The sequence below is a fragment of the Clostridium sp. DSM 8431 genome, assembly GCF_900116755.1.
In the GTDB taxonomy this organism is placed as follows: Bacteria; Bacillota; Clostridia; order Clostridiales; family Clostridiaceae; genus Clostridium.
Genome location: NZ_FPBY01000002.1, coordinates 1 through 55,432, shown reverse-complemented (window position 1 = coordinate 55,432; position 55,432 = coordinate 1). Strand labels below are relative to the sequence as shown.

Below are 55,432 nucleotides of genomic sequence, written 5' to 3'. Positions count from 1 at the left end.
GATTACATATTTTTCTACAATAACAGCAGGTATCAAGAACGCTTCAATAATCTTACTCCTACTGAAGTGAGACAGGCTGCAATGGTTTCAATACCCCCTGCGCAATATCCTATACCTGAAAATAAACGTATTTTAGCATACAAGGCTATGCTATTAGAAAAAAGAGAAAAATCGAATAGAAAATGCGACCCTAATTAAGATCGCATTTTCTCAAAAATTTTATTTATTTTGCCTGTCTACTTGACAGGGGTCTGTTCAAAAATTATTTTTTGTATAACTGGTATTTGCATTTAAAAAACTGCCCTGCTGAAAAATCAGCAAGACAGTCATTATATAAAGTATCCTTAAATATTACTTAGTAATATCTTCCCCAGATACGAACAACTCATAATTAATTTTTTCTTTATCAATTCCTATTGATTCTAATCCCTTATACATAGCTCTCATAAAGGGAACTGGTCCACAGAAATAGAACTCTCCATCTCTTGTTAAATTCTTTTCCATCCATTCCTTATCGATTCTTCCCTCAATGTCAAAGTCACCTTTAGCCTTATCTTCTTCAGTTGGTCTAGTATAAACCAAAGTAAAATCTATATTAGGGCTTTCATCTCTTAGCTTTTCAATTTCTTCTTTAAAGCTATGATATCTAGAATTCTGTGTACTGTAAATAAGCTTAACTTTTGTATCTGTTCCCTTTGTAGCATAAGCCATAGAAAGCATTGGAGTTATTCCAATTCCGCCTCCAATTAATACCTTTGTATTATTATTATCTTTCAAAACAAATTTCCCCATTGGTGCTGTAGCTAAAAGTACATCTCCAACCTGTACATTTCTACATAAGTCTATGCTTACTTCACCCTCTTCTTCGATTTTTACACTAATTCTATAAAAATCTTCTTCTGGATCCATAGATAAGGTATATTGTCTTACCTTACTAAATTTATTATCTTTCTTAGGAATTTTCACGGCTATAAATTGACCTGGTATAGCCTTAGGTAAAGGCTCATTATCCTCTAACTTTAAGTAAAATGAGGTTACATTTTCATCCTCTTGAACCTTGTCATATACTATAAAATTCTTAAAACCCTTCCATGCATTTTCTCTCATAAAATCACCCATTTCTCTTCTTTTGTAACTATCTGTTTAAATTAATAACAGTTCCCTTAAGTCTTGTCATAGTTTCAATAGAATATTTTATACCTTGTACACCTACACCTGACTTCTTAACCCCTAAGAATGGGAAGTGGTCTGGTCCTCTTTCAGTTTTATTATTTACTTGTACAGTACCAACTTCTAATTTAGCTGCTATATCAAATGCATCATTAATATTTTCAGTAAATATTGATGATTGAAGTCCATACTCAGATGCATTAGCTATTCTTATAGCTTCTTCTACATTTTTAACTCTAATAATTGGTAATACTGGTCCAAATGGTTCTACCCAAGCAAGGCGCATATCTTCTGTTACATCATCAATAAGTGTTGGCGCAATTAAATTACCCTTTCTTTCTCCTCCACAAACTAACTTACCGCCTTTTTCTAATGTTTCTTTTATAAGAGTTTCCACAAAATCTGCACTCTTAGTATCTATTAATGGAACTATGTCCACATCCTTTTCTAATGGATTTCCTACTCTTAAACCGCTAACAAGCTTAGCAATCTTTTCAACAAGCTTGTCTGCTACTTCTTCAACTACTAATACTCTCTTAATTGCTGTACATCTTTGTCCTGAATAAGAATAAGCTCCTGCTACTATATTCTTAGCTGCTAAATCTAAATCTGCATCCTTTAATACTATAGCTGCATCCTTCCCACCTAATTCCATAAGATATGGAACCATCTTAAGTTCATGTGAAATTCTTTCTCCTACCTCAGAACTTCCTGTAAAGTTTACGAAGTTTATATTCTTATGAGTAACTACATAATCTCCTATTTCGCTTCCTCTTCCTGTTACAGTATTAAGCACTCCAGCTGGAACCCCTGCTTTATTAAATACTTCCGCTAAAAATAATCCGCTTAAGCTTCCTTGTGTTGCTGGTTTAAATACTACGGCATTTCCACTCACTATTGCTGGCGCTATTTTTGAGGCCGCTAAGTTTACTGGATAATTAAATGGTGATATTGCTAAGATAACTCCTAAAGGTTCTCTAGAAACCATTGCTATTTTATTCTTATTAAATCCTTGGAAATTATCACCACCAATACTTTCCCCATGAATTCCTTTAGCTGTATCTGCTGTGAATCTTACAAAGTCTGCTGTTCTTTTTACTTCTGAAACCGAGCTTTTTCTATCTTTACCAACTTCCAGCATTATAAGATTACCTAAAACTTCAGCTTCTTCATCTAAAATATCAGCTGCTTTATAAAGTATTGCACATCTTTCATTTAATGTAGTGTTCTTCCAATCCTTTTGAGCTTTTCTGCTTCCTTCTATTGCTTCATCTACTTCTGCCTGGCTCATAGCTGGAACTTTTCCTAACAACTCTCCAGTTAAAGGTGACTTTATGTCTATATAATGATTACCAGTTACCCACTGACCATTTAACAGTCTCTTAAATTCTTTTTTTTCATTTCTTATCTTACTTACCATAAACTCAACTCCTCTTTAGTTATGCCCTATCTATGCTTTAATTGTATTAAATTATTCTTATAAATTATGTGATTCAAATCAAATTTTATAGTAAAAAATAAGACAGGCTTATAACCCTCTTATTTATTGTTAAAATTCTTTTTTTATTCCAGTCCGAACTTTCTTATAATAAAAATTTCGCAAGATATTTTACTAAAATTATTTTTGTTCCAAGAAACTTTAACTGGATATCTAATCCTTCTTCTGAATCCTTTCATTCTAAATTTACCTTAATGGGTTTATTAACAAAACCATCTAACACTCCAGACTATCCAATCTTTCATCTCTTAATATTTTAAATTCTGAAAAAATGTCTATTTGCATTGGATTCTTAATGATAAATCTGGAAAATCTATTGTTATTGAACAGACTAAATTAGGACTTCAAGTATATAGCGATTCTATAGGCACCTTAGCAAATGATCCTATATACTGTGAACAGATACATAATTTATATGATTATATGCCTTATAATCCAGAAATATTTGAAAATAGTGAATTACCTGGAAATTTTTCATCTTCTTGTCGTTTTTTAAGGGCAGCTCTTTTAAGTAAGAGTATAACAAAAGCCTCTAATGAATCAGAAGGTATACGCGATACCTTTAAAGTTTTAGAAAATATTTCATCAAAAGATGAAGTTCTTTTATATCATGAAGCTCCTTATTTTCCAAATTGTTATACCTTATATAGAACTGCTATGTGTGCTAACTCAGGGAACTATTATGTTATGACTTATGGAAATAATCAAATAGATAAATTTAATTTATTCCATGAAAATTTTAATGGTAAAAATCCAGTAGAATATGATTTATCAGAAACCCAAGCCTTCCATATAAGGAATTAGTTATTATATAGAAAAAGACATTTATGGGGCTGTCACATTAAAAAATGATATGATACCTCTAAAGCAGATATGGTAATTACCAAAATATACTTTGTAAGTATCTTATCATTGCTAATGTGACAGCCCCTTCCTTGATTTAATTACGTTTAATAGATCAGACTAAAATTTAGCCTTAATAAAATATAATTTATATATTATGAGTTGAAATGTTTCGCAATAATTCTATTATTTTTTATATCTTTACATATGTTACTTTTCATATTAAAATATTTGCACTACTTAATAATTTCTGTCTACTTTTTCGATAACACTATCTATTACTTCAATAACCTTTTTCATATCTGATAATTCAATTGTTAAAGGTGGTAACAGCCTTAATACAGATCCATGTCTTCCACCACTCTCTAATATTACTCCATTTTCAAAACATATTTTTTTAATCTTTGATGTTAACTCTTTTGAATTAGGATACTTTCCATATTGATCAACTGTTTTTTTAGGATCAACAATTTCTATTCCTAACATAAGTCCTCTTCCTCTTACATCTCCAATAATTTTATATTTTTCTTTCATCTCATTTAAACTTTCAAGCAACATTTGACCTTTTTCTCTTACTTGCATAATAATATTTTCTGACTTTATATATTCTAAAGTTGCCTTTCCAGCTGCCATAGCTAACTGATTACCTCTAAAAGTTCCTGCATGAGCTCCTGATTCCCATTTATCATACTTTGAATTATAAATAACTGCAGACAGTGGTAATCCTCCCCCTATAGCTTTAGATACTACAATAGCATCTGGTATTATTCCTGAATGTTCAAAAGCAAACATATCACCTGTTCTTCCAAACCCAGTTTGAACTTCATCAATTATCAATGGTATATCTAATTCTTCTGTTATCTTTCTTAAACCAACTAAAAATTCATCTGGTGCTGGAATACATCCACCTTCACCTTGTATAGCTTCTATTATTACTGATGCTGGCTTTGTTATTCCACTATTTGTGTCATTTAACACATTACTTATGTAATTTAAGATTAGCTTGCAGTCATCATTACCTGATAAGTTAAATGGCGATCTATACATATATGGATATGGCATAAAATGAACTTCTGGCATTAAAGCTGTAAGCTTGTTTTTTGCCTTAAGTTCACCAGTTAATGCAAGGCTTCCATGTGCCATACCATGATAAGCACCTTGAAAGGCTATAACTGATGATCTTCCATTATAAGTTTTAAATAACTTAATAGCTGCTTCTACTGCATCTGATCCAGTAGGTCCACAAAATTGTATCTTTGCATTTTCTGCAAATTTACTTGGTAATACACTAAATAAAGTCTCAACAAAATCTGCTTTTATTGGTGTTGAAAAATCTAACCCATGAAGTATTTGTCCACTTTCCAAAAAATCTTCCATTACTTTTATTATTTTAGGATTATTATGTCCAAGTGCTAACGTTCCCGCTCCACTTAAACAATCAATATAAGTTTTACCATCTACATCTGTAACTTTTGCATTTGCTCCAGACTTTATTACAAAATCGAAAGCATTAGCATAGGATCTTGCACTTGACTCCTTTTCTTTTAAATAATTATACATTTCTTCTGAGCTTTTCATAAAAAATCCTCCCCCATTTTACTTCTATTAATTAAACCTTACCATTCTTCATATCACTTTTATCTTTTATTCATAGTTCCTTAATATCAGCTGTTGAAATTTTTTCTACTATTCCAATTTAAACTTTTTTTTAATGCTTTTCCTGTGTAACTTTCTTTTACATTAATTAAATCCTTTGGATAAGCTTCAGCTACTACTTCTCCGCCATGAACTCCTCCATCTGGCCCTATATCAACTATCCAGTCTGCTGACTTTATAACATCAATATTATGTTCTATAACTATAAGCGTATGACCATCTTTAACTAATCTCTTAAATATATCAAGTAAATGTTGAATATCACTAAAATGTAATCCTGTTGTAGGTTCATCAAGGATATATATCATTTTTTCCTTAGTCTTCTTACTTATTTCCTTAGCTAATTTTATACGCTGTGCCTCTCCTCCACTTAATGTGACCGAACTTTGACCTAATTTTATATACTCTAATCCTACATCGCATAGTGTCTGAAGTATTCTGCAAATCTCTCTATTCCCTTCAAAGAAATCAAGAGCTTCTTTTACAGTTAAATCTAAAACATCAGCTATATTTTTTCCTTTATACTTACATGCTAATATCTCAGGTTTAAATCTCTGTCCATTACATTCATTACATGTAACCCAAATATCAGCTAAAAAGTGCATTTCTATTTTTATCTGGCCTTCTCCTGAACATACTTCACAGCATCCTTTTTTAGAATTAAAACTAAAATAATCTGCTTTTAAACCATTGTCTTTTGCATATTCTGTAGAAGCAAAAACTTTTCTTATCTTATCAAACACACCTGTATATGTTGCTGGGTTTGATCTTGGTGTACGTCCAATAGGTGCTTGAGAAACATCTATTATTTTATCTAGATATTCATAACCTTTAATTTCTTTATACTTTCCAGGTTTAGTATCTTCATCATTAAGTAATTTTTCTAATAAAGGTCTTAACACCCCTTGAATCAAACTACTTTTACCACTTCCACTAACACCTGTTACACAAGTAAATCTTCCTAATGGAAATTTTACATCTATATTTCTTAAATTGTTATGGCTTACCCCTTTAAGGCTTAACCATTTACAATTATCAACTGAATTTTTAGACCATTCATCACTACCAACTATTAATTTCCCACTTAAGTACTTTCCAGTAAGTGAGTTTTCATCATTCATTATTTCATCAATAGTTCCGTGGGACATTATTTCTCCACCAAGTTCTCCCGCCCTTGGACCTACATCAACAATCATATCTGCATACTGCATAATAAACTCATCATGTTCTACTACTAAAACAGTATTACCCTGATCCCTAAGAGTTAACAATGTATCAACAAGACTCTTTAAATCTCTTGGATGAAGTCCTACTGATGGTTCATCTAAGATATACATTATTCCCATTATTCCACTGCTTAATTGTCCTGCAAGCCTTACACGTTGTCCTTCACCACCTGATAGTGTTGGTGCTGCTCTATCTAATGATAGGTATTTTAATCCTACCTTTTTCAAAAATAATAATCTATTTGTAACTTCTTCAAGTATTTCACTACTTATTTTAAATATGTCATCATCAAATTCTTTACAGGCTTCTTGTATCCATGTAATTGCATCTTCAACCGACATTTTACTTACTTCAGAAATAGTTTTGCCATTAATAGTTACACTTCTAGCTTCTTTACATAACCTAGTTCCATTACATTCACTACATGGCTCAGATGTCATATATGCTCCATATTTCTTTCTTGTAAATTCTGAATCACTCTTGTAATAAAGCCTTGTTAATTCTGGAATAAGTCCAGGTACTGACTTAAAAGTATCCTTATTTCCTAAAGTAGATCTATATTTAAGTTTTTCATCTCCCGAGCCATATAATAATACTTCTCTTAGCCTTTCAGGAAGTTCTTCCCATGGAGTTTCTATATCTGCACCATAATGATTGAAAACTACATCTAAAGGTCCTGTTGGCCATGTTGTCTTATCACTATCTCTTATTACTCCATACCACTTTATAGCTCCATCTAATATGCTAAGCTTAGTGTCACCAATTAAACTTTCAGGCAGCATAGCCTGTTTAACTCCTAAGCCTCCACATTCTGGGCACATACCTACTGGAGTATTAAAACTAAAGTGCTGAGAACTTAAATCAGGAAAATTATAATAGCATTTTGGACAAGTTGAATTAGTTGTAAAATACAATGTTTCTCCTTCATTCTCTACTTTTAATGTTCCATTTCCTAACTTAACAAATTTATTAATAATCGATGAATATTTATTTAAATACTCATCATAATGTTTCTTCAATTCTTGAGGTATAGTTAATACCCCTATCACTTCAGCATATACTTTAGAATCTATTTTATTTTTTAATATATCGCTAATATCATATACATTGCCATTAATTCTAAGCTTATGAATACCAGCTGCAGTTAGCTTTTCTAAATCACGCTTAAAATTAATTCTAGGATCTAAACTTACAGCTGTAATTAACTTAAGTTTTTCCCCTTCTCTTACTTTTTCAAATATACTTTTGCATATTTGTTTAGGTGTTCTAGGTATAATCTCTGTACCACAGTCTGTGCAGTGTCTTATTCCTATTCTTGAATACAATAATCTTAAATAATCTGATATTTCTGTTATAGTTCCAACTGTAGATCTTGGATTATTACCTACTCCTTTTTGTTCTATAGCAATAGCTGGAGTTAATCCATACATAAAATCAAACTTAGGTTTCTCTAATTTTTGAAGATTTCTTCTTGCAAAGGCTGAAACACCAGCCATAAACCTTCTTTGAGCCTCAGCATAAATACTATCAAATACTAAAGTTGACTTTCCGCTACCACTTACCCCTGTAAATACAATAAGTTTATTTTTAGGGAGTGTTATATTTACATTTTTAAGATTATGTTGCCTTGCCCCTTGGATAATAATATTGTTATCCTTAGGGTCATAAGCATTTTTACAATTATTATTCATACTAATTTCTTTTAAAATATTCATTCAATCCACCTCTTTTATTTCCACTCTGTTTCTAAATTACTTTCCTATTTGAAACAAAAATATTCATTTTATCAACACAGAGAGGTTGTATAACATACATTATACCAACAAATTGATTAATTTGTAATATTTAGTATATCTTTCGATTGTTTTCTTGTTCATTGTGGTATCTTTTATAAAGTCTTCTTTTAAGAACTCTTTACAATTGCTTGAAATACATGTCACTACCTTGCTATCATCATATTCTCTTGCAGCATCTAAAATATCGCTTGGTATCTCTTCTTCATTTTCCTTTGCATATCTATCAGCTTCTTCACACCATTTATCTAAAGATAATTCTTTTATAGAGTATCCAATTTCATTAAGCCACTGACCTAATTTAGAAATTGCAAATGAGCTATCTGCCACTAAATTAAACATTTTATTTAAGCTATTAGGATTAGATGAAATATAAATTATCATCTTGCTTACATAGTCCACTGGAATCCAAGTGAATTTTAGATCTCCTTTTGGAATATAACCAAGCTTAATTATGTTTAGTAGTATCTTACTTGCATAATCACTTGTATTCCATAATCCATTTTTACTGCTTCCTGTAACTACATCTGGTCTATATATTGAAACTGGCACTCCTTTTTCCATAGCTTGTCTGATAATTTTTTCAGATACCCATTTTGATTTAGTGTATCCAGTTAAATTATCTAATTTATCATTAACTACTAAAGGTGCATCATCATCGATATTTTTCATACCTGTTAAATTTTCATACACTGAAGTAGTTGATATATAATTAATTAATTTCATTTTCTTATTTACTGCTAATCTTAAGACTTCTTTTGTACCTTCTACATTAGCAGCCTTTAATATTTCATAAGGATAAGCAAAATTCACATAAGCACCATTATGATAAATTACATCTATTTCTTCAGATAATTCTTCAAATATATCCTTTGTCATACCTAAGTTTACTTTTTCTAAGTCCCCTATAACTGGAACTACTCTATTCATAATTTCTTCATTCCATAAATCACTTTGTATAAGCTTCTTTTCAATCTTTTCTTTTCCAGCTTGAATACTAGCAGCTCTTACAAGGCAATAAACATATGCATCTTTGTGCTTATTTAATAAATCAGCCAGCATATTAACACCAAGGTGACCTGTTGCCCCTGTTAATAATATTTTTTTAGGATTATACCAAGGACTTTGTATATCTAAAGGTAATGTAGCATCATCTAAGAAGCTATTTTTCTTATCTTCCTTTGCATCATCAGTTTTATCTATAATACCTGCAACATTTTTTATTGTAGGATTCTTTAAAAAGTCTGCCAGTTTAACTTTAAACTTCATTTCTTTTTCAATTTCATTTATTAACTTAATGGCTAAGAAAGAATGTCCTCCAATATCAAAGAAATTATTCTCTACTCCTATATTTTCAATATTTAAAATATTTTCCCATATAGTAGCAAGTTTCTTCTCTACATCTGTTGATGGAGCTACATAATTACTAACTTTAGTTTCTAAAGATATATCCATTGCTTTTAGTGCTTTTCTATCTACTTTATCATTAGCATTAGTTGGGAACTTATCTAATTCTATTAATATACTTGGCACCATATATTCTGGTAAGAATTTCTTCAAATAGTTCTTAACTTCAGCTACTGATACGCTGTAGCCTTCTTTTTTAATATAGAAACCTACTAATATATTTTCATCTGACTTATCCTTCTTTATGATTACAACAGCTTCTTTTATATATTCACATTGTATTAATTTATTTTCTATTTCACCTAGCTCTACTCTTAATCCACGTATCTTAATTTGATTATCAATACGTCCTAAGAATTCTATTATTCCTTTAGAATTATAGCGAACTAAATCTCCAGTTCTATATATATATCCTTTATTAGTGAACTTATTTGGTATAAACTTTTCTGCTGTAAGATCATCTCTATTAAGGTATCCTAAAGTTACTCCTCTTCCTCCTATGCAAAGCTCTCCAGGAACTCCTTGTGGTACTAGATTTTTATATTTATCTAATACATAAGTTTCTGAATTTACAAATGGTCTTCCAATAGGAACACAGCCATTATAATTTTCATCTATTTCATCACATTCAATATAAGTAGTATCTATTGATGCTTCAGTTACTCCATAAGCATTAATAAATACAGTATTTTCATTAAAGTACTTTTCAAATTCCCTACATTCTTTCATGTTCCAGCTGTCAGAACTTATTGTTAAAGCCTTGAAGCAATCAATTTTCTTATTATTCTGCTTCATGTAATCTACTAAATATCTCATAACTGCTGGTACAAATTCTGCGAACTCTACTTTTTCGCTAACAATTAAGTTATACAAATTTTTAGAATCTGATAAATACGCATAAGGACATATTACTAATCTTTGACCTAAACATAAAGATCTCATAAAGTCTCCAACAAATACATCAAAGGTGTAGTTTGCCATTTGTAAGTGAACCTTACATTCTTGTTTTGTAAAGTAAGCATTTTTATAACCAACCATTGTATTAACTGGTCCTTCATGCTGTACTTTTACACCTTTAGGCTTACCTGTTGAACCTGAAGTATATAAAATATAAGCTAAATTCTTATTATTTATTTTTAAATTAAGATTTTCTTCATTATAGTCTTGAATCTCTTCCCAAATATTATTACTGTCAATTACTAAAAGCTTATTACTATCAAAATTATTTACTTCTTCTTCCTCTGCTATAATGATACCTGTCTTAGAATCTGAAATAATATAACTTCTACGTTCTTCAGGATATGATGGATCTATAGGAATATAAGCAAGTCCAGCTTTTAATACTGCAACCACACTTACTACCAGCTCTAATCCCTTATGCATACAGATTCCAACCATTTTATCATCATCTGTCTTATTTTCATTTAAATAATGAGCTAATTTATTTGCTCTCTTATTTAACTCATCAAAAGTTAAAGTTTTTCTTACTCCCTCTTCATTTGTAAAGACAAGTGCTATTTCATCTTTATGTTTTTCTACCTGATTTTCAAATACTTCATGAATACACTTATCTATAACATACTCATCTTTTCTCTCATTGTATTTTTCTATTAATAGATATCTTTCATTTTCATCTATAAGTTCATAATCATTAATTGGTCTATCATAATTTTTAATTATACTTTCTAATAAGTTTACAAAATGATCTCTGAATTTTTCTATTGTATCTCTATTAAATAAATCACTATTATAAATTAGATTTGTTTCAATAAAGTCTTCATATTCCAGCATTTCAATTTCTAAATCAAATTGTCCTTCCTGCTGAGGTATATCCATAAATTCTATATCATTTCTATCATTAACCTGCTTACATGTTATGTCTTTAGTTAACAATTGGAACGTTACTTGGAATATTGGACTTCTACTCATATCTCTAACTGGCTGTAATATCTTTACTAAATCATAAAATGGGTAATCTTGATTATTTAAAGCTGAGTATACTGTCTTACTTATTTCCCCTACTAATTCTCTAAATGTATTGTTTTTAGATAAATCACTTCTAATTACTATAGGGTTAATGAAATATCCAAATACATCTCTAAAGTTCTTTTTACCTCTTGCATTAGCAGTTGTTCCAACTAAAATATCATCTTGTCTTGAATACTTAGATAAAATTATATTGAAAGCAGTTAACATTACAGTATATAAAGTCTTCTTTTCTTGTTTTGAGAAATCTCTTAAAGCTTCTGTTATTTTCTTACATATATTAAATTTAACTGTATCACCTTTAAATGTTTGAACTGCTGGTCTTGACTTATCTAAAGGTAAATTTAATTCTTGTAATTCTCCCCCTAGTTTTTCAATCCAGTAATTTAATTTTTTCTCTCCACGCTCACTATTTAATAAATCTTTCTGCCACTCTATATATTCAAAATATCTTGTATCTTCTTCTATAACAGGTTCATAGTAAGGATCACTTATTATCTTGTCATAGAAGTTCCATAAGTCTTCTACCATCATACCTGTAGAAGTAAAGTCAGTTATTATGTGATGTATATTCATTAGTAAAATATAATCATTTTCTGTCTTCTTAAATAAGAATATTCTATATGGAGTTTCTTCACATAAATTAAACTGTATATCATATCTATTTTTATTTTCTTTAATTATCTTTTCTTCACTCCAAGAAGAGGCATCTATAACTTCTATTTTAGGAACAAAATCTTTTAATACAGCTTGATTTGGAATTCCATTTTCAATTTTGAAATACGTACGTAATAATGGTTGTTTTTTTACTGTATAATATAACGCTTTCTTAAATAAATCCTCATCTAATTTTTTTCTAATTCTCACATTGTAAATTGTGTCATATGAAGTATTAGTCATATCTGATTGTTGTACAAAGAATAATGATTTTTGTCCAGATGATAAAGGATATAATGTTTCTTCTTTTTCTTTTATTTCAAAATCAAAATCCCTTCTCTCTACATGCTTAACTTTTCCACACATAAAACTATGAATATAAACATTATCTTTAATACCAAAGTCATCTTTTAATTTGTCAAAATCCATTCCTCCTATAGGTACTATTCCCATATCAAATTCAGATTGTCTTTCTTGTAAAAGCTGTCCAATCATTCCTGCTTCTATTGCTGAATACTTAATGACTGCATCCTTAAATATAGGTCTGCTTTCTTCTAATCTACTTACTATAAATATAAAGAATTTTGCTTCTTTAGCAATAGCAATATTAAATGGTGTATGACACTTTCTTATTGGTATGCTTAATTTATCATTTAATTTTATAAGCGAATTTTGAGCTCTATCATACTTATAAGTTCCTTCTCCTAGTGACTCTACTCCCTTTTCCTTAACATAAATATATATATCTACTGAATCCACTCCAAGAGGTGGTGTTAAGAATTCTTTATTCCCATTTTGAGTTTTTCCACTTTCTAAAAGGGATATGAAATTATTAAATTGTTTATATGATACTGCTTCATCACTATACTCTCTTTGAGAATATCTTAATATATAATCCTTATCAGCAACTTCAATATCTACTAAATCAATGCTAACTGCATCCTTTGTGAATTTTCTAATATTAAGCTGCTGCTTAGTTATTTGAACTAATTCTCTTTTTGAAAGAATATTAAACTTTCTTTCATTTTGGATTCTTGATAAATCTTCAACTGTTTCATAATTCATCTTATCTAAGAAATGATTTTCTAAAGGACTGCCCCCTAAAATTTCTTTTCTTATATCTGATAATCTGCTATCTACAGGTAATTCATTATCATCATAATATCCACCCATCAATGAATATACATATCTATTATCTTCATATAATTTAAATAAATCTTTTACTCTTTCAAAATCGAAGCCATCTGCTGGACATAATCCAATTTTATAATCTGACTGTCTGCTTAATAAAAGTTCTGTCATATAACCTGTATCAACCATAGACAATGTATTACTTAAATTTATATAAATAGGCTTTAATGCTTTTAATTGCGCTATAAAGAATATAGTAAATGCTGATTTTTCATAACACTTTCTATTAAATTCATGATGAGCTTTTCCATCTATAACAGCACCTGAATTAACTAAATATAACTTATGTTCAATAGGATGATAATAGTAGATTCCTTCTTTTAAATTTTCAACCCTATCCTTTTTTACATATACATAAGTTTGAACAGCATTACGTCCTCCTGATGATGGATATAAATACTTTCTTTCTCCTTTTATCTTCTTCATTCTAAGCATAGATAATAATCCTGATAAACTTTCAAAAGAAACTACTTTCTCACTAAAATCGCTCTTAATAGCATATCTTAAATAAGCTTTTCCTTTAAACTTAGGTGCTTCTAAAACTACACAGTTGTCTTCTTTATAGTTTTTCTCTTCAAGCACTACTTCTTTTTTATACTCTAACTTACTGCTATTTTTCCCACTTAAATTCTTACAAATATAATTAACTATTTCTTCAATATTTGAGCTATCTAAGAATACTTCTATTGGGACAGTTAGATTATATTTTTCTTCTAAAATCTGTGTAATATTCATTAATGTTATAGATGTACTTCCTAAATCAAAAATATCATCAGCAATTGAAATCTCTTCACTCGTTTCTAACTCATCCTTAAAAATTTGTATTATTTCTTTGCTTATTTCTGTATTATCTAATGCTGTTACGTCTTCATCTTCATAAAGAACTTCATTCTCTTCTTCTGGAACTTCTACATCTAACTCTTTATTTATATATTCAGCAATATTTCCTATATTTTCTGAGTCTAAAAATACTTCTATTGGAACGCTTATATTGTATTTTTCTTCCAAAACCTGAATTATTGTCATTATTGTTATGGATGTACTTCCTAAATCAAAAATATCATCCTCTTTATTTATTTCCTCATCACTCATTAAATTATCTTTGAAAAGTTGAATTAACTCTTTTGTTATATCAAATCTTTCCTTATGAGTCTTTCTTTCTTCTACCTTTGGCGCTTCAATTGCTGGCCATGGTAGCTTACTCTTATCAAGTTTTCCATTTTGAGTTAAAGGCAACTTGTCTATTTTCACTATATAATTTGGTACCATATAGTCTGGAAGTTTTGTTCTTAAGAACCTTCTTATTTCTTTTAATTTTATTTCTGTATTTTCCTTAGGAATAATGTATGCAACTATCTTAGGATCTCCAGTTTCTTTATCCTGAACTGTAACAACGCATTGAACTATTTCATCTAACTGCATCATACAGCTTTCTATATCACCTAATTCCATTCTAAATCCACGTATTTTAACTTGTGAATCACATCTTCCTAAATACTCTATATCTCCATTAGGTAAATATCTTCCTACGTCTCCAGTTCTATATAATCTGCCATCATACTCATCTGAGAACTTATTTTCAAGGAACTTTTCACAAGTAAGCTGTGGACGGTTTAAATATCCTCTTGCCACACCAAGTCCGCTTACATATAACTCTCCTTCTGTATTAACTGGAACCTGATTCATATTTTCATCTAATATATATAAATTTAAATCTTTAATAGGAGTACCTATAACACTCACATTGCTATACATATCATTTATAGTTAAAGGTCTATAAGTAACATGTACTGTTGTTTCTGTAATTCCATACATATTAACTAATTGAGGCATCTTATCTCCATGTCTTTCAAACCAATTCTTTAGACTTGTTGGATTTAATGCTTCTCCACCAAAGATTACATATCTTAATGAAAGATTTTTTCCTTCAGTATATTTTTCTTCAGCCATAATAAATTGTTTGAAGGCAGTAGGAGTTTGATTAAGCACTGTTACTTTTTCATCTATTACTAGCTTATAAAATTTATCTGGAGTTCTGCTTAGAGAATATGGAACAACAACTAACTTACCTCCATATAATAGGGCTCCCCATATTTCCCATACTGAAAAATCAAAGGCATAGGAATGGAACATAGTCCATACATCATTTTCATTAAAGTTATACCAATTATCAGTACTCTTAAATAAACGATATACATTATAATGACAAACTACTACTCCCTTTGGCTTTCCTGTAGAACCTGAAGTATATATTACATAAGCTGCATTATTAGACTTAGTATTAGTTATTAAATTTCTATCATCCTCAAATTGTATATTATACTTTTCTCTATCCACACAAATTATTCTTGTGTTATTGTCAGAATTTAATCTATTTAAATATTTATCTTCTGTAATTACAATTGGTGCCTTAGAGTCTTCTATTATTATATTTATTCTTTCATCTGGGTAATATGGATCTATAGGTACATAAGCCGCACCACTTTTTAGTACTGCTAATATTGAAACAATCATTTCAATAGAACGATCTAAACATATACCAACTAGTACCTCTTCTTTAGCACCATCCTTTCTTAAATAGTTAGCAAATTTATTAGCTCTCCTATTTAATTCTCTATAAGTTACTGATTTATTATCTATAGTAACAGCTATATTATCTGCAAACATTTCTGCCTTCTCTTCAAATACTTTATGAATACATTTGAAGTTGCTGAAATCTATTTTATTATCATAAGAAGCTTTAACTTCACTTATATCATCTATATCAAGACTATCTAGGTTATCTAGATTACTCATAATTCTATTTACTAAGTTCATATAATCATTAAACATATTTTCTACAGTATTTTTTTCAAATACACCTAAGTTATAATCCCAATTTATGATAAGCTCGTCTCCATTTTCACTACTCATACAATCTAAATCAACATTAGGAGTTATAGTTAATCCTTCTCCTAACTCAATATTCCTTGAAAGATTTATATCTTTAATGAAATTAGTATATACAACTGGTAAAGAGAAACCTGGCTTCATAAGCTTCTTTCTTAAATATTTCATAACTGAAACTCTGCCATTTACAAAATCATCATCTATAACATTTTGATTATGTCTTATCTTATCTACAAGATTATTACTTAAAGAATCATTTTGAACTAATCCTATTCTTGTGAATTCTCCTATTACATTATCTATATCTTGGTTTATATTTTCTCTGTCCCAGTTAACATATACTACTGAGAACTTCTTATTACTGCTCCATTTTTCTAATGTTTCCATATATGCTGTTAGAAGAATACTATCTAAACTTACTGCTCTAATCTTATTTTTAAACTTATACCAATTTCCTATTTTTCCCGTAATTCTTTTTGGTATATGATATGAATATCCTGTTTTGGAAGTAAGGCTTGGACCTGCTGACAAATTTTCGCACTTGTCTTTCCAATATCTTTCCATAGCTTTATTTTGTGAATTACTTGTCTCTAGATAATTTATGTAATCACAATACTTATAATCAAGCTTCTTTAAACTTAACTGTGGTTCATTATAAAGTTCAAATATCTTTTTATATAAGATACACATGCTCTTTCCATCAGCAATCATTGAAGCCATTACAAAATGTACTATTCCACAATTATTATCCATCATACTTACTGATATATCGAAAAATGGCCATTCACCAAAATCAAACTCTTTATCTATAAGTTTAGTACGTCTATTCTCTAAGTCTCCTGCAGCATAATCTACTTTTAATCTATAATAAGGTACTTCTTCTATTACTTTTTGAGTTCCATTTTTATAGATAACTGTTTTTAGCATATTTTGATTTTTAATTACTGTATTAACTGCCTCTTCTAATCTTTCAACATCAATATCTCTAACATTAAATTCTTGATATATCTTACCTGATTTATTAGTATTTATCTTTGCAAATACAGAACTCTGCTGCATATCTGAAAGTGCAAAGGATTTATTATTTAAGGAACTTTCTCTTTCTAAAACTCTATTACTTAATGTTCCCTTATTTCTAATAAAATCTTTTATTATCTCAATATACTTTGCAAAAGCCTCTTCAATAAAATTATCTTCAAAGCACTCTTCAGCAACATCCCAAGTCAAATTGACTCCTGTCTTATCTCTAAATACTTGGTGATCAAGCCATACCTGTGGTGTTTGAGATATTGCAAAGATACTTTTATCAAGCCAACTTTCCTTTGATACATTGTTATCGTTATTCAACATACTTGTAAAGGCAACTGGTATTGATAAATTAGGAGCCTTTCTTTCTCTAACTCTTAATTCTCTCATTGCTCTTATTCCACTCACACTACTATGATCTAAATCATTCCAAAGTTGATCTTGATATTTTAATATTTTGTCTTCTACCTGATTTTCATTACTATTATCTATTTCAAAAATACTAGTTGATACAAATGGTCCCACTATTTTATCTATATCATCATTAATTGGAAGTCTATTAAAATATGTTGTAATTATTGAAAATCTATCATTGCTATCAAAATTACCTAATGCTTGTCCAAACAGCATAAGTACTACTGCTGTTTCTGATACACCTAGCTCTTTAGCTTTCTTATCAATACTATTCCAATCTTCTTTTTCTATCTTAGCTTTATATCTTTTTCTCTTATAATATCTATTATTTATAGGAGAGCCTAAGTTCTTCTTTAATGGAAGAATTGGACCACTTGGATTATTCTTAAACTTATTCATCCAATACTCTAAATCCATTTCAAATTTAGGTGAATTTTCTACTTTTGATAGATAGTCTAAATAATCTTTAAAAGTAAATTTTAAATCTGGAAGTTTATAATCTTCATTCTCATATAAATTTTTCCACTGACTCATTAAAAGATTTAAACTATAACCATCTATAATCCATTCATCTATACTAAAATGAATTATACTTTTGTTGTTATCCATCTTTGTAATGCTGATTTCAAATAATGGCCAATCATTAGCATTGTATAGTTTATGAGACATTTCATCTCTTACTTTTTCTAAATGCTCATTTACTTCTTCTTGTCTTTTTCCTCTTACATCATATATTTTAAATTTATAGTCTGACATTTCTGTCTTTACTTGCTGAGTTCTATCTGGCAATACCACAACATTAAGCATTTTATGATACTTAGTTAAAATATTCCATGCATTATTAAGCCTATCAATATTAAGATTATTTTCTGTAAACTCAAAATACATATGACATCCTACGTTGTCTTTATCCTTTCCAAAACGCTTACCAACTAAAAATGATTCTTGGATATCTGACAACTTAAATTTAAAATTATCTTTTAATTCTTTTTCATATACTGAACTTTCTCTTTGGTCTGAAGTTTTACAACTCACTAATTTCTTTAAATCTTCAATAACTTTTATTTTTTCTTCTTTTGATAAGCTATAAAATAACTCCTTCTCCATAAGATTACTCCTTACTTTTTTCACTTATATCACAAGAGATTTATTTGTACTTCTCTTGTGATATAAGGATATTTTTGTTTTTTAATAATATAATTAGTTCATTACTTTTCTTCTAAGTTCTTCATACAAAGAATTCATTTCTTCATCTGATAATTCTTCAATATTCATAGTATCTGTCACATCAAATTTTCTTTCTTTTTCTAGGCTTAAATTTACTGCCTCTGAAATAATATCTAAAATATTTCTTACAGTTTTACATTTTCCTATATCAGCTAAGGAAAGATTAATTGAATATTTATTTTCTACTTTATATTTAAATTTGATAGCTGTTATTGAATCAAAACCTATAGCATCTAAATAATCTTCATCCTTTACATTACATCCTAATAATTCATTCATTATTCCTTTAACATATTGTCTAAGATCAAGATTTGATGAATCTTCTTCTCTAATAATTTCTTTAGGCATATTTTTTGTATCTACCCAATATCTATCCTTTTTAAAAGAATATGTTGGCACCCCTACTTTGCCTCTTACTTCTCCTTCATATAAAATTGACCAGTCAATTGAAACATTATTTACCCATAGTTTTGCTATTTTACTGTATTGTTTGCTGCTTACAATATTTCTTATCATTGAATCTTTAATATAATCATCCTGGAATAATTCATAAATATCTGTATTTTTATCTTCTATATTTTTAGCAAATACATCTTCAACATTTTTGTTTTCTAAGAAATCTAGTGCCTTATTTAAGAAGTCTTCTTTATCCTTTACTATAAATACAGCTCTCTCTTCCATTTCTTCTCTTGCCACTTGAAGTGTATAAGCAACATCTCTAATATCAATTTCTGTATTACTCTTAACATAATCAGCTGTATCTTTTATTATTGAATTTAAGCTTTCCTTGCTTCTTGCTGAAAAAGTTAAAATTGAATCTTCTTCTACCTTATCTGTATTCTTATTGATTAAATCTTTATCAAATTCTTCTAGAATTATATGAGTATTTACTCCACCTGCTCCAAAAATATTGATTCCAGCTCTTCTTGGTATATTGTTACCATCTTCATCTACAAACTGCTGCCATTCACTTTTTTCTGTTGCAATATAGAATTCAGATTTATTTAACTTAATATTTGAATTAACTTCTTCACAATTTATAGTTGGTGGAATAACCTTATTTTCCATAGCTAAAATTACTTTTAGTATACTTGCTATTCCTGAAGCAGCTTCTAAATGTCCTATATTACTTTTTACAGAACCTATAGCACATCTTTTACTGCCATAATAATTTTCTTTATTTTCTACAAGTTCATTAAATACAGCATTTAATGCTTCAACTTCAATAATATCTCCCATATAAGCTCCAGTACTTTGAGCTTCTACATAACCTATTGTTGAAGGATCTACATTACTATCTTTAAGAGCTTTCTTAATAACGTCAGTCTGACCATTTGGATTAGGTGATGTGAAAGATTTAGCTCTTCCATTATGATTAACTGCTGAACCTCTTATTACAGCATGTATATTATCATTATCTTTAATTGCTTTAGATAAAGGTTTAAGTAATATTGCTCCAATACCTTCTCCCCTTACAAAGCCATCTGCATTATTATCAAAAGACTTACAATTTCCTGTTTTGCTAAGCATTCCTGCACTATCAAACTTAGAATTACTTAGTGGTGAAAGGAGTGCATTAACCCCTCCAACAACAGCCATATTACATTCACCATTTCTTATTGAACGTATTGCACGATGTATAGCAACACCAGTACTTGAGCAGGCTGTATCCACAGTTTCACTTGGTCCTCTAAAGTCAAAATAGTAAGAGACTTTATTTGCTAGAAGGAAGTGTGCATTTGAAGAAATTAAATGTCCATCTCCACTAATACCAGCCTTAGCTATTACATATTCATATTCATTATTAGTTACTCCAACAAATACTCCTGTATTAGTTCCTTCTATACTTGATGCCTTATAACCAGCATCTTCAATTGTTTTCCACACAACTTCTAAAAACTTTCTTTGTTGAGGATCTAAAAGCTTAGCTTCTTGTGGAGATATATGAAAGAATGAAGCATCAAACTTATCTATATCATTCATAAAGCCTCCCCATTTACAAAGGGTTTTATTTTCTCCTTGTAATGGATCACCATAATATTTTTTATAATCCCAACGACTTTCTGGCACCTCAGTTATAAGGTCATGGCCTTGTTCAAGATGTTTCCAAAATTCATTTAAATCTTTTGATTGTGGCATTATACCGCCCATTCCTATTACTGCAATTCCATCATTCTCATGAAATTCTATTTCCTTATTTACTTCATTAACAGTTTCCTCATTATCCTCTTCATCAGAATATTCATCATATTCTTCTTCACAAATATCATCATCAAAATTTTCTTCTGATAAATCTTCTTCTGAAAAATATTCTAAAACTTCACTTTCTTTTCCATAATACTTATTAAGTACATCTTCAAATTTCTCTTGTAATTTTCCTGCTATATTTTCTATGCTGGTAGATGATAATTCATAAAATAATGCTGGAGTTATTTCTAAATCAAATTTATTACTTATCTTTTCTGCTAACTCAATCATTACAACAGAATCAAAACCGTAATTTGTTATATCCTCTGTAATTGATATATCTGACTCTTCCATATTGGATATACTAGACACTACCTTAGTTAAATCTTCTATAATACTTTTATTTATTTCTTTATTATTTACCACCATAGTATTTTTTTCATTTTTATTTTTTAAATCTTCTTTGTTAAAAAATGAACCCAATTTTTTCTCCCCCCCATGTAATACAAATACTTGTTTTTCATTAGCTGATAAACATTTTTCTAAAATTTCAAACCCTTCTTTATTACTTAAAGGAACTAAATCTAATTTATTTTTCATATAACTCTTAGTTGATTCACTATTTCCTATTGCTCCTTCATCCCATAAAGGCCAGTTTATAGAGCAGAAATTTGTAAAATCTCTTTTACTATTACATGAATAATAATCCATAAAGCTATTAGCATAGGCATAATCAGATTGTCCAAAGTTTCCTACTTCTCCTGATATGGAAGAAAATAAAGCAACAAAATCTAAGTTTTCATTTTTAATTGACTCATGTATATTTTTAATTCCTAATACTTTTGTCTCAACAACCTGTTTAAAATCATCTATATTCTTATTAATAATTAATGAATCTCTGGCTATTCCAGCACAATTAATTACCCCATCTATCCTTTTATAAACTTCTTTTGCCTTAGTTATGATATTAGTTACATCATCTATATTGGTTATATCTCCTTTAACATATAAAACACTCTTTTCTAATTCAGGTGAAAAAGCATCTAATTTTCTCTCTGATCTTCCTGAAAGAATAACTTTAGCATCATACTTATTAATAAGATACTCTGCTATATTTAGTCCTATTTTTCCTGCCCCTCCAGTTACAAGATATATACCATTTTCTTTAAAAACATTTTTCTTCTTTGTTAAATTAGTAAGCTCCAGCTTTTTTACTTTTCTTTGTCCAGCTGTATACTTTATTTCCACATCCTTAGAGTTATCCATAATCTCATTTAAGATTACTTTATGAGCTGATTTTAGGTTATCTAACCCTATAACCTTAGCTTCTACATTCTTACTTTCTAAATTTAAGCTTTTGACAAATCCACTTACCCCTTGAAATGCAGCATCTTCTTTTGTATAAATGTATAAAATTTTCTTCTTATCTTTGATGAAACTGGTAAGTAGTGATTTACTCATATTAAATAATGAGTAAATCCCATACTTAAGCTTGTCATTTAAAGAACTCACTGTTTTTTGTGACCACATATGAACTATATTTTTTACAGTTATACTATTTTTCTTTAAATACTTAATTAACTTCATATAGTCATCTCCACTATCAACCCTCACTTCAAACCTATCCTTACTTATACACTTAAAGCTACTTCCTGGCTGCACTAAGATAACCTTATTATTTTCTTTTTTTAATTTTTCAAATACCACTTCATCAATATCAAATAGCAATATATCTGATTTCATATTTTGATTATTTATAGTTATACTTTTATTTACCCAATGAGGTACTAAATACTCAGAAGATGGTTTAGGAGTTGTTTCTCTTATAATGTAATTTTTAATAGTAAGAAGTATCCTTCCTTCCCCATTTACTAACCATCCTGACATCTTCTTTAGCTTACTTTTATTTGAGTTTTCATCTAAAACTACATAGAAATAACACTTAGTTTCTAGCTTTTCATATACTTTAAGTGATTCTAATTCAAACGGTATTGTTGCATGTTTTGGTGATACCTTACTATTAGCTAAGTATCCTGCTGTTTGTAATGATCCTTCTAATAAAGATGGATGTAAGAAATACTTATCAAATGTTGATTTTAATTCTCTTGGAACTTCTATTTCAGATATAGCCTCATAATCGTTAAAATATATATTTTTAATAGGTTTAAATGTATTTCCATATTCAAATCCAACTCTTTCAAAAAGTTTATAGAATTCATTATGATTTAATGACTTGTTACATCTATTCATAACTTTTTTAATATCTATAGGCTTTTCAGAACATTTTTCACGCTTACCTATTTCTAATTTACCTTTTGAATATACTTTCTCACCCTTATTTCTTACTTTATAAGTTAATTTATTATTCTCTTCTGCTAATTCTATAATTGCCTCTTTATCACTGTTATCTACTATAAGTGGTTCTACCCATACTACATTTTTAATTTCCTTCAATTCCTTTGAAGTACTTCTTTCTGTAACATTTCTTACCATTTCTAAATACATAACTCCTGGCAAAACATGTTTTCCGTTTACCTTGTGATCTCTTAAATAAAATAAGTCTTTATTTAAATTCTTTTTATATAACTTCTTATTCTTTTTAACCACATTACTAACTGCCACTTCTTTTGAAATATTATCATTATTATTATTTGGTTCAATCTTTTTCTCATCTACCCAATATCTCTTATGATTAAATGGATAAGATGGAAGGGAAATCTTTTGTGGTATTTCTTCATTATAAAGAGACTCCCAATCTTCTACTTTTCCACTTTCAACCCAGTTTAATGCTGCTTCATCATATTTGCTGTCCTTTTGTAAAGTTAAATTATCACCTTCACAGTAAATACCATCTATATTCTTTGTTCCATCTATATAAGAACTTAATTTTTCTTTTAATTCTCTGCAGTCTTTAGCTACTATTGCTAAACGATATTTCATAGCATCTCTTCCACTATGGAAAATATAGGAAATCTGTTTTAAAAGCTTTCTATTTTCTTTATTAAAAGGTGTAATATCTTCCTTTCTGTTACTAACAGATTCATGGATGATACTAATAACTTCTTCTAAGGAATTAGTTATATCTAATAAATAATTTTCAATATTTATAGAATATCTATTATTGATGTAATATATCAACTCATTAAAGGAGCTACTGTTTATTCCACATTCCTCAAGGGTATTATTTTTGTCTATATATTTAACAGGTATACTTGTAACTTTAGACATATACTCAATAATATCCTTATCCATTGTTGATAGGTTGTCTTCTTCTCTTTCATCAGACATCTCATTATCTTTATTTAAAAACTCTCTAAGTCCTTCTGCATACTTCTTTAAGCTTTCTTCTTTTTTAGCTGATAGACAAACTACATATTCCTGATTTTTATTATCTTCTTTCTTATTTGCATCTTCTAAATATTCTTCTAATATAAGATGTGCATTAGTACCACTAAATCCAAAGGAACTAATTCCTGCTCTATATGGCTGAATCTCATTATTATTATTTTTTCTTCTCTCCCATTCCTTAGTAGAATCTAATATATAAAATGGTGTATTATCTAATTCTATATAAGGATTTAAAGTTTTAAAGTTAACTAAAGCTGGCAGACACTTATGTTTCATAGCTAATATTATTTTTATAATACCTGCTATTCCAGCTGCTGTTTCTAAGTGACCTATATTAGCTTTAACAGATCCTATTGCACAAGTCTTCTTGCTAAAATCAGCATCTGGCCATTCCTTATAAGCTTCTTTAAATGCATTTTTAAGACTGTTTATCTCTATAGGATCACCTAATACAGTTCCTGTTCCATGAGCTTCAATATATGAAATTGTACTTGGATCTATCTTACTTCTTCTAATTGCATCAACTATAACCTGTGTTTGCTGCTTAGGATTTGGAGCAGTTAAAGAGCTTGAACTTCCTGCATGATTAACAGCACTTCCTTTTATAACTGCATAAATATTGTCTTTATCTTCTATAGCTTTCTTTAATGGCTTAAGCAAAATCAATCCTGCTCCTTCGCCTCTTACTGTACCAGCTGCATCTTTATCAAAAGTTCTACATTTTCCATCATGGCTTAATATTCCTGCACTATCAAAAGCTATAAATAATGATGGAACAACATTTATGTTAACTCCTCCTGCTATAGCCATTTCACATTCATCATTAGCCATACTCTTTATAGCATTATTAATTGCAACTATTGAACTTGCACATGCTGTATCTATGGGTTCTGCAGGTCCCTTTAAATTTAATAAATAAGATATCCTTCCAGTTAATACATTATGAGCATTACCTGTAAGTGCTTGTGCATAACTATCCACCTTAGATTTCTTTATGATTTCATCATAGTCATGTCCTGCTACTCCAATAAACACGCCTGTTTTTGAACCTGAGAAGTCTTTAGGATTATATCCTGCATCCTCAATTACCTTCCAAGCTAATTCTAAAGTAATTCTTTGTTGTGGATCCATAAGCTTTGCTTCTCTTGGAGATAATCCAAAGAATTCTGGATCAAATTTATCAACATCTTTTATGAAGCCTCCCCATCTTACATCTGTTTTATTAGCTTCACTATTATTCTTTTTAGAATATTCTCTCCAGTCCCATCTCTCTTTAGGAATCTCTGTTATTAAACATTCTTCATTTTTTAACTTTTCCCAAAAGTCATCTAAATCATCACTTTGAGGCATAACACCACTTATACCAATTACAGCTATATCATTATCTTTTTCACTATTTTGTGGCTCTATATCTTTACTTACTACAATATCTTCTTCTATATCTTTTACTTCTTCATAAGGCTTCTTTTCAGTCTTAACATTACTTAATGCATCACTATATTCTTCAACAATAAAATCCACAAATTCATTTATTGTTTGATATTCAAAGAAAACTGTTGGATATAATTTTATTTTAAATTTATCTTCTAAATCCTTAGCCAAGGATACAAGGTTCATGGACTCAATTCCCATAGCCATAATATTTTTATCTATATCTATGTTTTCTTTTTCTTCATCTAATATTGCTGCCATTTTATCTATTAAATAATTTTGAAGCATTAATTTTTTATCGCTATCATCATATTCTACTTCCAAAGCTACAGATGTTTTCTCCATCTTTAATGAGTTAAAATTATAATTCTTTAATTCTTCTTTATATTCTTCTGTAATAAAATCAACAAACTCATTTATTGTTTGATATTCAAAGAAAACTGTTGGATATAACTTAATATTAAATTCTTTTTCAATATTTTGAGCTAAAGACACTAAGGTTACAGAATCAACTCCCATAGCCATAATATTTTCGTCTTTTTCAACATCATATTTTTCTATTTGTAACTTATCTGCTACTAAATTTAGTAAATATTCTTCAAAAGTATTATTTTCATTATTCTCTACTTTTCTACTTTTATTTACTACTGATTTTTCTTCACTTCTTCTTTCATTATTTACCCAAACCTTCTTACATACTGCACCCTTCATAGATACTGCTAATTGTCCAAATTCATCATAAATATCAACATTTACTTCCCATATTTCAGAATTAAGTTTTACCTGCTGAAGTTTTGAATAACAAGAATTACCTAAAGCTTTGTAAATATATAATTCCTTTACCATCATTGGAATAAATGAATCTAACTCATTATTTTCCTTTAAAGCAAGTCTGCTTAAAATAGCATTATCTAATAATGCAGGATGAACAAGATAATCATGACTATCATTTATTAGTTCTTCATCTAATGAAAGCTTACTCCATACTATATCTACTGACTTAATTACCTTTTTTATAGACTGAAGTGAGGATTTATATACATCTGGTTTAAGTAAATATAAGTTTTCTCCTGACACTGCATTATCAAAAGATGGAATAGCCACACTTGTTTTTTCATAATTACTATCTTCTATAACTTCTCCTGTAGCTGCTACTTTATAATTATTTTCTAATGTATCTGTATACTTACATTGAATTAAAGAACTTTCTTCTGTCTTGTTTAATTCAATATTTACCTTAACTTCTTTTCCTTCATCTACTTCAACAGGCTGCATAAATAGGAAATTGTGTAAGTGAACAAAGTTATCTTTCTTCTCTTTACTTAATCCTTCATAAGTCATACTACAATAAGTCATTCCCAATAGAGTTTGTTTAGAAAAAGAATTATGATCTCTTAAATAAGGTTCATTATATTTATAAACATCACTAATTAATATTTCTTCACTGCTATTTAAATCTATATTGCCTGGATCATTTTCAGGTAAATCATTAATCCAATATCTCTTTCTATCAAATGCATAAGTTGGTATTGGAATATGGTTAGGTTTATTAACCTTGTCTCTATATAATGAATTCCAATTAAAGTGTTGTCCTTTTACCCATAACTCTGCAATTTGTTCTAAGTTACTATCTTCATCTATAGATGTACGTGATAGTTTTTTATTTGCAGTTCCTATAAATATATTGTCTGCTTCTAGGCTATTACATATATTATTTAAAGCTGTTACTAACTCTTCTAAGCTACTTACCTTTATTGCTGCTCTTTCCTGCATTTCACTTCTGCAAATTTGTAATGTATAAGCTATATCTGCTAAAGATATATTTTCATCTTTATTATTGTGAATAAACTTAATTAACTCTGATGCATATTTTCTAATACTATTTTTAGTTTTAGCTGAAATAACTACTAATCTTTCTCTTCCATCATCAAAGGATTTATTATTATTTGCATATTCATCAACAACCACAAAGGCATTAGCACCACCTGCTCCAAAGCTGCTTATAGTTGCTCTTCTTACAAACTCATCATTATTTCCTCTTGAAGCTTCCCATGGTGTTGGTTCATTCAATAGATAAAATGGTGAACTTTCAAAATCAATAAATTCATTTAACTCTTCACAATTTATAGAAGGTACAAGCTTTTTATACTTCATCTGTAATAAAACCTTTGTTAATGCAGATATACCTGAAGCTGCTTCTAAATGTCCTATATTTGATTTAATAGTACCAATTGGACAGAATTGCTTCTCATCAGTATATTTCTTATACACCTTATCAAGTGCTCTTATTTCTATAGGATCTCCTAAAACTGTACCAGTAGCATGAGCTTCAACATAGTTTATTGTTTTACAATCTATATCTGCCTTTTTAAATGTACTTTCAATAACTTCTGTTTGTGCTGATATACTTGGGGCTGTAAATTTACTTGTATTACCTCCACTATTTATTGATGAGCCCTTTATAACTCCATAGATATAGTCATTATCTCTAATTGCAGCATCTAGTGATTTTAAAAGAACAGTTCCTACTCCTTCACCTTCAATATATCCATCAGCATTTTTACTAAAGGAATAACTCTTATCAGTTTTTCCTATGCTATGAATATTAGCTAATCTAACATGTTGTCTTGGATGTAAAATTAAATTTACTCCTCCTGCAACTGCCACATCACATTCATGTAATCTAATACTATTGCAAGCATAATGAATAGATGTTAATGATGATGAACAAGCTGTATCAATTACTAAACTTGGACCTGTGAAGTTAAAATAATGAGAAATTCTATTAGGAATAATCCAATAAGCTGACTGTGCATTACTTCTAACCCCTCTTCTCCACATTTCTGTAGCTAATTGTCCATAGTATCCATACATTGTTCCTAAAAATACACCAACCTTATATCCCTTCTTAGATAGTGCATCTCCTGGATAACCTGCATCCTCTAAAGTTGACCAGACATTTTCTAAGCATACACGTTCTTGTGGGTCCATTTCATTTGCTCTTTCTTTATCTATATCAAAGAAATTCGCATCAAATTTATCTACATCTTTTATAAATCCAGCCCACTTACTATAACCATGACCTTGTTTAAGATTTTCAGGATCATAGTACTTTCTCCAATCCCATCTATCCTTTGGAATTTCCTCTATGCAGTTCTTTCCATTAATTAAGTTAAGCCAATATTCATCTAAATTTTCTGCCATTGGATACCTTCCTGAGATTCCTATTATGGCAATATCACTACTTTTAATCTCCTGCTGTACACTTGGAACATTATTTTCTATAACTTCTTCTTCAAAATTACTTGAATTAGAACTTGTATCAGCCTGAATATTAACAGTCTCAATTTTTTCTTGGGGCTTCACTATATTTTCCTTCTTAAGGTTAAATAGTTCTATACATCTATCTTCATAATTTTTAGTGAAGTACTCTGATAATTCTTCTATAGTATTACATTCAAAGAATATAGTAGATGGTAATTTTTCGAAATCTAAAGCTAATTCCTTATTAAGTTCAATAATAACCATGGAATCTATACCTAAAGAATCAAAATTTTCTGTAGTATCTATATCTTCTTTCTTTAGTTTTAAAGAGGTACTAATTTTTTGTATTAAGTACTCTTTAACTTTACTATTAATTAATTTCTCATCTATTTTCTCTTGAGATTTTATATTTTCATTATCCATATAAGTTACCTTTATTACATCACTTTGTTCTCTTTCTATTTGATCATTGTGATTATTTTCTATAACCCTTTCAAACTTAATATCATTCTTTACAACTGATTTCTCTACATCTTTTTTAATTGATAATGGCATACTTTCACTTTCATTAGAAGCTTCTAAATCATTTTTGAAACCAACCTTTTCTAATAATTTCTTTGAAGCCTTAAACATAATTACTCGTTCTAAAGGAGATTTAAGAGCTAATTCAATAGACTTTATTCCATCTGATATTTCAATTGGATAAATTCCTTCTTTCTTCATATTGCTTCTATATTTTTCACTAGCAACAGCTCCAATTGTTCCCCAGAAGCTCCAGTTTATAACCTTCACTTTAAAATCAACTTTTCTTTGAATATATTGGGCAAAGGAATCTTGAAAAGCACATGCAGCGTTGTAATTACTTTGTCCTACATTTCCAATAATAGAGTTAATGGATGAGAAGAACATAAAGAAATCAAGCTCTTCATCTTTTATAGCCTTAAATAATTGAATGCTTCCATTTACCTTAGGCTGATTAACTTTTCTAAACATTCCTTCAGTCATATTATGAAGCATCTTATCTTGTAAAACTAAAGCTGAATGGAATATACCATTTATTCTTCCATACTTATTTTTTATATAATTTACAGCATCTTTCACTTCATTTTCACTAATTAAATCAGCCTGAACATATTCAGCTCTGCTTCCCATTTTAGAAATTTTATTAATCTTTTCCTGTCTATCCTCATTTAACTCACTTCTGCCTATAAATATTAAGTTAGCTCGTACTTTTTTAGCTATATATCTTCCTAACTCATAAGAGATTCCACCCATTCCAGCAATTACATAAACTCCATCCTGCTTATAAGGTGTTTCTTCATAATTTGATAATGCTATATTTTTAAAGGATCTTGCATATACCTCTTCAGCTCTAATGGCTAATTGATTTTCAACTTTATTATTTGAGCAGCTTAATATTAATGAGGCTTTTCTATCTAATTCTGCTTTTGACATAGCTAAAGAATAATCTGTATCAATTAAACCAATATCTAACTTAGGATACTCTAACATAGCAGTTTCTATAAATGGTGCTAAACCAGCATTAATAGGAATTATAGATTGTCCATCAATCACTTCAAATATCTTATTAGTAACTAATGTAACTTTAATATCCTTATTCATAGCACCTAGTATTTTTACTAAGTGGAAGAATGCATATAATCCCTTTTTCTGTTTATCTTCTACAGTTTCTATATCCTCTACTGATGATTTTTCACTTACTAAGCTGGAAATAAAGAATATATTATCTACTGATTTCATATCCTCTACCATATCATTTATAGATGTTTCTAAATCTTCAGTATTAATATTTGTTAAATTCACATCACTTACCTTAGAAGGACCTATTTTTTCAGCTAAACTTTCCTTTATCTCTATAGAATCATCTGAATATAATATGAAGTTATTTTTAGTTTCTATATTGGCATCCCTATTTATGTCTATTTTTTGCCATTGTGGTTTAAAGAAATAACTTTTCTTATCCTCTCTAATCTCTGCTGAAACAAGATTTTTGAACTCTATACATTTTTCCCCATTAGAATCTAAAATAAATATGTTATGCACATTCTTTCTAACATTTTGAACATACACATAGTAGTTATCATCCTTTAGTAACTTTATAATATTTACCTCTTCAACAGAGAATGGAATCTTAGTTATACCCTTCTCTTCAGATTGTCCAAATAAACATGCCATAGTCTGTAATGCACAATCCATAAGTACAGGATGACAATAATATTCACTTGTTTCATAATCAAATTTAGATGGTAAACTTATTTCTGCTAGTGTTTCCTTCTTACTTATGTTTACCTTTTTTATACCTCTAAAGTATTCTCCATACTCTATGCCGCTTTCACTTGCCAGCCAAGAATAGAATTCATTATTTAGAATTGTTTTTGTACATTTTCTTTCTATCTCTGAAATATCAATATAGTTTTCTTCCTGAACATCATTATCTTTAATTACAATTCTTCCTTTAGAATGAGTTTCTTCCATGTTATCCCTTATGCTCTTAACCTCATAAGTTATATCATTCTCATCAGTTTTTAGTTCTATATTAACTTCTACAACATCCTCATCTTCTACAATTAAGCCCTTCTTCCAAAAAACATCTGTAATTTTAAAGTTGTTATTTGGTTTTACTATTTTAGCTGCTTCTAATATCATTTCAAGATAGCCTGTTGCCGGGAAAATTGATTTTCCTGCTACAACATGATCTCTTAAAATTAAATCTGAATTACTAAAAGTCTTTTTAAATGTTATTCCATTAGTTAAACTCTTTTCTGGAATAGTTTCTTCTATAAATGGCTTTACATTTTTGTCTATTCCATAGTTGTATTTATTCCATCTTCTACCTACCCAATACCTATCTTTCTTGAAAGAGTAACCTGGCAGATGAACTTTAAACTGCTCATTTTTCTTGTAAATTGTACTCCAATCTATATCTTCACCTTGCTTCCAATCTGCAACCATTTGTAATAACTTTTTATCTTGAACCTTATTATTTATTTCATTATTACCTTCAATAAATTCATTAAGTGCATATTTTAATTCTTCTTTATTTCTCACAATGAAAGCAGCTCTTTCTTTCATATGTTCCCTGCCATTTGCAAGGGTATATGCTATCTCTTTAAGTGTTACATCACTTGAATTATTAAAGCCTATATCTTTATTTAAATATTCTATAAGCTCTGATGCCCTTAACTTCACTCCTTCTTTATATTTTGCTGAAATAAGAATAGCTAGTTCTTCATCATTATCTTCTTTATTTTTCTTATTTGATGAAAATTCTTCAACAATTACATGAGCATTACTACCACCAAATCCAAAAGAACTTACTGAAGCTCTTCTTGGTATTTCTTCTGAATTATCATTTAATAAACTTAGCCACTCCTCATTTTTATCAGCTACACTAAATGGTGAACTTTCAAGATTTATATATGGATTTAGTTTATTGAAATTTATATTAGAAACAATTTTCTTATTATATACTGATAATACTGACTTAATTAAACCTGCAAGGCCTGCAACTGCTTCAGTATGACCTATATTAGTCTTTACAGAACCTAATACACAATGAGGTTTAGAACATTCATGACTCTCTTCATCTTCATAAACCATATTCAAAGCATTTATTTCTATTGGATCTCCTAATGCAGTTCCTGTTCCATGAGTTTCTATATAACCTATAGTTGATAAATCTGTATTAGCATCCTTAAGAGCTGTTTTTATTAAATCTCTTTCTGCATTTGGGTTAGGCGCTGTTAGAGAATTTGTTTTTCCTCCATGGTTAACTGCTGTTCCCTTTATAACAGCATATATATTATCCTTATCTTCATAAGCTTTATCTAAAGGCTTACACAATATTGCTGCTGCTGCTTCACCACGAACATATCCATTGGCAGATTCATCAAAAGTTTTACATCTTCCATCTTTACATAACATATTACTCTTCCCTAAAGCTATGTAAGGAAATGGTGTCATTAAAATATTAACTCCTCCAGCTACAGCTATATCACATTCTCCACTTCTAATAGAATTTACTGCCCTGCATACACTTGTAAGAGCACTAGAACATGCTGTATCTATTAATTCACTTGGACCATTTAAATTAAAGAAATATGAAATTCTATTAGGAATAATATTATTTGAAACTCCTGTTATACTATGAGATTCTATATTGCTATCTCTAAATAAAATATCTGAATAATCATTACTAGTAGCCCCTATAAATACACCAGTATTACTTTCTGCTAAATCTGATGGTTTATATCCTGCATCTTCAAAAAGGTTCCAAACCACCTGCATCATACATCTTTGTTGTGGGTCCATAAGTTCTGCTTCTCTTGGAGATATATTAAAGAATTTTGTATCAAACTTATCTGCGTCATCAATAAAGCCTCCCCATTTAGAAGTAATTTTATTGCTACTGTTATCAGCTTCATTATAAAATTTCTTCCAATCCCATCTATCTATAGGTACTTCTGATATACAGTCTTTTTTATTTAATAGGTTGTCCCAAAATTCATTCAAATTAGCTGCCTTAGGGAAAATACCATTCATACCTATAATTGCAATATCACCTGTATACTTAATATCTTCTTTTTTATCTTCCTTAGGTTCACATAAAACCTTAGGCTCACTTTTTGCTGATACTTCTATATTTTCTTTACCTATAGTCTCTTCCACTTGTTTTGTAAAATTCTTATATAAAAACTTACTAAAATCAGATATATTTTGATAAGTATAGAAAATTGTTGGATTTATCTTTATACCAAAATACTTATTTATCTTTACACTTAATGTGGTAAATGAAATTGAGTTAAAACCATATTCTGAAATGTATGCATCACTATCTATATCTTCTATATCTAATAATTTAATTTCAGCTATACATTTTTTTACATATTCAGCTATACATTCAACAAAATCTAACAATGGTACTTTATTATCCTCATGTAATTTATCTACATCTTCATTAACTAAAGCACTTATTTTTTCATTTGATAATTTTTTTCTATCTACCTTTTTATTTAAAGTAAGGGGATAATCTTTTAAGAACACATATTTAACTGGTACCATATAATCTGATAGTTTTCTTTTAATACAAGTTTTTATATAATCACTAGATGGCAAATTATTTTCATCAGAAGCTATTAAAAAGGCTACTAAATATTTGCTATCAGCCTCTCCTCTAGTTACAACTACAGCTCTTTTCACCTCTTCTAAGCTTTCTAGAACCTTCTCAATTTCTCCTAATTCAATTCTGAATCCATTTATTTTTACTTGGAAATCAACTCTTCCAACGTATTTAATATGACCCTTTGAATTTCTCTTTACTAGATCTCCAGTTCTATACATAATGTCATTTGGATTATTACTAAAAATATCTTTTATAAATTTCTTTTTATTTTCCTTTTCATTATTCATATATCCTTTAGCAACACCTAATCCACCTATATATAGCTCTCCAATACTTTCCTCTGGAACTGGTTTAAAGTCTTCATCTAATATATAGAGCTCTGTATTATCTATTGGATATCCTATAGATACCTCATCCCCATGTTTTAATTGACATATAGATGACCATATTGTTGTTTCTGTAGGTCCATACATATTCCAAAGTTCATCACATAAAGTAGTAAGCTTTGCTGCCAATTCGTCTGTCAATGCTTCTCCACCACATAGAGCTTTTATATTTTTATGCTTGTCCCATCCAGCTGCTAAAAGCATTTGCCATGTTGCTGGAGTAGCCTGAAGAATGGTTGCATCTGAACTTTCAAATTTATCTAATAATGCTATACCATCTTTAGCCATATTTTCATCTAATATTTCAAGCTTTGCTCCTGAAATTAAAGGAAGATACATTTCAAGACCTGCTATATCAAAACATATAGTTGTTAATGCTAATAAATAATCATCCTTTGTACATCCAGGTTCTTTTCTCATTGATATTAAGAAATTACTAAGACCTTGATGTTTTACCATAATTCCCTTTGGTTTTCCTGTAGAGCCTGAGGTAAATATGACATAAGCTATATCTTCTTCATTTAAATCATCTAACTTATAATCTTCTATATCCTTATCTTCAAACTTATTTAATTCATCAACATTAGTAATTTTATTTGTAAAGTCTTCTATTCTTTCATTTAAATATCTTTTTGAAACTAAGAGCTTCATCTTACTTTCTTCAAACATGTATTCCAATCTATCTTTTGGATATTCAGGATCTAAAGGAATGTATGCCGCCCCTGCCATTTGCACTCCAATTAAAGCTATTATTAACTCTAATGAACGTTCTAAAAAGACTCCTACAAAGTCTCCCTTTTTTACATGATTTTTATTTAAATTCATAGCCAAACTTTTACTTTTATTATATAGTTCCCTATAAGTTAACTTATCTTCATGAAAAATTACTGCTGTTTTATCTGGATATTTTTTCACTTTTTCTTCAAATAAATCTACAAATGATTTAAAGTTTACTTCATTCTCAATATTATTTTTCGCATCTTTCTGCACCAAATTATCACCTAAAACTTCATTTATATATAATTTTTTTATATCATTTTCAACAAATGTTTCTAATATATTTTTGTATTCCAAAAGCATGTTATTTATTATTTCATCATCATATAAATTACTATTATATTTAAACCTTGCAGTTAACCCATTATTCTCATTTATAACTTCTAAAATTAAATTTCCTTCTCCAAGCTGATGAAATTTATTTAAAGGTTTTAAAAATACACTATCATTTTCATCCTGCATATAATTTTGAAAATAGAATGATGATTGAAATAACTCTAATGTCTGTCTCTTACTTCTATTATTAAATTCTCTTAAAAGCTTATAATATGGATAATTTCCATGTTCAAATCCTTCTAAGGCTATATCACTAATGCTTTTAATAAAGTCACTAACTACAACATTTTCCTTAATACTACTCTTAACTATTACAGTATTTATAAAATAACCAATTAAACTTTCAAATTCTCTGTCATCTCTTCTAAGAATAGGTGTCCCAATAAAAACTTCTTTTTGTTTCCCAAACTTTGAAAGCAAAATTGAATAAGCTGATATCATTATTGAAAATAAACTTACATGCATATTTACATTTAATTTTTTTAGCTTTTCAACTAGGGGTAGCTTTAAATTTATTAAAGCTACCTTAGTTTCATTTTCAGCTGAATAATCACACTTAGTACTTAACTGAAGTTTAGGTATGCCTCCCTTAACAGTATCTAACCAATATTCTAAATCCTCTTTAGCTTTATTACTTGATAAATAGTTTTTCTCCCATTTTATAAAATCCTTGTATGTCTTTTTACTGCTTACCAAATTTACTTTTCCATCATTTTTTAGCCCATAATATGTCTTTTTCAAATCACTTATAAATATTTCTGATGACATACCATCAAAAACTATATGGTGGAAATTAAGAAACAAAATTTTCTCTCCACCTTTAATATGAAAAATTACTGTTTTTATCAACGATCCATTTTCTAAGTCAAAAGGTTCCTTAATATTTCTCCATATTAATTCATCCACATCATCTTCACTTAAACCTTCAACATTAAATTCTTCAACTTTCAACCTATTTTCTGCACTTATTACTTGATACTGCTCTGACTCAGTATTCTTAATATTAGCTCTTAACATAGGATGAAAATCTACTAAGTATTGTAGTGATTTTTTCAATACTTCTATATCAATATCTTTTGATAAGAGTATTGCTCCTGGCGTATTATATGAAGTATCTGAATTATCCATATTATATACAGCTAATAATCCTTTTTGACCTTCTGAAAGTTCCATTTTTATTTCTTCAATTGAATTTTCTTCATTCTTAATTATGCTTAAAACCTCAGATCTAGAAATTTCACCTTTTAAAAACTTCTCATAAATTTCCCTTTTCATACTCCTTTCCCTCCTTATCTATAAATTGTAGAAGATCTTCCTTTACATTAATTGCATCTTCAATACTTATATTTTTCTCTTCTATAATTGAAAGTATTAAATTTTCCAAATAATATTTGTAATCATATTTTTCTTCTATTTCATGAGAAATAGTGTCCACATGATTATGAATATTTTCTTGTAAAAGTTTCTCTATAATTTTTGACATCTTATCTATTGAAAAATTATCAATAACTTGTTTTATTGACATTCTCACACCATATTTATCCTCAATTAAGTTAATAAATTTGTTTGTAAGTATTGAATTAACACCATAAAGGTCTAAGCTCTTTCTTTCATCAATTTTATTTACTTCTATACCTAGTAAATCACTCAAAATTACTTTTAATTCATATGCAATAGATTTATCCTCTTCCTTATATCTAACTACTTCTTCCTTATAAGTATTAGTATCATTAATCCAGTAGCTGCTTTCTTCAAATGGATATAATGGTATACTTATCAACTTATATTTTTTAGTATCTAAATATATATCATCTAATAATCTTCTTCCTTTTACCCAGCTGTCTGCTATATTATTTAAATCAAAATCATCAGCAATAGCTTCTTTTTCTTCATCATAAATATTTCCCTTGAAGATTCCTGTTTCTATCTTATTATTATTTAAATAAGAATTACATAATTCCATAAATTCCAATTTATTTTTAACAACAAATGCTACACGTTCTTCCATATATTCTTTTCTGTATAAGGTATAAGAAACATCATTTAAGGAAACATCAGCATTTTCTCCAAGATACTGAATTGTATTTCTTAATATAACTTTTAGTCTTTCCTCATCTTTTGCTGAAAAAGCTAGTAATACTTTAGAAGTCTTTTCTTGTACAACTTCATCTTTTTCATTATTCTTATATTCTTCTACAACTAATACACTATTCGTTCCACCAGCTCCTATTGAATCTATTGCAAATCTTAGTGGCTTATTTTCAGATCCTTCTTTTCTTTCTAAGTACTTCTGTACTTCTAAGCATGAATCAGCCAAATCAATATTAGGATTTAGTGGCTCACAATTTATTGAAGGTACTAACTGTTTATTTTTTAACTGTAGAATTACCTTTGTTAATTGCGATAATCCTGAAGCTGCTTCTAAGTGACCTATATTAGATTTTACAGAGCCAATAGCTAACTTCTTGCCTGTATCTTTAAGATTTTTAAAAACTTCTTTAAGTGCATCTATTTCTACCTGATCTGATACTTTAAGTCCATTTGCAGCTAATTCATAATATGAAATAGTATCTAAATCAATATCTGACTCTTTAAATGTATTTAATATCAATTCCTTTAAAGCCTTAGAGCTTGGTACTTTATAAGCACTAGTTTTACCACTATGATTTAATCCACTAGCTTTTATAACACAATAAATCTTATCATTATTCTTTTCAGCACTATTTAAAGCTGTTAATATAACAACCCCTGCTCCTTCTCCTGGAACATAGCCATCTCCATCTCCTAAACTCATACTTCTAGCTTTACTTCCAAGTAAATGTTCATTAGATAATCCTACATATTTATAAGGATGAAGAGTTAAATTTACTCCTCCTACAATTGCAATATCACATTCTCCCTTTTCTATACTTTCCTTTGCCATATGAACTGCTGATAATGATGATGAGCATGCAGTATCAATTGCCATACTTGGTCCATTAAGATTTAGTGCATAGGAAATTCTATTAGCAATTGACCAATAGGATACCCCTGATAATGTTGCTCCATATTCTCTATCTTTAGCTAGCCATGGATATTGTTGATACATAGTTCCAATGAACACACCAACTCTCTTTCCCTCTGCCTTTATTTCTTCTAATTTTCTCTTAGAATAGCCAGCATCTTCTAAAGCATGCCACGCTTCTTGTAACATTATTCTTTCTTGTGGGTCCATAAGTTCTGCTTCTTTAGGTGAAATATTAAAGAATAGTGAATCAAATTTATCTACGTCTTTAATAAATCCTCCCCATTTGCTACATACCTTGTTTTTATTTTCTTCATTATTATAGAAAGATTTATAGTCCCATCTTTCCTTAGGTATTTCTTCTATACAGTTTTTCCCATTCTTTAAGTTTTCCCAAAACTCTTCAATATTATCTGCCTTAGGATACCTTCCACTAATACCTATAACTGCTACTTGTTTTTCTTCTATTTTTTGTACAGACATAGTATTTTTAAACCTAGTATTTCCCTGAAGCTTCATATCCTTTATAACTGGTTTGGACTTTTGAACTTCTAACTTTTCTTTCTTTGTAGTATTTACAGGCTTTCTACTTAAAATATAATTACTTAACTCTAAAACATTAGAACTTTGTGCAAAAGCTGTTAGTAAATCATCATCTAATCTCTTACTTAATTCTCTTCCCATAGCTAATGTCATAACCGAATCTATTCCATACACAAAGAAGTCCTCTTTATCTCTTATTCTTGACACAGGTATCTTTGTTTCATCTGATATTACTTCCTTAATAATAGTTTTAATATCTTTTTTTATTTCTTCACTTACAACATTCTTTTCAGGTATACAGTAAGTATCCTCTTCAACACTCTCTTCATTATTTTCATAATACATATCTGATACCCATCTTCTTAGCTTTTCACCTTTACCATTTAGAACCATAACCCTATCCTTACCTGAAAGAATTATATCTTCAAAGGCTTTAACTCCTCTTAAAGTTTCAAGGGCCTTAACTCCCAGCATATCGAACATATTCTTCTTAATCTTTTCATCTATGTTCATACCTCCACTATTCCATAAAGGCCAATTTACAGATATAGATTTTCCAGTTCTTTCACCCTTCTTTACTTTTTCATTTCGTTCCTTCAAATAAGCATCAATAAATCCATTTGCAAAGGAATAATCAACTTGCCCAATATTACCTAAAACAGCTGCTATGGAAGAAAAACTTATTAAATAATCTAAATTTTCGTTTTTAGTAGCTATATCTAAATTTAATAATCCATTTATCTTTGGCGCTATTACTAAACTTAATTCTTCTTCTGTCTTATTTTTAATAAATGAGTCCCTTATTACTCCTGCCGAATGAATTATTCCATCAATTTTTCCATATTTACTTCTAATATCATGACATAAGTTTTCCACATCATTTAAATTACTGATATCAGCTTTAGAATAATGTACACCTTCTGATTTAATAGCTTGTATCTCTTTTAGCCTTGAACTACTAAGTTCAGATCTTCCAACAAGAATTACTGTGCAGTTTCCTTTTTCAGCTATATACTTAGCAAAGATTAATCCTAATCCCCCTGCTCCACCAGTAATAATGTATACTCCATTTTCCTTAAACAGATAATTTTCATTATTCTTTAATAAACTTGTTTCCGAATAATTTTTTATTAATCTCTTTTCACCTTCATAGACTATCTCTTCAATATCCTTATTAAATGTGAAAAGCTCATTAATTATTTCATTATCTATATTCTTATTTTCTATAAATGCTACTGTCTTATATAAATGTCTCTTATTTTCATTAATAACACTCTTCAAGAAAGAACTAGTAGCTGAACAATAGTATTTTGCATTTTTTCCTGTGAATGCGAACATTATTTTTAATTTATTTTGTATATTTGCTACTTTTTTACAGCATCTAAGTAGTTTAACCCCTAAGTTTTTCATTTCTGAACTTAAGCTTAAAGAAGAATTTTCTGAATAGTTATATATAATATGAGTTATGTTATTATCCTGCATTTTTTGAATCAACTCATTTTCAATATTATCTTCCAAATAAATAACTTTAGACTTAGGACTCTGTAATTCAATTAATGAATCTAAATTTTCAAGTTTCTTTCCTAGAACAACTATATCTCCAGTTTCTTCATTTGCCTTAGATAAACTAGATTCTATAAACTCTTCTTCATAGTAAATTACTTCATCATCATTTTCTCCCTTGGCTTTGTCTCCTATACTTTTTAATGCAAATCCCTTAATTTCAGCAAGAATATTTCCACTATAATCTGCCATATAAATAGTGTATTTTTCTTCTTCTTTCACAGCATACACTACACATTCTCTTGAAATATCTTTATATATAGTTAATTCATCTATTGAAAATGGTATATTAACAGCATCATCTTGATCTTGTAATACTTTTACTGTTTGGAAAGCTGCATCTAATATAAATGGATTTAACTTAACTTCTCCGTAATTATTATCTTCTGCCTTTATATTAGCAATAACTTCATTTGCATTTTTCTTTATGGATTTAATATTTCTGAAATTGCTACCATATTGAATTTTTGACTTTTCAAAATTATTATATAGACCAATTACATCAATGCTATCAATACATCTTTCCTCAATGCTATTTAAATCAATATGAGGAGAACTAATTTCCTTATCAGCATAATTTAATGTTCCTACTGAATAAATTAAATTTTCATTTTCCTTTGAGTAAACTTCATATTTAATAGTATCTTTATCCACAAGAAGTTTAATTTCTACATTTTCGCTCTTTTCATTAACATTTAATTCATTTAGCCAATATATATCTTTAACTTTTATAACAGTTTGAATATCATTACATAACTCACCAGCTTCTCTAGCCATCTCAATTAATGCTGCTCCTGGTACTATAACCTTATTATTTACCTTATGCCCTATGACAAATGAATCATTTTTATCAAACTTCTTAATATACGCTTGTTTATATATAGTAGAAATATTAGTATCAATTAATGCATTAAGAGATTTTTGTTTATATTCTTCATTATTATTTTCCTTTTTAGCAATCCAATATCTTTCTTTTTTAAACGGATATGTTGGCATTGGAATACAATAAGCATCTTTAGCATCATAAACTTTTCTCCAATCTACATCTGCACCTAATACCCATGCCTTAGCTATTTTGTAAAGGCTTCCATCCTTATGCCATTTCCTAAAGATATCTTCTATTGCAAAATCATCCTGCATCATTTTTAAGAACTCAGACTTTTCATATATACTTCCCGTGAAGATATTGTCATCATCAACTTCATTTATATATTTCTCAAGTTTTAAAGCTAAGTCTTTAACATCTTCAGCTATTATTGATAGTCTCTCAGACATTGATTCTCTACCAACCTGCATAGTATAAGTAATATTAGTCAAACTTAATAAATCATTATTACTTTCTTCTGAAACTACTTGTTTGATTTCCTCTTCATATCCACCAATCTGATTAATTATTATTGATTTTAAATCTTCTAATATCATATCACTAAAATTATGAATAGGACTTATATTTAAGCTATAATTTGAATTTATTTTTTCTACAAAATACTGTAGATCAGTTTTACTTGAGAAATACTCCTCTAGTTTTTCTTCACTATTTATAAATTCATAAGGTATTCCTACTATTTCAAATATTAATTTTTTCAAATCACCTACTAAATCTTTAGGTAACTTTTTAGAAGGTATAGTCTTTAAATTAGTGTCTTCTAAGAATATTTTTATCTTTTTAGCATAAGCCTTTAAATCTTCCTTATCCTTAGCACTTAATACAAATATCTTTTCTCCTATATTCTTATTGTTTATAACAATATCTTTATTTTCATGCTCTTCAACTACTACAAATGCATTAGAACCACCAGCACCAAAAGAACTTATAGAAGCTCTTCTTGGAGTTCCATAACTAGTTTCCCATTTAGTTAAATCTCTTTGTACATAAACAGGTGAATTTTTAAAATCTATCTTATCATTTAAAACATCTGCATGAATTGATGGAACAATCATTTTATTTTTAAATTGTAATAATACCTTTGTTAATGCAGCTATTCCTGCTGCTGCCTCTAAGTGTCCCACATTAGATTTAACAGAACCAATAGGACAGAACTGTTTATCCTTTGTAAACTTCTTAAATGCTTTTGATATACCACTTATTTCTATAGGATCACCTAGAGCCGTTCCTGTTCCATGAGCCTCAACATAGGATATTGTTTTTGGATCAATATTTGATTCTTCAAAACATTTTTCTATTAATTTAGACTGTGCCACTGGGCTAGGTACTGTATATCCATTTGTTTTCCCACCATGATTAATACTATATCCATCAATAACTCCATAGATATAATCCTTATCTCTCACAGCATCCTTTAAAGGCTTTAATAATACTGCTCCAACTCCTTCTCCTGGAACATATCCATCTCCACCTTGTCCAAAACTTCTACATCTTCCATCTGTTGAAGCAAATTTTCCTTGGCTTAATAGGAAATATTTATTGGGATGGCTCATTACATTTACACCACCACAAAGGGCATAGTCAATTTCGCCTCTCTTTAAAGCATCACAGGCTAATTTCATAGCTGTTAAAGATGATGAACACATTGTATCTACTGACATACTTGGTCCTTTAAAGTTAAAGGTATATGAAACTCTATTAGCTACTGATGCATAACTTGATGTAGGCTTTTCCTTTAAGTTTTCATTAACACCATACAATTGATATTGTCCCCACATTACTCCAACATAAACTCCAACATTATGATTTGAAAGTTCAGTTCTTGTATGTCCAGATGTTTCTATTGTTTCCCATGCAGTTTCTAAGAATAATCTTTCTTGAGGGTCTATTATCTCTGCTTCTTTAGGAGATATATTAAAGAATAATGGATCAAATTTATCTATTCCAGATAAAAATCCTCCCCATTTGCTATACACAGTTCCTAGTTTGTTTTTATCACTGTCAAAATACTTTCTATAATCCCATCTATCCCTTGGTATTTCAGTAATACAATCCTTGCCTTCCATAAGATTATTCCAGAACTCTTTTAAATCATCTGCCATAGGATACTTACCACTTAATCCTATAATAGCTATCTTATCATCAACCTGTTCTACCATCTTTTTATCTGCATGTACTGGTTCATAATGTTCTGCAGGTTGACTTACAACAACCTCTTGCATCACTTCTTCTTGAATTGGAGTATCTTTTATGCCAATAATATCTGCCATCTCTTCTTTATGATTATCTATAAAATATTTTGTTAATTCTCTAATATTATTAAATTCAAAGAAAATAGTCTTTGATATTTCACCTAAATTACTTTCAATTTCATCTAACATATCAATAATCATCAATGAATTAATACCATATTCATCAAATTCTTTATCTACATCTATATCTTTTCCTCTCATTCCTATCTGTTTTCCAAATAGTTCACAAAGATATTCTTCAATCTTCTTTTCAAAATGAGAATTAACATTTATAGTTGAAATTTGTTTACTTCCTTCAAAGTCACCTTTAACTTCATTATGCTTATCTATCATTTTTAGTAACAGCTTCTCTTTACCTACCAAAACAGTTACATTTGAATAAGAACTTAACAATACATTTTCCATAGCATTAATTCCATCTGTATTGCTAAGAGAAGTCATTCCTTTTTCTTTTAATAATTTATCCTGTATCTTATCCTCAATCTGCATACCGCCGTTTTTCCACAAAGGCCAATTTATTGATACAGCTTTACCAAATCTATTTCCTCTTTCTGTTTCTAAGTTCCTATTAACACAGAAATCATCCATAAAACTATTTGCATAAGCATAATCACTTTGTCCAACATTTCCTAAAACCGATGTTATAGAAGAAAATACTACAAAGTATTTTAGCTTATCACCTTGAGTTAATTTATCTAAGTTTAAAACTCCATCTATTTTGGGTCTCAATACCTTTTTAAATTCATCACTGCTCTTCTTCAATATAAAATTATCTTTAATTATTCCTGCGCAATGTACTACCCCTTGAATTTCACCAAAAATGTTTCTTCCTATTTCTAATGCCTTATTTAATTCATCATATTTAGAAATATCTGCTTGTACATATTCAACATTCTTATTTATAGCTTTTAGTTCTTGTAGTATTTTTATTCTTTCTTCGCTTAACTTTGAATGACCAATTAATAGAACACTAACATCTTTTTTAGCTAATAAATATTTTGTTAATATTAAGCCAACTCCTCCAAATCCTCCTGTAATTACATGTAATCCTGAATAAGATATATTGTTAGATGATTCCACACTGATTTTTTCTAGCTTTTCTATATATCTCTTGCCTGATTTATACTTAACTATTTGTGGATTAAGCTCATCTAAAAGTTCATTTTTTAGTAATTCTAAATATGACTTATCTTTAACTTCATCTAACTCTACGCTTCTAAAATTAAAGTTTGGTTTTTCTAACTTGATAGTCTTTACTAAACCATCCACTGCTGCATAATATGAACTTAAAGCAGTATTTTCATTTAAATAAGAATATACTAGTTTAATTTCTTCATTAGAATTTAATTCACTAATCATTGCTTTTGCTAAATAGAACAATGACATACCGCTTATATCTTCAGGACTATTACTTCTAAGTGTGTTGTTGCAAGCATCTATAGCCCATAAATGAAGTATTTGAATTGGCTTAGATAAATCTAATTCTAAATTTTTAAATAGATTTACATAATCTTCTTCTTTTTCAACTTCAAATATATTTTCTGAAACTTTTTTATATCCATTACCAAATCTAATAATTTTAACATTATCACTAAATGAACTTAAACTACTTTCATCTAAAGTATTTGAGAAAACAATTGTATTTTTAGTTCCCTCAATACCTACTTTTAAATCTTTAGGTATTAAACTTTTTTGTAAGTACAATACATTATCATTTTTAGCTGTCCCTCTTATTGCTAATCCCTCTACACTGCATATTAATTCATCCTTTGAATTTTCTATATATACATTAACCTTAATTAGATTTATATCTTCTTTTATAAATTCAATATAGGCACAACATTTATTTTCAAATGGTCTAAATATATTGATTTTATCTAAACCAAAAGGAAGATAAGTTACATTTTCACTTTCATTTAACATGGATGCTGTAACTGAATGAAAGGCACCATCTAATAACTGAGGAATTACTAAACTTTCATTTTCATCATAATTAGTATCTAGTTCTAAATATGAAATTAACTTTCTATTTCCTTTTAAAATACGCTTTACTGTTCTATAAGTTTCTCCATAGTTTAATCCAGTTTTTCTGTAATAATCATAAAGTTCTTCACCTTGAACTAAAACATTACAATCACTAAATCTATCCTTAACACTAGAACCATAATTATTCTCTATGCCTTTTAGTTCTAATTCTCCAGTACATAGCTCTATGGTATTTTGCATATTACTTCTAGCTGTAAGTGAAAATTTATTTTTATCTGGTGATATTCTTAAATCAATATCTTTTTCTTCACTATCAAACTCTAGCATATTCTTCCACAAAATTGATTTCAAAGTCTTTACATCACCTTTAAAATGTGCTACTAACTTATCAAATAAAATCTTAATTTGTGCTGCTCCTGCTAATACCGGCATATTATTAATAACATGATCATTAATAAATTCATTATTTCTTTTTAATTTTATCTGTAAAATATCTTCTTTCTTACTTACCCAAAATTTCTCTTTCTTAAAGGAATATGTTGGCATAGATATTACCTTATTATCACTATTTGCATAATACTTCTTCCAATTAATATCTTCTCCCAAAATATAATTTACAGACATACTTCTTAATACATCTAAGCAAGATTCATCTCTTTTAAATACTTCATCAGTAAAACTTTCTATATCATTAAAATCTCTTTTAACTAAGTTATTCACTCCACTTAAATTAGAAAATCTAAATGAGTTATCACCATCATTAATTGAATAATCAAGCTTCTTAATTAAATCTTCAATACTTGATACTATAAAGGCTAATTTATACTTAAAATGACTTCTTCCTTTTTGAAGAGTATAAGTAACATCATGAATTGATAAATCTTCTTTATTTTCTCTTAACCAAACTTTTAAATCTTCAACTTTATTCAAAAGACTTTCCTTTGACTTGGCTGATATAGGGATTAAATAATATTTGTTTTCAGAGTTATAAACATTTTTATCTTCTGCCCATTCACTAACTACTACATGACAATTAGTACCGCTAAGCCCAAAAGAATTTATTGCTGCAACCCTCGGTTTATTCCATTCCTTTAGATGTTCACTTATAACAAAGGGACTATTTTTTATATCTAAATGTTCATTAAGCTGATTATAATTTAAAGTTGGAGCTATCTGGCCATGCTTCATTGATAATACAATCTTTATTAAACCAACCACTCCTGAACTTGCTACAGTATGCCCAATATTAGTTTTTACTGAGGCTAATGAACAATAATTATTTTCTTTAGAATAAAGTCTAAAGGCCTTAGTTAAAGCATTTATTTCAATTGGATCCCCTAATTTAGTTCCAGTTCCATGACATTCAACATAAGTTATGTCCTTAGGGTTTATAGAGGACTTTTCATAAGTTTCTTTTAATAATCTAAATTGAGATATTGTACTTGGCGCTGTAATGCCATTTGTTTTTCCATCCTGATTAACTCCTGAAGCTGATATGACTGCATAAATCCTGTCCCTATCCTTTATGGCCTTATCAAGTCTTTTTAAAACAACAACGCCAATAGCTTCCCCCAAAGCTATTCCATCCGCTTCATTATCAAAGGTCTTACACTTTCCATCCTTAGATAATAAACCTAGCTTTGAAGATCTTATAAATTCTTCTGGAGAGCACATTAATGAGACTCCACCAGCTAACGCCATTTCACATTCTTCATTTTTTAAACTACTACATGCTTCATGAATTGCTACTAAAGATGAAGAACATGCTGTATCTATAGCTAGACATGGACCTTTTAGATTTAAATAATAAGCTATACGTGCTGGAAGAATGGACAAATCACATCCTAATGCTGTATATAAATCTACTGGAATATTATTTTCTTTAATTAAGTTATCATAGTCGCCTTTTCTAGCTCCTAAATATATTCCTATAGACTTGTCACTTAAATCTTTATCTTGATACCCTGAATCTTCTATTGATTTCCAAGCCTCTTCTAATAACAATCTTTGTTGAGGGTCCATATACATAGCTTCTCTTGGTGATATGTTAAAAAATTCTGGTTCAAATTCATCTATACCATCTACAAATCCTCCCCATCTACTTATTGTCTTAAATGGGACTTTAGAATTGCTATCAAAATAATCATCAATATTCCATCTCTCTTTTGGAACTTCTGTAACCGAACTTATTCCCTGCTTTAAATTATCCCAGAACTCATCAACATTCTTAGCTCCTGGAAATCTTCCTGATATTCCGATTATAGCAACTTTATCTTTTAAGTTTTCATCACTACAATTTTCAAGATTACTATCAGCTTCATTATTTACAGATTCATGGTGAGCTTCTAATCTATTTTCTTCTAATATATAACCTGCCAGTCTCTTTATAGTGCAGTAATCAAATAAATCTGACACATTTATTTTCAAATTATATTTTTTATTTATACTATTTAAGAAATCTACTAAGGTTAATGAATCAAATCCAACAGACTTAAACTCACTATTAACATTAATATCTTCACATTGAATTCCTAATACATCTGCAGCTATATTAAGTAATACATTTTCTAATTCATCCTGTGAAATTTCTGATTTATTATGAACATCCTTTTTATTTTTTAAATTGCTAGTACTTTTAATTAATGACTGTCTATCAATCTTTCCATTTGGAAGTCTTGGTAAGTCTTTAACTTCTATTATTTGAGATGGAACCATATAATAAGGTAATTTACTTTCTATAAAGGCTCTTAGCTCATCAATACTAGATTTACTGCTTTCCTTTTTTACTATATAGGCAAAAAGCTTCTTTACCCCTTCTCTTATTTCCTTAGCCAAGATACAACATTCACTTACATTTTCATTTTCTAATATCACTTTTTCAATAGCTTCAATTTCCATTCGTATTCCATTAATTTTAACTTGCAAATCTTTTCTTCCTAGAATCTCAAATTCACCATTTTTATTATATCTAGCTAAATCTTCAGTATTATATATTCTGCTGCTTCCATTAGGAAAAGGATTTTTTATAAATTTTCTTTTAGTTTCCTCAGGAAGATTTAAATACTCTACTGCTAAGGATATTCCTCCTATATATAATTCTCCTTCTTCATTAGCCTTGCATGGTTTCAAATTATCATCTAAAACATAAGCTTGTATATTATCTATAGGCTTGAACTTAGGTAAAGCATTTTGATTACAATCAAAATTTCTTGTATCAAAGTACAATACTCCATTCATTTCTGTTGAACCATAATCATTTAATAATACAGCTTCAGGAAGATACTTTTTAAATTTTTTTAGTAAATCTAATGAAAGAGGCTCTCCAGCTGTAATTAATAACTTTATATTTTTTAAACTTTCTATTCCTTCACTAGACTCTATCATTCTTTTGAGTAATGATGGAACTAATAGCAAATGGCTTACTTTATTTTTCTTTAAAGCTTCAATTAATCTTAAAGGATCTTTTACTAATAAGCTATCAAGTATTACAGTTGTCATACCCTTTAACAATCCTCCTAGGAACTCCCACATAGAAGGCATAAAATTCACATTAGTACGCTGACAAGCTATATCTTCTTCACCAAAACTATAATTATTCCATACCCATGTAAAACGATTTAAAAGTTGATATTGCTTATGTACAACTCCCTTAGGGTTACCTGTTGAACCAGATGTATACATTATTAAAGCTATATTTTCTAGTGAACTTCTATCCTCTGCTAACTCTTTATAATCTTCAGTATTACTTAAATCTATACTATCTAGTAAAGAACTTTCTAATTCTTTATCTACCAATTTTGATTTATCTAATTTTGAAGTTTTTAAAATCAACTTAATATCAGCTTCTTTAACTATGCGGTTAATATGAGTATCTGGATATGATATATCTAATGGGACATAAACATTTCCAGTTTTGAATACTGCAAGCATATATACTAATGTATATAGATTTCTTTCTCCATAAACTCCAATCTTAACTTGTTCATCAAAACATAAGTCTTCTATTTTCTTAGCAACATTATCTACTAATATAAATAATTCTTTATAAGTTAACTTTATAGTTTTATTTACACTATCATAGATAACCGCTAACTTAGATGGAGTTTTCTCTGTTTGTTCTGCAAACATACTATATAGCGTATGATTAAACTTTTGGTATACGTTATTCATAAAATCATTTTCTCCCATATTCTTTCCCCCCATTACCACCATGACAGTACTAAGTCATACTCCCAAATAGTGATTGAATTTTACACCTGAAATTCATCTGGTATTCTATTTAATCTCATTGCAATAAAATATCCTGATCCACCTACTATATTTGCTGAGTGTGGTAATCCTTTAGGTATCCAAATACTAGTGTTAGATTTTATCCTATACTCTTCATCCCCAAGTTGAATTAAATATTCCATATCATTATCTTCACAAATAATAATATTTAATTCATCTACATCATGTGTATGTAATTCTGTGTACTTATCTACATCTTCTGCATTAACTACTTTATGAATAGCTAGATGAAATGGGAACCCTTCAGCAAAATATCTTTCTATGCAGGATACATCCTCATGAAAATCAACACTTGCTAATGGTTGTTTTATATTATTAATTATTAAATGTTCATATTTTCTTGTCATAATACTTCCCCCTAAAGATTTAATATTATGCTGTGTTTATACTATATAAACACAGCATCTATCTAATTTAACTAGAATTTATTTCATACTTGAAATTTTATTATTCAATACTTTTAGCTCTTTAATTGCATAATAAGCAGTTATTACTGCTGCTAAAACTTCTGCAATAGGACCAGAATACAATACTCCTTCTATTCCAAAAAATCTTGGTAATATAATCATTAATGGTATTATGAATATTGCTTGTCTAGATAATGATAGTAATGAAGCTTTTAATGCTTTACCAGTTGCTTGAAAATATGTGGAAGAAATTAATTGAAAACCTATTAAAAATGATCCACATAAGAAAATTCTAAAACACATTACTGCAAATTCATTATATAGCGCCTGTTCTTGTCCAAATATTCTTATTATTAATCCAGGTATTAACATAAACATTAAGAATGATACTGTAGAAACAAATGTTGCTACTAAAGTCGATACTACATAAGTACTTTTTACTCTGTCATATCTTCTAGCACCATAGTTGAAACCTAATATTGGCTGCATTCCTATAGAAATTCCAATAATTATGGCTAATAAAAGTTGATTTACCTTCATTACTATTCCTAAAGCTGAAAGAGGTATTTCGCTTCCAAATTGAGACATTGCTCCATAATATTTTACTGAGTTATTCATTACTATTTGTAATAACATTACTGATACTTGAGTTATAAATCCTGAAGCTCCTAATGCACATATTGTCTTACAAACTTTTGATTCTAATTTTAAATCTTTAGCTGTAAATTTGATATTTTGGAATTTTTTTAAGTAGCTTAAACCCATTATGGTTGATATTACCTGACCTATTACAGTTGCTATTGCAGCACCTTCAACATTCATATCAAGTTTAAGTACAAATAATGCATCTAAAACTATATTAAGTACTGCTCCAACTATCATAATAAACATTGAAAACTCTGGTTTTCCATCAGCACGAATAATAGAACTTAAAACAGTTGAAAGTACTAAAAACGGCTGTCCTATAATGATTATGGATGTATATCTAACAGCATGATCCATAATAACTTCAGTAGCACCAAAGGCATATAATAATGATTTCAAAAATACAAAGGATATAACTGACATAACTATCCCCACTATAATTGAAAGAATAATTGCATTTCCAACATCCTTTTTTACAGCTTCTTTATCATTATTACCAAGGTCTAAACTAAACTTAGCACTACATCCATTACCAATAAGTAATGAAACACCTATAACTAATGTAACCAATGGAAAGGCAACATTTGTTGTGGCATTTCCTAAATACCCTACCTTATTACCAATGAAAATTTGGTCAACTATATTGTATAAAGCATCTACAACCATAGATATTACGCATGGTATTGAAAACTTCATTATTAACTTTAATATAGGTTCCTTTATAAACATGTTATTCTCTAATTCATTTACACTTACACTCGAATTTTGTTCCATTTTATATTCTCCTATTCCTATTATTCTGTTAATACTTGTACGACTTTTTTAATTTTAAATCCATATACTCCCTAGCATCATGCATTAAAATTTCTGCTATTTTAGTGATGCTTCTATTTCTCCAATTTTCCATTTCACCTCCATTGCAATATTTATTAAATGCTCCAAGGGCAGGACTACAATAAATTGAAAAATTCATTTTTTCTTCTTCCAGTCCTTCTTGTCCATAAGAAGCAGCTTCTATTAGATATTGTTTGAAAACTAATGCCATTTTCTTCTTTTCATCTTTTTCAATAATATCTATCTTTTCTATTGGTTCATTTCTTTTACATTCCTCATAATATTCATCAAAAGTTTTTCTAAAATAATTCTTTTCTATATGTTCTCTTAACTTTTTATCTATTTGATAATATGAATTATAATACCTATATAAGTCATAAAGCTTATTAGCTCTTGAAGGAAACATTACTCCTCTCTTTAAAACTGGTATCTTTGCTCCAATTTCAAAGTTATCTGCATCAGGAACATAAATAGTATCTTCAATACCAGCCTGCTGTAATAAATCTTTAGTTAAATCACTTAAAGAAGATTCTATAGAGCATTGATTAATAGAATCAGTAACTATATAGTCAGCACCTAATAAAAACATAATTGCAACTGATTCTGGAGTTCCAATATCTCCTGCAACTCCAATATAAATATTATTATCATATCCTTGCTCTTTAACTTTAGAATCTCTTATGTTTATAGCCGTTGGTAAAACATTCAAAATATTACTTTTATACATATTACCGCCAGATTCACAACTTATCGTTAATGCATCGATGACAGAAACATTTTTTAATAATCTTTTTTCTGCATCAGTTATTAACCTTTCTTTAGTTAAAGATTCTAGCACTTCTTCTGAAGCAGGTTCCATCAATTGCTCCAAATCATTTAATCTGTCAGTCTTTAAGAAAATCTTATTATTACAAATAACTTTATTATTCTTATACTTAAGATTATTAAATTTATATCTTATAATATATTTAGGTATATAATGATAACCGCATAACTCTATGTTTTTTACATCATATTCAAAACACAAATCCACTACTTTTGATGCCAATTCTGTATCTAGTGGATCATAAGTAATATTTACTCCAAAAGCTTCTCCATTAGTTAAATGTTTCTTTATATAAACAATACTTTCTCTAATTTTTTCTATATTCATTCTTTTTGTACCTAAAAATGACAGTATATTATGTTTTCCACATTTAACAACCATCTCTTTAGAAGTAATTCCTCTTTCTATACCACCTACTAAATATGGATACTTTAAATCATATTCAATATTAAACTTAGTATTTATAGACTTCTTACCAGTATTAGTTTCTTTATATATAGTAAAATCATTTTCACTTTCTATTCTCTTAGTTAATGATGTTAATACTTTACCTGGACCTGTTTGAATTATTTCATTAACTCCCCTGCTTAATAAATATTTAATAGTATCATTCCATCTAACATGTGAATACATTTGTAGTTCAATACCTTTATATATCTCATCAGCTTTATACACTTCACCTGTCACATTAGAAATAACTTTAATATCAAATTCATTCAACTTAAATTCGTGCAAATATTCTGCAAATTTCTTTGCCTGTTCTTCCATGTATCTAGAATGAAAAGCTCCACTTACATTTAATATCACATATTTCAATGCACCTTTAGCCTCAAAATATGCCTTTGCATTTTCAATATCATTTTTGGGACCAGCTATAACAATCTGTGTTTTAGAATTATGATTAGCTATATCTAAACCTCTAAGATTATTTTCATCAATAACATTTCTTATCTGCTCAATTTCCAGCCCTATAACAGCAGCCATAGCTCCATCCTTTACCTGGCTCATGAGCTCTCCTCTTTTTTTCACTAGTTTTAATCCTGTTGCAAAATCAAATACTCCAGCAGCAAATAAAGCATTAAATTCTCCTAAGCTATGTCCAGCCACATAATCCGGTTTTTTTCCTGTTTCCTTAATTCTTTTTAAATAATACATAGCATTTACCACATATAACGCTGGCTGAGTATATCTAGTATTATTTAATACATTATTCGGATTATTTAAACATAATTCTTTAATAGAATATCCTAAAATACTCTCTGCTTCTTCTGTTAATTCCTTAAATTCATCAAATAACTCAGCTCCCATTCCTTTAAACTGAGAGCCTTGTCCTGGAAATACGCAAGCAAACATATACTACCCCCCTAAAATATAAGTTCTAAAAATTAATGATTAGCCTATTTATTTAATACATTTTATAACATATATGTGACAATTATATCATTTTTTTGCTCTTTTGTTAATATATGTTTGATTTTTTTATATTTTGTGTTTTGTTTTAACTTTTTGGTTTTTTCTTTTTTGATATTATTTTTCCGATAAATGAATCCTACTTTTATACTAGATTTAATCTTAAAACTTCACAGAAATATATTTACTCTTCGTCTATTTGTTCTTAACTCTTATACTACAACTAGAGTCTAAAAAATAAATTTAGCACTTAATAAATCTAATTAATATACTATAAGTTACAGTCCAAATTTTATATTTGACCACTGGAACTTACTCAGCGAATGCAGTGAGCCCTAAGTTTCCTTATAACAAAACTTAAAAGGAGTATTTTTATGTGTACTAGCATTACACTTACTACAAATAATAATGATGTAATCCTTGGAAGAACCCTTGACTGGATGTACTCAGGAAAGCCTCTACTGAATCAGAAGGAATACGTGATACTTATAAAGTTTTAGAGAATATGGCCGCAAAGGATGAAGTTCTTTTAAATTCTGAAACTCCTGAATTTCCTAACTGTTATACCTTATATTAAAAAGAAAAATTCAATTCAATTTACTCAAAAACAACACCTATATTTTCGAGGGCACTGAAAAAGTGCCCTTCGGAAAATTAAGGGGCTGTAAAAAAAGTCCTAAAAATCAAACGACCATACTAGCTCAAAAGCTTGTATGGTTGTTTTTTTCATATACTTATATTTTTTCATCTTTAATTTTTAAAAATGGGTTCACTTAATAAACGTCTCGTTATAAATAAAAAAATTAAAGTAATTTTTATGCAACGAGCATTTCACGGTTTAATTTATTATTATATTTATAAAGATTATAACCACAAGAAATCAATGTGAGCTCAAGAATTACATTATCAAGTCCTCGTCTAAACAACCTT

General features: G+C 28.9%; 13 protein-coding genes. 3 read left to right on the top strand and 10 right to left on the bottom strand.

Translation table 11 applies throughout. The features are described 5' to 3' along the window. A partial coding sequence (locus tag BM384_RS17870; protein WP_207650680.1) for an IS3 family transposase occupies positions 1-198 on the top strand: 198 nt, incomplete at its 5' end. Between the two features lie 153 nt (positions 199-351). Here the strand turns inward: BM384_RS17870 and BM384_RS00350 are convergent. Both BM384_RS00350 and BM384_RS00345 read right to left on the bottom strand, forming a co-directional pair. After that, entirely contained in the window at positions 352-1,107 is a 756-nt protein-coding gene (locus BM384_RS00350) for an FAD-binding oxidoreductase (protein ID WP_242945918.1), read from the bottom strand. Positions 1,108-1,135: 28 nt separating this feature from the next. Next, positions 1,136-2,590, bottom strand: coding sequence for an NADP-dependent glyceraldehyde-3-phosphate dehydrogenase (locus BM384_RS00345; protein ID WP_090009395.1), 1,455 nt, complete (start codon positions 2,588-2,590; stop codon positions 1,136-1,138). A gap of 357 nt (positions 2,591-2,947) precedes the next feature. Here BM384_RS00345 and BM384_RS00340 point away from each other — a divergent pair, with 357 nt between their 5' ends. Beyond that, positions 2,948-3,472 (top strand): linear amide C-N hydrolase, encoded by a 525-nt coding sequence (locus BM384_RS00340; RefSeq protein ID WP_090009392.1) that lies wholly within the window; start codon positions 2,948-2,950, stop codon positions 3,470-3,472. A gap of 279 nt (positions 3,473-3,751) precedes the next feature. Here BM384_RS00340 and BM384_RS00335 read toward each other — a convergent pair whose 3' ends face one another. The 8 genes from BM384_RS00335 to fabD all read right to left on the bottom strand — a co-directional run bounded on the left by BM384_RS00335 (position 3,752) and on the right by fabD (position 54,445). Next, the gene (locus tag BM384_RS00335) at positions 3,752-5,089 is read right to left on the bottom strand and encodes a diaminobutyrate--2-oxoglutarate transaminase family protein (RefSeq protein WP_090009389.1); all 1,338 of its coding nucleotides are present in this window, start codon (positions 5,087-5,089) and stop codon (positions 3,752-3,754) included. An 86-nt stretch (positions 5,090-5,175) separates the two neighbouring features. Then, the gene (uvrA, locus tag BM384_RS00330) at positions 5,176-8,109 is read right to left on the bottom strand and encodes an excinuclease ABC subunit UvrA (RefSeq protein WP_139232016.1); all 2,934 of its coding nucleotides are present in this window, start codon (positions 8,107-8,109) and stop codon (positions 5,176-5,178) included. A 99-nt stretch (positions 8,110-8,208) separates the two neighbouring features. Then, positions 8,209-18,864 (bottom strand): non-ribosomal peptide synthetase, encoded by a 10,656-nt coding sequence (locus BM384_RS00325; protein WP_090009386.1) that lies wholly within the window; start codon positions 18,862-18,864, stop codon positions 8,209-8,211. Between the two features lie 93 nt (positions 18,865-18,957). Beyond that, positions 18,958-37,131 (bottom strand): non-ribosomal peptide synthetase, encoded by an 18,174-nt coding sequence (locus BM384_RS00320; RefSeq protein ID WP_090009383.1) that lies wholly within the window; start codon positions 37,129-37,131, stop codon positions 18,958-18,960. Beyond that, complete coding sequence (locus BM384_RS00315) at positions 37,112-50,278, bottom strand: SDR family NAD(P)-dependent oxidoreductase (RefSeq protein WP_175537234.1); 13,167 nt, start codon at positions 50,276-50,278, stop codon at positions 37,112-37,114. The genes BM384_RS00320 and BM384_RS00315 overlap by 20 nt, the downstream gene beginning before the upstream one ends. A gap of 62 nt (positions 50,279-50,340) precedes the next feature. Next, positions 50,341-50,727 (bottom strand): cupin domain-containing protein, encoded by a 387-nt coding sequence (locus BM384_RS00310; protein WP_090009377.1) that lies wholly within the window; start codon positions 50,725-50,727, stop codon positions 50,341-50,343. 78 nt (positions 50,728-50,805) lie between these two features. After that, positions 50,806-52,206: an MATE family efflux transporter gene (locus tag BM384_RS00305; RefSeq protein WP_090009373.1), complete on the bottom strand. Its 1,401-nt coding sequence runs from the start codon at positions 52,204-52,206 to the stop codon at positions 50,806-50,808. 28 nt (positions 52,207-52,234) lie between these two features. After that, positions 52,235-54,445 (bottom strand): ACP S-malonyltransferase, encoded by a 2,211-nt coding sequence (fabD, locus tag BM384_RS00300; protein WP_090009370.1) that lies wholly within the window; start codon positions 54,443-54,445, stop codon positions 52,235-52,237. A gap of 431 nt (positions 54,446-54,876) precedes the next feature. Between fabD and BM384_RS18435 the strand changes: the two genes are divergently transcribed. Continuing rightward, complete coding sequence (locus BM384_RS18435; protein WP_278280882.1) at positions 54,877-55,002, top strand: hypothetical protein; 126 nt, start codon at positions 54,877-54,879, stop codon at positions 55,000-55,002. The last annotated feature ends 430 nt before the right edge of the window (positions 55,003-55,432 follow it).

Coding starts and splice junctions, on each gene's coding strand:
- BM384_RS00350 (WP_242945918.1), bottom strand. CDS start 1,107: ATGAGAGAAAATGCATGGAAGGGTTTTAAGAATTTTATAGTATATGAC.
- BM384_RS00345 (WP_090009395.1), bottom strand. CDS start 2,590: ATGGTAAGTAAGATAAGAAATGAAAAAAAAGAATTTAAGAGACTGTTA.
- BM384_RS00335 (WP_090009389.1), bottom strand. CDS start 5,089: ATGAAAAGCTCAGAAGAAATGTATAATTATTTAAAAGAAAAGGAGTCA.
- uvrA (WP_139232016.1), bottom strand. CDS start 8,109: ATGAATATTTTAAAAGAAATTAGTATGAATAATAATTGTAAAAATGCT.
- BM384_RS00325 (WP_090009386.1), bottom strand. CDS start 18,864: ATGGAGAAGGAGTTATTTTATAGCTTATCAAAAGAAGAAAAAATAAAA.
- BM384_RS00320 (WP_090009383.1), bottom strand. CDS start 37,131: ATGAAAAGGGAAATTTATGAGAAGTTTTTAAAAGGTGAAATTTCTAGA.
- BM384_RS00315 (WP_175537234.1), bottom strand. CDS start 50,278: ATGGGAGAAAATGATTTTATGAATAACGTATACCAAAAGTTTAATCAT.
- BM384_RS00310 (WP_090009377.1), bottom strand. CDS start 50,727: ATGACAAGAAAATATGAACATTTAATAATTAATAATATAAAACAACCA.
- BM384_RS00305 (WP_090009373.1), bottom strand. CDS start 52,206: ATGGAACAAAATTCGAGTGTAAGTGTAAATGAATTAGAGAATAACATG.
- fabD (WP_090009370.1), bottom strand. CDS start 54,445: ATGTTTGCTTGCGTATTTCCAGGACAAGGCTCTCAGTTTAAAGGAATG.
- BM384_RS18435 (WP_278280882.1), top strand. CDS start 54,877: ATGTGTACTAGCATTACACTTACTACAAATAATAATGATGTAATCCTT.